Origin of the sequence: Celeribacter sp. (genome assembly GCF_048270365.1) — a bacterium.
Lineage (GTDB): Bacteria > Pseudomonadota > Alphaproteobacteria > Rhodobacterales > Rhodobacteraceae > Celeribacter.
On the sequence record NZ_JBLWTA010000019.1, the window covers coordinates 1 to 50,965 of the forward strand.

Consider the following 50,965-nt stretch of genomic DNA (forward strand, 5'->3'; position numbering starts at 1 on the left):
AACATATGGGCCGCGCGATTTACGGCGGGATTTACGAGCCAGACCACCCAACGGCCAATGCGCACGGGTTCCGCCAAGATGTGCTCGAACTGGTGCGCGGGCTCAACATTCCCGCCATCCGCTATCCCGGCGGAAACTTTGTCTCCGCCTACAAATGGGAGGACGGCATCGGCCCGCGTGAGGACCGGCCTGTGCGGCTCGATCTTGCCTGGAGGTCGAAAGAGACGAACCAGGTGGGCATCAATGACTTTGCCGTCTGGGCCGAGGATGCAGGCATCGAAATGATGCTGGCCGTAAATCTTGGCACGCGCGGTATCGAAGACGCACGCAACTTTGTCGAATATTGCAACCACCCGTCAGGCACCTACTGGAGCGATCTGCGCCGGTCCCACGGCGTTGCCGATCCCTATGGGGTCAAGATGTGGTGTCTTGGCAATGAAATGGACGGCCCCTGGCAAATCGGCCACATGGAGGCCAAAGAATATGGACGGCTTGCCGATGAGACCTCGAAAGCGGTCAAAGCCTTTGGTGGCGGCATCGAGACAGTGGTTTGCGGCTCCTCCAATGATGAGATGCCGAGCTACCCCGATTGGGAACGTCAGGTGCTCGAAGAGTGCTATGAGAATGTCGATTACATTTCGCTGCACAAATATTTCGGCAATTCGAGCCGCGATACGCTCAACTATTTTGCGAAGATCGAAGAGACGGGCCGGTATATCCAATCTATCGGCGGGGTTATCGACTACGTTAAGGCAAAGAAACGCGCCAAGAACGACATCTACATCTGTTTCGACGAATGGAACGTCTGGTATCACAACCGCGAGGAAGACTCGAAGAACTGGCACAGCTGGGACTGGCCAGAGGCGCCCGCGCTTTTGGAAGAGGATTACAACCTCGAAGACGCGATCTTTGTCGGCGGCCTGCTCAATGAGTTCATCCGCCGTTCGGATCGCGTGAAAATCGCCTGCATCGCGCAGCTGGTGAACGTGATCGCGCCGATCCGTACGAAAACCGGCGGCCCGGCCTGGGCCACGACGATCTACTATCCCTATCAGTTCGCGAGCCTTTATGGCCGTGGCACGGCGCTCAATGTTGCCGTCGACAGCCCGCAGTACAACGCCCATGTGGCGCAGGACGTCAACTACCTCGATGTGGCCGCCGTTCTGGCCCCTGATGGCAAAAGCATTACCGTCTTTGCGATCAACCGTCATCTCGAAGAGGAGATGGATGTGAACATGGCGCTCCATGGCTTTGGCGATCTGACGGTGATCGACCATCAGGTGATGGGCGGCGACGCATCGAAAGCACGCATCGCCAACACCGCCGATCAGCCCGATCTGGTCATCCCGCGCAAGGGGGACAAACTTTCGGTCGATGGCGGTGAGTTGACCGGACGTCTCCCGGCATTCTCCTACAGTGTGATCCGGCTTGCGGTCGGGTGACATGGACGAAAGACGGTCAGGAGGAGGCCCGGAGGTAGAATGACAGGCGAGACAGGGAGGACAGACATGCAGGGGACCGGTGTTCATCTGGATGCGGTGAAAAAGAGCTTCGGCATGGTCGATGTCATCAAAGGTGTCGATATGCAGGTGAAGCGTGGCGAATTCGCCGTCTTTGTCGGACCCTCGGGATGTGGCAAGTCGACGCTTCTGCGGATGATTGCGGGGCTTGAGGACACGTCTGGCGGGTCGATTTCCATCGGGGAGCGGGATGTGACCCATGCCGATCCCGCCGACCGGGGCGTCGCGATGGTGTTCCAATCCTACGCGCTGTACCCGCACCTGTCTGTCTTTGAAAATATGGCCTTCAGCCTGCGCCTTGCCAAACGGCCCAAGGCGGAGGTCAAGGACAAGGTGCAGGAGGCCGCGGCCATTCTGCAACTCACCGATCATCTCGACAAAAAGCCCTCCCAGCTTTCGGGGGGGCAGCGTCAGCGCGTCGCCATCGGTCGCGCCATCGTGCGGGCGCCGGAGGTGTTTCTCTTTGACGAACCGCTGTCCAACCTAGATGCGGAATTGCGGGTCCAGATGCGGCTCGAACTCGCGCGGCTGCACCAGAAACTTGGCGCGACGATGATTTACGTCACCCACGATCAGGTGGAGGCCATGACGCTCGCGGATACGATTTTCGTGTTGCAAGGCGGTCATGTCCAACAGTCGGGCGCGCCGCTCGATCTTTATGACGATCCGTCCAATCGTTTTGTCGCAGGCTTCATCGGCTCGCCGTCGATGAACTTTCTCGATGCAAAGGTTGTGGCGCATACGTCCGGCGGCATTACGGCCGAACTCACGAGCCAGCCCGATGCGCGGTTCGATATCGCCCTGACCGAGCGGCCCAACGTGGGGACGCCTGTCTCACTTGGGATGCGGCCAGAACATATTTCGATCACCGAGGGTGTGGGGCTGCGTGTGACGGTGGACGTGGCCGAAGAACTTGGCGGCGTCTCTTATCAACACGGCACGCTCGAAGGTGGCGAACCCGTGATCTTTCAACAAACAGGCGCGCGCCACGGGATGCACGGTACGGTCCAGACCGTGATGCCCGATGCCGCGCGCATGTTCGTTTTCGACGAGGCCGGAGACCGTCTCCGGTAAGGCTGTCCGCAGGCCCGAAAGTGCCTTGAGGAGGTGGCTGACGGGTCGGCAAGGGTAGGTCAAAGGACACAATGGAGGAGGAGACCAAAATGAAACTGATGACGAAACTTGCGACGGCCACGGCGCTTAGCCTTGGGCTTGCCACGCCTGCTCTCGCGCAGGTGAAACTGGAATGGTGGGACTTTCTCGCGGGCGGCGACGGTGTGCGGATGCAGGCGCTGATCGACGAATTCAACGCCGAACATCCCGACATTCAGGTGAGCGGTACGACGCTTGAGTGGGGGTTGCCGTTCTACACCAAGGTCCGCACCGCCACGGCTGTGGGGCAGGGACCGGACATCATGACATACCACCTGTCGCGCCTTCCGCTCGCGCTTGAGGAAAACGTGCTGTCCCCGATCTCGGCGCAGGATCTCGAGACTGCGGGTCTGACGAAAGAGGATTTCTTTCCTGCGGCCATTGAGGCTGCGTCGACCGATGACGGCCAATTGATGGCTGTTCCTTTTGATATTCATGCGGTCGTGGCATTTTACAACAAGACCGCGCTCGAGGGCACCGACTGGCTTGACGAAAACGGCAATCTGACCGGAATTTCCTCCATCGAGGACATGACCACGCTCTTGCAATGGGCCAAGGGCGAAGGTTTTTCCGACCCGCTCAGCTTTCAGAGCGAGGGTGGCGGAGGCACTTGGCGGATGTTCTACACTTTGCTGCGCCAACAGGACGGTGAGCTGATCACCGACGGCGAAGTGCTTGCGGGCGACAATATGGACAAGGCCGTGACCGCAATCCAGACGCTGGCGGATTGGCGATCTGAGGGGCTGATCCCGGAGCAAGCCGCCTACGAGGCCTCGGTGGCGCTGTTCTCCGGGCAAAAGGCGGTGATTCATATCAATGGCGTCTGGGAAGTGCCGACGTTTAAGGATTCCGCAGCGGATGGCTCGCTTGGGTTTGACTGGTCTGCGAACGAAGTACCGCAGATGATGGATCAGCCCGCGACCTGGGCCGACAGCCATGCCTTTGCCATCCCGCAGAACCCCAACATGACGGATGAAGAACGCAGCGCCGTGATGACCGTGATCGGCTGGATGCAGGAGCATTCGCTGGCCTGGGCCGACGCGGGTCACATCCCGGCCTATAAGCCGACCGTGGACAGTGCGGAATATGCTGCGCTTGAGCCGAATGCGACCTACGCGTCGCTGGCCGACAATGCGGCTTTTGATCCGCGCTCTTCGATCGCGGGTGTGGCGTCCCCGGTCTATGACGCCGTCGACAACCTGATTGCGCCTGCGGTGCACGGGTTTCTCAGCGCCGAAGACGCCGCCGCCGAGATGAAGGCTCAACTGCAATCTTTGATCGACTGATCCACCCACTTTTCGGGCCGGTGCGGCACCCCGTTTCCGGCCCGATGCTACTGAGAGACCGCAAGGGAGCCCCTGATGTCACAGGCAAACAGACGAAATCGCGAGTTGCGCGCAGCCGCCCTATTGGTGCTGCCCTTCGTGTTCATCTTTGCGGTCTTTTTTCTCTATCCGACCTATAAAGTCGTCGCGCTCAGCTTTACCGATGCGCCTTTGATTGGTGAGGGTAACTGGGTGGGATTGGCCAATTATACCAAGCTGTTCGGTGATCGGCTGTTCTACACCTCGCTCTGGAACAACTTTTACTTCGTGCTGTTAACCGTTATCCCGACAACCGTGATCGCGCTTTTGATCGCGCTCTCTGTGAGCAAGCTCAAGGGCCGCGTGCAGGCGCTTGTGCTGACGTTGTTTTTCCTGCCCTATGTGCTTCCCGTCTCCGTTGTCACCATGATCTGGGCATGGATGCTCGACTTTCAATTCGGCGTGCTGCAACCGCTCATTGCCGCGATCACCGGCAAACCCGTGCCCGTGTTCAAGAACCCGACCTGGGTGATGCCGATGATCGCCGTGGTAACAGTCTGGTGGACCAATGGGTTCAACGTGCTCCTGATGATCGCCGGACTTCGCAACATTCCTGCCGATCTTTACGAGGCCGCGTCTTTGGACGGCGCCACCCCGTGGCAGCGGTTTTGGCGCGTGACCTGGCCGCTTCTCTGGCCTGTGGTGTCTCTCGTGTTGACGCTTCAGCTGATCTTGCAGCTCAAGCTCTTCGATCAGGTCTATCTTTTGTCCAACGGTGGGCCGTTCAACCAGTCCTATGTCGTGCTGATGCAGATGTATCGGGAGGCGTTCCAACTGAACAACGGCGGCTATGCCTCCGCCATCGCCATGGTGCTTTTCCTCGTGATCGTGATCGTCTCGATCCTGCAATTTCAACTTCTGCGTATCCGAGGCCGCAAATGACCGCCAAACGTGCCCGCAACATCGCCTTTACCGCCATCGTTCTCATCGCGGCGCTGATCTGGATTTTTCCGCTCTACTGGGCGCTGACCACGTCTCTGCGCAGCGAGAACCGGATCGTGTCCGAGGGGGCGGGGCTTTTGATCGATGAACTGAATTTCTCCGCCTATATCTCGGTGCTCTCCAATTCGAAATTGCCGATCTGGTATCTCAATTCGGTGGGCACCTCGCTTATCACGACGGTGATCGTTTTGGTGACCGGCATGATGTGCGCCTATGCGCTTTCGCAGCTGGAATTCCCGGGGCGACGCGCGCTTTACCTTTTGGTGGTGGCTAGTTTCATGGTTCCTGTGCCTGCGCTTTACGTGGCGCAGTTTGTTCTGATGAATGATCTGGGGCTGGTGAATACATGGTGGGGGATCATCTTGCCGCAGCTGATCGTGCCCGTGGTGGTGATCGTCTATAAACAGTTCTTCGATGCGATCCCGAAAGAGATGCGGGAGGCGGTTTTGCTCGATGGTGGCGGCGAGTTTACGCTGTTGTTCAAACTCTACCTCCCGCTCAACTGGGGCATCACAGCGGCTTTGGCAATCATCACCTTTATCTCCGCATGGAATAACTTTTTCTGGCCGTTCCTCATTGCCACGAGCGAAGGTATGATGACGATCCCCGTCGGCATCACGCAGGTCAACGATAGCTTTGGTGTCGCCTATGCGCGTATGATGGCCCTTGCGCTTCTGGCCGCCGCGCCTGTGATCATCGGCTACATGATCTTCCAGAAACGCGTGACCGAAGCGGTGATGATCTCCGCGGGTGTCAAAGGGTGATTGCTGGCGCAGTTCGGGAAATTCCATCGGGCGATGCGACAGGAAACGCTGCATTATCAATTCAGTGTGGCAACGTTTTCGCTCAATCTGATTCAGATTAAACGAAAAACGCGTTAGCGGAGGCGCAGCATATCGGGTTTGAGATCAGACACCCGCGTCACGCCCATGAGGCGCATGTCGCGGGTGATCTCGGCGGTCAATTGGGTGAGCATCCGCTCAATTCCCGGCTGACCCGCTGCCGCGAGTGCATAGAGATAGGCGCGGCCAAGGCCCACGGCTTTTGCCCCGAGCGCGAGCGCCTTGAGCACATGGGTGCCGCGTTGAAACCCGCCATCGACCATCACGTCGATCTTGTCCCCGACGGCCTGCACGATCTCGTCGAGCTGATCAAAGCCGGAGCGCGAGCCGTCCAGCTGCCGCCCGCCGTGGTTTGACAAAACGATCCCCCGACACCCGATCTCGACGGCTTTCTTCGCGTCCTCGATGCTCATCACGCCTTTGAGACAGAACGGCCCGCCCCACTCGGCGACCATGCGCTCCACATCGTCCCAGTTCATCGACGGATCGAGCATCTCGGTGAAATAGCGCCCGATGGTGATCGTATCGCCCTTCATGTCGATATGGGCGTCGAGCTGCGGCAGGCTGAATTTCTCATGGGTGACATAGTTGATCCCCCACATCGGCTTGATCGCGAATTGGATCAAACCCGCGAGTGTCAGGCGGAAAGGGATCGAAAAGCCGGTGCGCAGATCGCGTTCGCGGTTGCCGCCGGTGATGCTGTCGACGGTGAGCATCATGACGTTGATGCCGCTCTCTTTCGCCTTTTGCATCATCGCGGAATTGAGACCGCGATCCTTATGGAAATAGAACTGATAGACCTGCGGCGTGTTGTGTTTCGCGGCGAGCTCCGCCATGGAAACGGTGCCCAGAGAAGAGACCCCGAACATCGTGCCGAACTTCGCGGCGGCGGCGGCAGTGGCGCGTTCGCCCTCATGATGGAACAGGCGCTGAAGCGCGGTGGGGGACAGGTAGACCGGCAGGGCGAGCTTTTGGCCCATGATCTCCGTCGACAGATCCACATCGGTCACGCCGCGCAGCACGTTGGGCACGAGATCGACCTGTTCGAAGGCTTCGGTGTTGCGGCGGAGCGTCACTTCGTCATCCGCGCCACCGTCGATATAGTTGAAGATCGGCCCCGGCAGGCGGCGCTCGGCCAAGCGGCGGAAATCGTGGAAGTTGTGACACTCGGTCAGGCGCATGTCTTTTCCTTCTCAATTTGGGCCTGCCACGCGGCGGCGTACTCTGTGAGTGCATCACTCTGCGATGGTGTGACCTTATGGGTGTGTGGCGGGGCGGCGTTCTCGGCGAACAACATGGCGGCGCCGACGGAAGTGCCGGTTGCGGAGGCCGCAATCTCAACCCCGCCTGTGTGCAGCGTGGCGAGCATGTCGAGATACGCGCGGTTGCGGGCAAAGGGGCCCTCGATGATCACCGGGCCATCCGCGCCAACGAGATCGAGGCAGGTTTTTGTCATCAGGGCGAGGTAGAACCCGAGCGCGGCCATGCGCGCGCCCTGTTCCGCTGGCTTAACGGTCCAACTTGCCTCACGCCCTCGGAACGGGCCAGAGCCCGGCTCGACGGCAGGGAGGAGCATGATGTGATCCGCGAGTACAGTTGCGCGGTCGGTGTCTGTGACCTCTGTCTCGCCGCCCGCGCGGATGAGTTCGTATTCCCGCCCGCCCATGAACCGCGCGGAGGGCACGGCCTGACCGAGCGCGTTGACGTTGACGAGCGTATCGCGGTCGGGATCGAGTGCGGTTGACTGCCCGCCCATCGACATGACGATGACCCAAGTGCCCGTTGAGACAACAGAAAACGCGCCCTTGCGCCCGAGCACATGGGGCAGGAGAGAGGCGTTTGAATCGTGGATGCCACAGACGACTGGCGTGCCCGGCGACAGGCCGGTGCGGGCGGCGATGTCGTCGGACACCATGCCCAAGACGTCTGCGGAGGGATGCGCGGGGGCGAGTTTATCGGTGAGGCCGAGACGGGCGACAAGCGACGAAAACCGTTCCTCCCACGGGTTCCACAGATCGGTGTGACAGCCGAGAGAGGTCACATCCGTCGCCATTTTGCCCGTGAGGCGATAGCCCCAATATTGCGGATAGGTGAGCACATGGGCGACGCGGTCGCGCAGACCCGGATCGGTTTCGAATTGCCAGTAAAGCTGCGCGCCGACGTTCAGGCCCATGCCGAGGCGCGGAGACCCGGTCTCGGAAAACGGCGGGCGGATGGCGTCATATTCAGAGGTGAGGCTATCCGGCCCGTCGTGTTCGTAGTCGAGCATTGGGGCGGCCAGTTCGCCCTTCGCATCAAGTAAAACTGCCGAGGCGCCATGTGTGGTGACGGAAATGGCGTCGATCCCGTGGCTTTCATGGAATGCCGCGAGGTGGTCGAGAAAGAACGCCCAATGCCCTTCAAGGTCGAAATGCGGCCAGGGCGGTCCCGTCAGAACGGTGTTCGGACGGGTGACGACGGCGATTTCCGTCAGGCTGTCGGCATCGACCAAGGCGAGCTTGGCGTTGGTTTTCCCAACATCGAGAACGGCGATATGACGCGGCGTGGTCATGGCAGGTGAAACACGGTTTCAAGCGGTTGCTCTTTCGGGCGATTGTCCGAATGGGTCTCCATGATGTCCGCCATATGTGCCCACCAGCGTTTCATCACCGGATGGTCGGGCAGGGCCGCCATGCCGTGATCGTCGCGCCGCCAGAGGACACCAAACAGGTGACGGGTCTCGGGGTCGTAGTGGATGGAGTAATCCTCGACACCCGCGTCTTTGAGCAGGGTGACCAGCTCCGGCCAGATTTCGTCATGGCGTTTGCGATACTCGTCAAGACACCCCTCATTGAGGACCATGCGGAAAGCGTATTTTTCCATTATGTCCTCCGCAAGCTATGGTAGATGCGCGGCAGGGCGATCACCCCGATCAGCAGCGCGCCGACCACAATGGACATCACGATCCCCGGCACGTTCAAAAGGCCAAGCCCGAAGGTCACGAGGCCCATCACAAAGGCCGCGATCACTACACCGGGGATCGAGCCGGACCCGCCGAGGATGCTGACACCGCCAAGCACCACCATGGTCACGACTTCCAATTCCATGCCAGAGGCGATGGAGGGGCGTGTTGAGCCGAGCCGCGAGGTGAGGCAGACGGAGGCCAGCCCCGACATCAGACCCGTGAGCAGGAAGAGGATGAACTTCACCCGCTCCACACGGATGCCGGAAAAGGTCGCGGCGGTGGCATTGTTTCCGATGGCGTAGACCGCGCGGCCGAAATTGGTTTTGTGCAGCACGATGCCGTAGATCACCGCGAGGATTGCAAAGATCGTCAGCTCAACCGTGATCACCCAGAACACGTACCCCTGGCCGAACCACGCGAACTCAGAGGGGTAACCACGAAACGCGCCGTCGCCGAGGACGATATAGCTGATGCCGCGAAACAGGCTCATGGTGCCGATGGTCACAACGATGGACGGGAGGCCAAGGCGGGTGACAAGCACACCGTTGAAGGCGCCGCAAAGCAAGCCGGTCACGAGGCCCGTGGCGACAATCGCAGGGGTGCCAAACCCCGCCTGCATCACGAGACCCATCGCTGTGGAGGCGAGCGCGATGATGGAGGCGACGGAGAGGTCGATCTCACCTGAAATGATCAGCAGTGCCATCGCAAAGGCGATCATCGCCTTTTCCGTAAAGTTGAACGTCGCATCCGACAGGTTCCACGCATTCAGAAAGTAAGGCGAGGCAAAGCTGTTGAGGATGAAAATCCCGATGGCCACCAACAACAGCAGGCTTTCCCAGCTTTTGAGCGTCCGCGCGAGCGGCGTCGTCAGCCGGTCGGGAATGTGACGGGCGGCGGTCTTTTGTGTCTCTGCAAGGCTCATTGGGCATGCTCCGCGGATTTGAGAATGACACGGCCTTTCGAGCGGCCAGCGCGGGAGTTGAAGGTCACGGCGATGATGATCGCAGCCCCGGAGATGGCGAGTTGCCAGAAGGGGGAGACGTCAATCACCGGCAGGGCGTTCTTGATGATGCCCAAGAACAGCGCGCCCAAGACGGCGCCCGCGACGGTGGCGATGCCCCCCGCGATGGAGATGCCGCCGATCACACAGGCCGCGACGACATCAAGCTCGAACCCGCCCGCAATGTCGACATAGGCCACGGCGTAACGTGCGACCCAGAGGTAGCCGGTGAGGCCGGCCAACATGCCGGAAATCACGAAGGCCAGAAACTGGGTCCGACCGACATTGATGCCGGTGTAGACGGCCGCATGGGGATTGCCGCCGACCGCGAAAAAGGCACGTCCCAATGTGGTCCGGCTCATGACAAGGCCAAGGATCAGCGTGACGAGAACCGCGATCCAGCCGAGGACCGGCAGGCCGAGGATGTTCTCGCGCGGGAAGGCTTTGAAGGCGGTACTCATCTGGTGGGAGTTCACCCAGCTGCCGTTGGTCAAAAGAAAGATGATGCCGCGGAAAATCGTCATCGTGCCAAGCGTCACCACGATGGGCGGGATCGTCAGTTTCCAGACCAGAAAGCCATTGATCGCGCCCATCAGCGCACCAAGCCCGAGCGCCAAGGCGACCAGAACCGGCACCGGAACGCCCGGAATCGCGACGTTGATCAGAGCACAAACCATCCCCGTCAACGCGAGGTTCGCGGCGACCGACAGGTCGATGGAGCGGGTCAGGATGACGACCATCTGCCCCAGCGCGAGGATGATCAGCGGCGCGGTGTCGGTGAATACGGCGATGAGGTTCGAAGGGGTCACAAACCCCGGGAAACGGCTCGCGACCAGAGCCAGAAGAAGCAGGATGGCGCCAACAAGGATCGCCTCGCGGGATTTCAGCAGGGTCATGCTGCTTCTCCTTTCGATGAGATACCCGCCGCGTGGCGGACGAGGGTTTCGGGGGTCAGCTCGTCGCCTTCCAACTCGGCCACCATCCGGCCTTCGCGCATGACGATCACGCGGTCGGACATGCCGAGGATTTCCGGGATTTCAGAGCTGACCATGATGACGGAGAGACCTTCGGAGGCGAGTTCCGACATAAAGTCGTGCACAGCGGCCTTGGACCCGATGTCGATGCCTTTGGTCGGTTCATCGAGAATGATGACGGTCGGCTGCGTGGCGAGCCATTTGGCGATGACCACCTTTTGCTGGTTGCCGCCGGACAGGCTCCCCACCGTGGTGTCGAGCGAGGCCGCACGCAGATCGAGCCGTTCCGTGTATTGGCGGGCAAGCGCGAATTCCTCAGCCATCTGGGTGAAGCCGTTTTTGGACAGGCGCGGCAGCGAGGGCAGGGTGACATTCTGGAAAATCGGCATGTCGAGGATCGCGCCCTGTTTGCCGCGATCTTCGGGGACATAGACGATCCCGGCGGCGATGGCGTCGGCGGGCGAGCGGATGACCCGCACTTTGTCGTTCAGCCGGATCGCGCCTTTCGAGGGCCGTGTCACACCGATCAGGCTTTGCATGAATTCCGAACGGCCTGCGCCCACAAGCCCGTAGAACCCGAGGATTTCACCACGGCGCAGGGTGAAGTGGATGTCTTCGAATTCGGTGGGGTGGCTGTAGCCAGCAACGATCAACACATCTTCGCCGATCTGAGCGGCGCGTTTCGGGAAAATCTGGTCGACCGAACGCCCGACCATCATTTTCACCAACTCGGCTTCGGTGATGTCCGCCATGTCGCCCGCGCCGATATACTGCCCGTCACGAAAGACGGTGTAGCGGTCGGCGATGCGGAAGATTTCGTCGAACTTGTGAGAGATAAACAGGATCGCTTTGCCCTGCGCCTTGAGTGCATCCACAAGCTCGTAAAGCTCTTCGATCTCTTTGCGGCTCAGCGCGGCGGTCGGTTCGTCCATGATCACAACGCGGGCCTCGACAGAGAGGGCGCGCGCAATGGCGACGAGGTGACGGGACGCGATGCCGAGATCTTTTAGGCGCACACCTGCGTCAATTTCCGCCCCGATCCCGTCGAGAATGCTCTGGGCTTTTCGGTGCATGGCGGCGCGGTCAATGAGGCCAAAACGCCCTTTGGGCGCATGGCCGAGAAAGATGTTTTCGGCGACAGACAATTCGTCGAACAGCACGGTTTCCTGATGGATCGCTGTCACACCCGCAGCAGAGGCGTCCTGCGCGGTCGGAAACCGCACCTCTTCTCCGTCCACGAGAATGCGCCCGCCGTCCGGCTGGTAAATCCCCGTGAGCGTTTTCACCACGGTCGATTTGCCCGCGCCGTTTTCTCCGATCAGCGCTGTCACCTGTCCGGCAAAAAGCTCGAGCGTGACGCCATCGAGCGCTTTGACGCCCGGGAATGTCTTGGTGATGCCGTCGAGCGCGAGCACCGGCGCGGCATGTGTTTGTGCGTGGCCCATGGCTACCCCATTGGCTATATGTCTGTCGAAAAAGTGGAGTTGGGCGGCGCCTTGGCCCAGTGTCTGGATGTGGAGAGCGCCGCCCGCAAAGACCGTCTTCGGGAGTTAGAAGATGTCTTTGAAGTCTGCGATATTGGACGCGTCGTAAACGAACGGATCGGCCATTGCGCCGGAGTTCGTCTCATCAAGCGTCACTTCGCCCATGCGGCCCATCGGGATGCTGGCGCCCGGCTCCGCCACGGCGTCGCCTTTGGACAGGTGATAGGCGATCATCGTCGCGGAATAGCCGAGATCGATCGGGTTCCAGATCGCAAAGGATTTGGACGCGCCGCTTTCGATTGCACCGGCCATTTCGGACGGAAGGCCGAGACCGGTCACATTGACCTGACCCACTTTGCCAGCGTCCACCACGGCCTGAGCGGCGGCCACGATGCCCACAGACGTCGGCGCGATGATGGCGTCGAGGTCCGGGTAGGACTGCATGAGGCCGGTGGCTTCACGATAGGATTTGTCGGCAAGGTCATCGCCGTAGACGGTCGCGACGACTTCGACGCCCGGGTAGTTGCCCATCACCTTGTTCATCTCGTCGATCCAGATGTTCTGGTTCGTGGAGGTGGTGGTGGCGGACAAGACGGCCACTTCGCCGCCCTCAGGCAATTCATCGGCGGCCAGTTTGATGATCATGTTGCCGATCAACGGGTTGGACGAGGGGTTAAGGTGCATCTGGCGACCGTCTTCGGCCACGCCGGAGTCCCAAGAGATCACCGTGATGCCGCGCTGCATCGCTTTTTTCAGGGTCGGCACGAGCGCGTCAGTGTCGTTGGCGGACACGGCGATGGCATCGACATTCTGCGCGATGAGCGAGTTGATCACTTCGATCTGGCCCTCGGCGGTGGTGTCGGTCGGGCCGGTGTAGATGATTTCCACGCCACCCAGTTCGGATGCGGCCTCTTCGGCGCCTTTTGCGGCTGCTTCGAAGAAACCGATCCCCAGAGCCTTCACGACCAGAGCGATGCGCATGTCCTCGGCAGACGCAGCTCCTGCGAACAGGCCCGTCGCGATGGCGGCGGTGGTCAGCAGTTTCGATAGTTTTTTCATGTGGAGTCCTCCCTAAGTCTCCTGGTTGAATTTTGCGCCCCGAGCAATGTCAGGATGCGACGTCCTCCTGCGCTGCGCTGGATGGCGCGACGATGAGTTTGATGTCGGCGGCCTCAATCATGGCCGCCTCCCGGTCGCCAATGCCCTCGTCCGTAATCAGCACGTCGATGCGATCAAGCGGACAGAGCACAAGGCTCGACCGGTTTTTGAATTTCGTGGAATCGACCAGAAGCACAAGCTCATCGGCCTGACCGATCAGTTTCTGTTCGGCCTGGATGAGCAGCGGGTCGGCTTCCATCACGCCCAAGGGCGCGACGCCTTGCGCCCCCATGAACATGCGGCGCGCGTAGAAGTTGCGCGTCACGTCATTGTCGAAAGGCGACAGCACGATGTTTTGCTCGCGGTAGATCACGCCGCCGGAAATCAGCACCGAGTTTTTCGAGGTCTTCAAAAGATGTTCGGCAATCGGAAACGAGTTGGTGAACACCTGACAGCGGCGCGTGGCCAGCGGGTGCACCATCTGGAATGTGGTCGTGCCGCCGTTGATGATGATCGGTTCCCCGTCTTCGACCATGTCGACGGCGGCGCGCGCGATTGCTTGCTTTTGCTTGATGTTGCGCGTTTCATTCACAGCAAAAGGACGACCCGCAAGCCCGGGGAAGGGATTGGGCGCGAGCGCTTCGGCCCCGCCCCGCACGCGGCGCAGTTTCTTTGCGACATGCAAGGCCGCAATATCTCTACGAATAGTAGCCTCAGACGCATCTGTCAGGCCGCACAGTTCAACGACGGTCACGACCGGGCGGTCCTGAACAGCAGACAGAATGATTCCGTGGCGTTCTCTCTCGTGCATTGATGAAGCTCCTCCCGTTGCTAAAACGTGGCTCTCAAAACGATCATTGTCAATCATAAAATGTCAAATCAATCATTCTGCACCTGCATAATGATTGATTTTGATTATTTATGATTGACAATCTGACGCAGTCCACGCAGATTTGGCTCAATACAAGACCATCCACTACCTGATGATCGGGAGGAGATCACCATGACATCCGCGTCCACGCGGCTCGCTTCGCTTTGGGATGATGCCAAAGCGAAAGATATGAGCGAGCCTGAAAAACTACTTTATCGTTCGAACCTTTTGGGCTCCGACAAGCGCGTGACCAACTACGGTGGCGGCAACACGTCGGCGAAAGTGATGGAGGATGATCCTCTGACGGGCGAAAAGGCCGAGGTTCTCTGGGTCAAAGGCTCCGGCGGGGACGTGGGTTCGATCAAAATGGACGGGTTCGCGACCCTTTACATGGACAAACTCCGTGCGCTGAAAGGCAAATATCGCGGCCTTGCGTTCGAGGATGAAATGGTCGGCTATCTGCCGCATTGCACCTTCAATCTAAACCCGCGCGCGGCCTCCATCGACACGCCGCTTCACGCCTACGTGCCGCGCAAGCACGTTGATCACATGCATCCGGATGCGATCATCGCGATTGCGGCCTCGAAAGACTCCAAGGCGCTGACCCAAGAGATCTTTGGCGACGACATCGGTTGGCTTCCGTGGAAAAAGCCGGGCTATGAGCTGGGCCTGTGGCTTGAAAAATTCTGTCTTGAGAACCCCGACGCAAAGGGCGTCGTTCTCGAATCCCACGGGCTTTTCACTTGGGATGACGATGCGAAGACCTGCTATGAGCTGACGCTTGAGATCATCAACAAAGCCATCGCTTATTTCGAAGAAAAGACTGCGGACGTTCCGGCCTTTGGCGGTGCTGTGCATGAGAGCCTTGCGTCTGCGGCCCGTCGCGACGTGGCCGCGAAACTGATGCCTGCGATCCGTGGCTTTGTCTCCGGCGCGCAGCACATGGTTGGCAATTTCGACGACTCCGACACCGTGCTCGAATTCGTCAACGCGAAAGATATGCGCGATCTGGCGGCACTCGGGACGTCCTGCCCGGATCACTTCCTGCGCACCAAGATTCGCCCGCTCGTGCTGGATTTCGACCCTGCGAAAAACAACATCGACGAGGTGCTCGCCGGTCTGGATGCGCAGATCGCGGCCTATCGTGAAGATTACGCCGCCTATTACGAGCGCTGCAAACATGACAATTCGCCCGCGCTGCGCGACCCGAATGCGGTTGTGTATCTCGTTCCTGGCGTTGGCATGATCACCTTTGCCAAGGACCGCGCCACCGCACGGATTTCCGGCGAGTTCTACGTCAACGCCATCAATGTGATGCGTGGCTCTGCTGCGGTGTCCGAATATTGCGGCCTGCCGGAACAGGAAGCCTTCGACATTGAATATTGGCTCCTCGAAGAGGCCAAACTGCAACGGATGCCGAAACCGAAATCTCTGGCCGGTCGTGTGGCGCTTGTCACCGGCGGTGCTGGCGGGATCGGGGCTGCAACGGCGGCGCGGTATCTGCAAGAAGGCGCCTGCGTCATGCTCGCAGACATCAACGAGACCGCGCTTGATGAGGTGCGCACCGGATTCGCCAAGCAATACGGCGCGGATGTTGTCCGCTCTGTGGTGATGAACGTGACCGACGAAGACGCTGTCGCAAGCGCCTATGCATATACCTCTGTCGAATTCGGCGGGGTCGACATCCTCGTCTCCAACGCAGGCATCGCCTCTTCCGCGCCGGTCGAAGAGACCACGCTCGCGCTCTGGAACAAGAACATGGACATCCTGTCCACGGGGTACTTCCTCGTGTCCCGCGAAGCGTTCAAAGTGATGCGCACGCAGGGCCTCGGTGGCTCTATCGTGTTCGTGGCGTCGAAAAACGGCCTCGCGGCCAGCCCGAACGCGTCGGCCTATTGCACCGCGAAAGCTTCCGAAATCCACCTCGCGCGCTGTCTGGCGCTCGAAGGGGCTGAGGCGGGCATTCGTGTGAACGTCGTGAACCCCGATGCGGTTCTGCGCGGATCGAAGATTTGGGAAGGCGAATGGCTGGAACAGCGCGCGGGCACCTATGGCACCGACAAAGAGGGGCTGGAGGAAATGTATCGCCAGCGCTCCATGCTGAAACGTTCCGTCCTGCCTGAGGACATCGCCGAAGCGGCCTATTTCTTTGCGTCGGAACAATCCGCAAAATCGACCGGCAACATCGTCAACGTAGATGCCGGCAACGTGCAGGCCTTTACCCGCTAAGACCAAGACGTCACCGCACAGACCAAGCTGCGCGCCCCGCTCGAAACGGGGCAGGGCGCGCAGTTTTCACGGGAGGAAATCATGATCGACACCAATATCATCGAGGCTCAGAACGCCGCACGCGACGCTGACCTGCAAAAAGATTACGACGCCCTGGGCGAAAAACTGTCGCGCAATGGTGTCGATATCGACGCCATCAAAGAGCGCGCCAAAGGGTTTTCCGTGGCGGTGCCGTCTTGGGGCACGGGCACTGGCGGGACACGTTTTGCGCGTTTCCCCGGCGAGGGTGAGCCGCGCGACATTTTCGACAAGCTCGACGATTGTGGCGTGATCCATAAATTGACCGGCGCCGCAGAGTCCGTGTCGCTGCATATTCCATGGGACAAGGCCGCGCCTTCTGATCTCTTGGCGAAGGCCGAGGAACATGGGCTGCGCTTTGACGCGATGAACTCCAACACGTTCCAAGATCAACCGGATCAGGCGCAGTCCTATAAATTCGGCTCGCTCTCGCACGTTGACGCCGCGACCCGCGCGCAGGCCGTCGAGCACAACCTCGAATGCATCGAGATCGGAGAGAGCATCGGGTCGAAGGCGCTCACCGTCTGGATTGGCGACGGGGCGAATTTTCCGGGCCAGACCCACATGGGCCGCCAGTTCGAACGCTACCTGTCGTCGATGAAGGACATCTACAAAGGTCTGCCGGAGGATTGGTCGATTTTCTCCGAACACAAGATCTATGAACCCGCCTTCTATTCCACCGTGGTTCAGGATTGGGGCACCTCGCTTTTGACCGCGCAGGAATTGGGCGAGAAGGCGAAATGTCTCGTGGATCTCGGTCACCATGCGCCGAATGTGAACATCGAGATGATCATCTCGCGGCTCATTCACGCGGGCAAACTCGGTGGCTTCCACTTCAACGACTCGAAATACGGCGACGACGATCTCGACAGCGGCACGATTGAGCCCTATCGCCTGTTCCTCGTCTGGAATGAGTTGGTGGATGCCGAGGGCACGCCGGACCTCGACCTGTCGCATATGATCGACCAGAGCCACAATGTGACCGATCCGATTGAAAGCCTGATGATCTCCGCCGTTGAAATCCAGCGCGCCTATGTTCAGGCGAGCCTCGTCGATCGTGCGGCACTTGCCGGGTATCAGGACGCAAACGACGCGCTTATGGCCTCCGCTACACTGCGTGCCGGGTTCCGCACGGATGTCGATCCGATCCTGCAAATGGCGCGATTGGAAAAAGGGGCGGCCATTGATCCGGTTGTGACCTACCGCGCCTCAGGATACCGCACAAAGGTGGCGTCGGAGCGTCCGAAAGTGTCGGGCGCTGGCGGCGGGATCGTCTGACCGGCTTTAAGCTTGGATCGTTCGCGATGAGGGGCCTCTCCATTTTCGAATGCGAGAGGCCTCTTACTTTGACGTTAGAGACGTGCCCATTCGTGTTGAGAGCGTGTTGAGCCAACGTCATCTCTTAGCGTGATCGCCTAAACGCCACCGCCGCCGACGGTCCGTGGCCACTGCGGACCGCGGTGCCGCTCATTACAAATGGTCTGTTGGAATGGCAGTGGTGAATTTCAGTTCTTCCATGGAGATCATGGAATTCACCTGGCTGAACTCAAGCCGTTGAATCATGCGTTTATAGACCGCATCATAGGCGGCCATATCTGCCACCACGACCTTGAGGATGTAATCCACAGTCCCCGTGAGGCGGTAGGCTTCGACCACTTCCGGGATCTCATCGATCAGCTCGCGAAAGGTGTTGAGCCAATCGATCTCGTGGCGTGAGGTGCTGACGCCGATGAACACGGTCAGGGGCACATTGGCGCGGATCTGATCCACGAGGACAACGCGTTTCTTGATCACGCCGGCCTCTTCCATCCGCTTGATCCGCCGCCAACATGGGTTTGTCGACAGGCCCACCGCTTCGGAAATGGCCTGAATCGGCGTGTCGCTGTCCTGTTGAAGGATTTCCAGAATGCGTTGATCGGTTTCGTCGAACGTCATGCTTTCGATCGGTTTCGATCCGGTTTTGCGGGGGCGAGGCTCTGTCATGCGGCAACAAACTCCAAAATTACACCGGCTGAAAATTCGGGTCCCACGGCCAGGCCGGAGGCGGTGTCACAAATCTTTACATTCGCATCTTTAAGGCAGTCGCGCAGTGTTTCAAGGCTGCGCACTTTGATGCGGAGCGCCGTGAACGCGCCCTTGGTCGTGCCAGAGATGTCGATCCCGGGATAAAGAGCGGACATGCGCGCCGCCGTCGCGAGGATGAGCGGCGCAGAATTGGGGCCTGTCGTGATGGTCGTGAGCCCGTCCTCGGTCTGAACGGTGCCCTCGGCCCAAAGCCGGGCAAACCGCGGGGCGTCCTCTTCGGGCGTCTCGGAGATCGCAAGCACGGCGTCCAATCCGCAGGCGGTGTTGGCGTGTTCCAAAAGCTCCGGAATCCACACCGTCTCACGGGTTTTGTGTTGGCACATGAACACCGTGCCGAATGGGGTCTCATCCGTGGTAAAGCTGACGGTGGAAAAAGCGGCGAGGCCTTCGGAGCCGTCGGGCAGGGGGACCGGACGCGAAAAACTGCCAAGCCCCTGCGTGGCGATGCCGAGATTTCCCAAAGCCTCGGCGGCGGCTTCGGCGTCGTCGATGCGACAGGCAATAGCATGAAGCCCCTGACCCATCGTGGCCAACATCTCGCGCCGGGAGGCGTTCAACTCGGTCGGGGTGACGACGCCCAAAAGCTCGAAATAATCGTCGGGGAACATGATGGTGTAATTTGCCGTGCCCTTGGCGGCGGAATGCGTGCCGCGCGGCGAGAGGGTAAATCCAAGCGCTTTATATTGTGCGGCGGCGTGGTCGAGATCGTCGACGAGGGCAAAACAATGGTCGATGCCTTTAACGGGATGGGAGCCGGGATGGGTCATGTGCGTGTCTCTTTATCTATGCGTTACGTGCGAACGGGGCTTAGGACAATTTCGGGCAGGCAAATGCCGGGCTGCATCTCCGCCACAAAGAGCGCGGTCTTCGCCATATCTTCGGGCTGGATCATCGCGGCCATTTTCTCTGCGTCAAAACCGGGGCGTTTCGCCAAAAGCGGGGTCGCCACCTCGGCGGGGCAAAGCGCGGTGGAACGAATGCCGTTCTTGCCCTCTTCGTCGTTGAGGCTCAGCGACAGATCGGAGAGCGCATGTTTCGACGCGCCGTAGACCACGCCGCTGACCGGTGAATGAAACCGCCCGGCCCAGCTTGAGGTGTGGATCATCACACCGTCCTTTTGCGTGCGCATGATCGGCAGGCAGGCGGCAATCACATTGAGCGCGCCGGTGATGTTGACGTCGATCACCCTGTCCCAACTGTCCCAATCGAGATCGGCCCAGCTGCGTTTTGGAATGTTGAGACCGGCGTTGTTGCACAGAACATTTAGCCCGCCGGACCACGCCACGATGGTCTCGGCGGCCTCCGCCATGCCCGCGCGATCGGTGACATCACCGGGCAGGATCAAAGCGGCCTCTGGGTCGGGCAGGGTGGCGGCCACGGCCTCGAGGCTGTCGCGCCCGCGCGCGGTCAGTGCTACGCGATAACCGGCCTCTGCAAAGCCTTTTGCCATGGCCGCGCCGATGCCGGAGCCCGCGCCGGTGATCCATGCAGTTTTTGTCATATGTTCTGTCCCAGTGTTGTCGCTTTAATGAGGATGCTAGCACCAATATTTAATCATTGTGTAGAATTTTTTTCCAATCTTGTATTAAAAGTTGGTTTTTGATGTTGACGAATGCGTCATGCTACACTCAGGTGAGGGGGCAAAACGTCCGCACAGGCCCGATAGAGGGCAAAAACTTGACCGGGAGAACCAGAAAAGATGAGTTTGACGATGAAACAGGCGGGGCTGACGCTCGCCATGACCGGGGCTCTGAGTTCCGTGGCCTTCTCGGCCCTAGCGCAGGAAGAGGTCCAAAAAGGCGGCACCGCCGTCATCCACATGATTTCTGAACAGCGCATCCTCAATCCGGGCCTGCGCGCGTCCACCGGGGTGTACAACATCACCGGCAAGATCATGGAGCCGCTGATCGACAAAAGCTATGAGGGCTACGAGCCGGTGCTGGCGACCGAATGGTCCAGCTCCGACGACGGTCTGGCGATCACGGTACAGCTGCGCGAAGGCGTGAACTGGCACGATGGCGAACCCTTCACCTGTGACGACGTGGCGTTTTCGGCGATGGAGCTTTGGAAAGAGCTGCTGAACTATTCCTCCGCGCTTCAGGCCAACCTTGAAAGCGTCGATTGCCCGAGCCCGCACACGGCGGTGTTCAACTATTCCAAACCGATGCCGCTCGAACTCTTTGTCGCCGCCATGCCCGATCTGGGTCATCCGGTGCCGAAACACCTGTTCGAAGGCACCGACATCCTGAAGAACGAATACAACACCGCCCCTGTCGGCACCGGCCCGTTCAAATTCGTCGAATATCAGCGCGGGCAATATGTTTTGGCCGAGAAAAACGAAGACTACTGGCGTGAGGGCTACCCCTATCTCGACCGCATCGTCTGGCGTTTCATCACGGACAAATCTGCGGCCGCCGCCGCTTTGGAAGCGGGCGAAGTGCATGAGTCCGGCTTTATCGGCGTTTCCATGGCCGATGTGGCGCGCTTCGGTGAGGATGATCGCTTTGACGTGGGCACCATGGGCTATGAAAACAACGTTGCCCACTCGACCGTCGAATTCAATCACCGCAATCCGATCCTCGCGGACCTGAAAGTGCGTCAGGCGATGTATCATGGTTTGGACATCGACTACGCGATCCAGACGATCATGCATGGCTTTGCCAAACCGGGGCGCGGTCCGGTGCCGAGCGCAGGTGGCATCAACTACACCGACGACGTGCCGACCTATGACTACGATCCGGAACTCGCCAAGCAGATGCTCGACGAAGCGGGCTATCCGGTGCAGGACGATGGTTTCCGCTTTCACCTGAAACACCGTCCGGCGCCTTGGGGGGAATACACGCAGCTTTGGGCGGAATATTACGCGCAGGCGATGAAAGAGATCGGCATTGATGTCGAGATTCTCACCAACGACGCGCCGGGGTTCCTCAATGGCGTCTACCGCGACCATGATTTCGACACTGCAAACGGCTGGCACCAGTTCCGCTCTGACCCAGCTGTGTCCACCATGGTGTGGCTGCGCTCCGGTCAGCCGAATGGCACGCCCTGGACCAACCAGTTCGGTTGGAAGAGTGAAGAGATCGACCAGATGATCGACGATGCGGCCTCCGAGCTGGACGTCGAGAAACGCGCCGCAATGTATCACGAGATTCAGGCCCGTGCGATGGAAGAGCTGCCGGTGATCTTCGCGATCGAGCACCCGTTCATCTCCGTCACCTCGACCAAGCTCCGCAACCACCACAACACGCCGCGGTGGAACTCGTCGAGCTGGTACGATCTCTGGCTCGAACAGTGATCTGACACTGGCGGGCGCGTCGTTCCTGCGCGCCCGCTCTTTTGACATTTGCCCATGATCCCGAAGGATCCAAAGACAATGACACTGCACATGCCCCCGATCCTGACTTACGCGCTGAGGCGGTTGGTTCAGGCCATTCCCGTGGTCATCCTGATCATGATCGGCACGTTTCTTTTGCTCAAACTGGCGCCCGGCGACACGGTCGATGCGCTTGTGGGCGACATGGGGGGCGCAGATGCCGCCTTCATCGCGCGGCTTCGGGCCGAATACGGTCTTGACCAACCCGTTTGGGTGCAGCTCTGGCGTTATATGGTCAAATTGGCGTCTTTCGATTTCGGCTGGTCCTTTGTCTATGAGCAACCCGTCGCGACCGTTTTGATGGACCGCCTCGGCACGACGCTGATGCTGATGGCCGCCTCTTTGAGCATCGCCTTTTGCGCCGGGATCGTTTTGGGCGCCATTGCTGCGCGCCGTGCCTATTCCGCGACCGACAACCTGATTTCGGTGCTGGGCCTCGTGTTCTACGCCACGCCCTCGTTCTTCCTGTCTCTGATGCTCATGCTGGTCTTCTCCGTGAAGCTCGGCTGGCTGCCGGTGGGCGGGATCACAACCATCGCCGCCTTCTACACCGGCTGGGATCACGTCTGGGATGTGGTGCGCCACCTGATCATGCCGACAACCGCTTTGTCTCTGATCTATCTGGCGTTTTATCTGCGCCTGATGCGGGCCTCCGTGATGGAAGTGGCCGATCTCGATTATGTCCGCACCGCCCGCGCCAAGGGCGCCCGCGAGGGCCGCCTCATGACCCACCACATCATGCGCAACGCGCTCTTGCCGGTGGTCACGCTTTTGGGGCTTCAGTTCTCCACCGTACTGGGCGGCTCCATCGTGGTTGAAACCATCTTCACCCTGCCGGGACTGGGCCAGCTCGCCTATCAGTCCGTCGTGCAGCGCGACATGAACACGCTGATGGGCATCATCTTTCTGTGTGCCATCATCGTTGTCGTCGTCAATTTCCTCACCGACCTGCTTTACGCACGTCTCGACAGCCGGATCGAACTCGCATGACCCTCGCCGACACTGAAATCGCACCCCCTGAACCGCCGCGCTACGTCATGTTCTGGCGCCGCTACAAACGCAACCGTGCCGCTTTGCTTGGCCTTGTGCTCTTTGTCCTCGTCGTGCTCATGGCGCTGACGGCGGGCATCATTGATCCCGGCGATCCGCTGCGTCGCGCGGGCGATCCCCTGACCCCGCCCTTTGTCAATTGGGCCACGCCTTTGGGCACCGACCAGTTGGGCCGCGATGTGCTCTCCGGGGTGTTCTACGGCGCGCGTATTTCGCTTTTGATCGGCGTGGTCGCCACGCTTGTGGCCATCGTGATCGGCGTCGTGATCGGCGCGCTCGCCGGCTACTTCGGCGGCTGGGTCGATGATGTTCTGATGCGCATCACCGAAGCCTTTCAGACCATCCCGAACTTTGTCCTCCTTTTGACGCTCGTCGCCATCATGGGGTCCAAGATCGAATGGATCACGCTGGCCATTGGCATCGTCAGCTGGACCGCGCCCGCCCGTATGGTCCGCGCCGAGTTCATGTCGCTCCGAAACCGGGAATTCGTCGATGCCGCGCGCAATCTCGGCGTGTCGAACACCTCGATCATTTTCCGCGAAATCCTCCCCAATGCTTTGCCGCCCATCGTGGTGTACGCGTCTGTGATTATGGCGCTGTCGATCCTGATGGAAAGCGCGCTGGCATTCCTCGCACTGGGCGACCCGAACTACGCAAGCTGGGGCAATATGATCGGCCAAGGCCGCGCCGTGCTGCGCTCCGCGCCCTATTGCGCCGTGATCCCCGGTATCGCGATCATCCTGACTGTGCTGTCCTTTTCGCTTCTGGGCGAAGGGCTCAACGATGCGCTCAATCCGAGGCAGAAGAAATGACCAAGACACCTCCTCCCGTTCTCGATCTGTGCAAGTTGGAGATTTCCCTGCCCAAAGGCGCGGACCGTCCCTATGCTCTTGAAGGCCTCGACCTAACGATTAATGCGGGCGAGATTGTCTGCCTTGTCGGCGAAAGTGGCTCCGGCAAATCGCTTTGTGCGGGCGCCATCATGGGCCTTCTGCCGGAGCCGCATGTGCGCGTCACCGGCGGTGCGATCCGCTTTATGGGCGAAGAGCTTCGCGGCAAATCGGATGCCGAGATGCGCAAGCTGCGCGGCGCCGATATTTCGATGATCTTCCAGGAACCGATGACTGCGCTCAACCCGCAGAAAACCGTGGGCTGGCAGATCGACGAGGTGCTGCGGCTCCACACCAAAATGACCAAGGCGGAGCGCAAGGCCCGCGCACTTGAGATGCTGGAGCGCGTCCACATCCCCGAGCCCGCGTCGGCCTATAACGCCTACCCGCATCAAATCTCCGGCGGTCAACGTCAGCGGGTGATGATCGCTATGTCTTTGGTGCTCTCGCCGAAACTGATCATCGCGGACGAGCCGACCACGGCGCTCGACGTGACGACCCAGTTGCAAATCCTCAAACTCATTCGTGAGTTGCAGGAGGAAGAGGGCGCGGGGGTTCTCTTCATCACGCACGACTTTGGCGTGGTGGCGGAGATTGCCGACAAGGTGGCCGTGCTCTGCCGTGGTGAGCTGGTCGAAAGCGGCACGACGGATGCGGTGCTCAACCGCCCGCAACACCCCTACACCCGCGCGCTGATCGGCGCCGTTCCTGCGCTGACGCCGCCGCCGGTCAAAGCCGCCTCTGACGCGCCTGTCGTGCTGAAGGGGACGGGTCTGAAAAAGACCTTTGCCGCACGCGGTGGATTGCTTTCGGGCAAACGCAAAGCGGTGACGGCGGTCAAGGACCTGACCTTTGAACTGCGTCAGGGCGAGACCCTTGGCGTGGTGGGCGAAAGCGGTTCTGGCAAGACCACCGTGTCGCGCATTGTCACGCGTCTTCTGGAATGCGACCAAGGCTCCGTCGAGTTGGACGGCACCGATCTTTTGGCCGCGACGCCGAAAGAATTGCGCGCCCTGCGTCAGCATATTCAGATGGTGTTTCAGGACCCGATGGCCTCGCTCAACCCCCGCAAACGCGTGGTCGATCTCATCGCGCAGGGACCTATCGTGCATGGGGCCGATCCGAAAAAGGCCCGCGAGGATGCGAAGCGGCTTTTGGAGCTGGTCGAGCTGTCCCCTGCGGCTGCCAACCGTTTTCCGCATGAGTTCTCCGGCGGTCAGCGTCAGCGCATCGGCATCGCTCGCGCGCTTGCGATGGAGCCGAAGGTGATTGTCGCCGATGAACCCGTCTCCGCGCTGGACGTCTCGGTACAGGCGCAAGTGCTCAAGCTCTTGGCCGACCTGCGCGACCGGCTTAACCTGTCGCTTTTGTTCGTCACCCACGACCTGCGCGTCGCAGCCCAGCTTTGTGACCGGATCATCGTCATGCAAAAGGGCGAGATCGTCGAACACGGACCCACCGCCGAGGTCTTTGCCAACCCGCAGCACCCCTACACGCAAAACCTGCTCTCTTCCATTCCGGGCCGCGACTGGACACCCCCGTCGCTGCACACGGATGCCGCCTGAGGATTTATGATGTCACTGGAATTTAAAGATATCCGCAGCGCTCTGATCGGCGAGGGGGCGGCGATGTCCGGCCCCTTCGGCCCCCGCGCGCTGATCTATGCGGATTATGTTGCCTCCGGCCGCGCGCTTGGGTTCATCGAGGACGCGATCCGCACCCATGTACTGCCTTACTATGGCAACACCCATACGGAGACCTCCTTTGTCGGGCGCCGCACCACGCAACTGCGCGAAATGGCGCGCGAGGCGGTGCGCACGGCGGTCGATGCGGACGAAAACCATGCCGTGATTTTCACAGGCTCTGGCGCGACCGGCGCGGTCGACAAGCTGGTGCGGGCCTTCGCGATGAAAGGTCTCTCTGAGGGCGTCGTCTTTGTCGGCCCCTATGAGCATCACTCCAACGATCTGCCCTGGCGTGAAAGCGGCGCAGAACTGGTGCGCATTCCTCTGAACGCGGCGGGCACAATCTGTCTTGAAGCGCTGGAGCAGGCCCTCAAAACCCATGCCGACGCGCCGCTTAAGATCGGCGCGTTTTCCGCCGCCTCAAACGTCACCGGCGTGCGCACCGACTTGCGGGCCATCGCCAAGCTGCTCCACGCGCATGACGCCTTTTGTGTGGCCGATTTCGCCGCAGCCGCGCCCTATATGCCGGTGGAGCTTTCGGCAACCTCTGAGGGCGCAGGCGACCGCATCGACGCCGCCGTGATCTCGCCGCATAAATTCCCCGGCGGTCCCGGGGCCTCCGGCGTGCTGATTGCAGACCGCAGCCTCTTTGACACCGCGCGCCCGACACTGACGGGCGGCGGCACGGTGAGCTACGTGACGTCTGAGGGCCACAGCTACATCACCGATCCCGAGCATCGCGAAGAAGGCGGCACGCCCGCCATCGTCGACAACATCCGCGCCGGCATGGTGATGCAGCTCAAGCGTGACATGGACGAGGCCCGTGTCGAGGCCCGCGAAACCGTGCTGACCCGCCGGATGGAAGAGGCGCTGCGCGCCATTCCGGGGATGGAGCTTTTGGGGCCGTCCAACGTGCCGCGTCTGGGGATTTTCTCGTTTAATCTGCGCGTCAAAGGCAAGCTCTTGCACCACAACTTTGTCGTGGCGCTGCTCAATGACCTCTTCGGCATTCAGGCGCGCGGGGGCTGTTCTTGTGCGGGGCCTTACGGTCACTCTCTGCTCGACATCGACCTGACGACCAGCGCCCGCCATGAGGCCGCTGTCCAGCATGGCCATTCGATCTTCCGCCCAGGCTGGGCGCGGTTCGGGGTGAACTGGTTCTTTGAGGACGAGGATGTGGACAAAATCGCCGCCGCGATCCGCTTTGTCGCAGAACACGGTCTCGACATGCTGACCTATTACCGATTGGACGCCGTCGAGGGCATTTGGCGCGCGACGCCCGCGTTTGAGGACACTTGCCCCTCCGTGCTCTCCGCGCTGTGGGAGGGGCAGGCCGCCAGCACCGATACAGTGCCTGATTTCACCACCTGTCTCGCGCAGGCTGAGGCTCTGGCCGAAACTGCCAAAACCCTGACCTGTTGCAAAGGGCCGGATCTCTCCGCCGAAGAAGAGGCGCTGCGCTGGTTCTGGCTGCCGCAGGAAGTCACCGGTTTGATCCCGGAAGGAGCCGCATGATGTCTGTCGAGTTTCCCAAATCCCTCTGGGCCGCCACCGCGCCAGACCGTCCGCTGTCCGCGCCACTCGCAGGCGTCGAGGAAACCGATGTCGCCGTGATCGGCGCGGGGTTCACCGGCCTGTCTGCCGCCATCGAGGCCCGCAAACGCGGCCATGCGGTCACTGTTGTCGAAGGCACAGCCGCGGGTTGGGGCGCGTCGGGCCGCAACAACGGTCAGGTCATTCCGATCCTCACCTCCGCCGAACCCGATGTCTGGGTCTCGCGTTATGGCGAGGCGGGCAAACGCATGGTGCGGCTGATCGGCAACTCGGGCGATGTGCTCTTTGATCTGGTGCGCGAATTCGACATGCAGGCAGAAGCGGAACAGAACGGCTGGTTCCAACCTGCGCATAGCCCCGGACGTGTGAAACTGTCACAAAAACGGGTCGATGCGTGGCAGCGCTATGGCTTTCCGGCGGAGTTGAAAGACGCGCAACAATGTGCAGACATTCTGGGCACGGACTTCTGGTACGGCGGCATGTTCAACCCGACGGGCGGCCATATCAACCCGCTGGCCTTGGCACGCGAAATGGCGCGGGTGGCGGAACATCTGGGCGCGGTGATCCATGAGGACAGCCCCGTGGTGTCTTATGAGCGCGTCGGCTCAGAATGGGTGATCAAGACCGCGCAGGGCACACTCAAGGCCCGTGCGCTGATCCTCGCGACCAACGCTTACACGGGCGAATTGGCCCCGCGTCTGGCGCCCCGCATCGCGCATTCCGTGGTGCCGGTTCTGAGCTGGCAAATGGCAACAGCCCCTGTGGGCGACAACCTGCGTCAGAAAATCCTGCCGGGGCGTCAGGCGGTGTCCGACACGCGTGGGGATTTGCGGTTTTTCCGCTATGATGCGCGCAATCGGTTGATCACCGGCGGTGCCGTGATGGGGTCCTTTGACGTCGCCAACCGCGTGCGTAAGAAAGCGGCGAAAAGTCTCGCCGAGGCCTTCCCCGAGTTGGGCGTTCCTGAGATGACCCATGTCTGGTCGGGCTATATCGGCATGAACTGGGACCGGTTCCCGCGTGTTCACAAACTCGGTCCTGATGGCTGGGCCTGGGTCGGGTGTAACGGGCGCGGCGTCGCGCTTGGCACCTCTTTGGGCCGTGAGTTGGCCCGCGCCGCCACAGGCCAACCCGAAGACGAACTGGCTCTGCCGGTGACAGAACCGCATCCTTTCCCGGTGCATGGATTTGTGCGCCGCTTTGCCCCCACCTATCTGGCCTGGCTCAAACGTCAGGACCATAAGGAAGTGAACCTATGACCGAAGAGAAAAAGATGGACCTGAACGACGTTCCGATCCTGCTGCGCCGCCGGATTGAGGCGATGATCCTCAAACATGTGCTCGACGTGATCACCGAGCGCACGGGTCGCGAAGAGGCCGAGGCCGTGATCGGGGCTGCCTGTTCCAAATCGGCGATCGAACAAGGCCAGATGCTGGCCGAAGAGCTGGGCCACGCGCCCGACCTGACGGATTTCGCCGCGATCCAGCCGAACTGGACCCGCGAGGATGCGCTCAGAATCGAGACGATTGAGATGTCCGAAGAAAAGATGGATTTCAACGTGGTGAAATGCCGATACGCGGAGATGTATCAGGAGATGGGGCTGGGCGACATCGGTCATCTTTTGTCCTGCAACCGCGATGGTGATTTCTGCATCGGCTACAACCCGGAGATCGAAATGACCCGGACCCAGACGATCATGAAAGGTGCAAGCCACTGCGATTTCCGTTACAGAATGAAGAAGGAGGCCTGAGATGGCTGTCGAAAATTGGGTCGCGAAACAGGTTGCCGATCTGACGGAGTTCCGCCGCGATCTGCATATGAACCCCGAGCTTTTGTATGACGTGGAACGCACGGCGCAGAAGGTGGCCGAAGCACTTCGCGCCGCGGGCGTTGACGAGGTCCATGAGGGCATCGGCAAGACCGGCGTCGTCGGTGTGATCCGGGGTCAAAGCAATGTATCCGGGCGCTCGATTGGTCTGCGCGCCGATATGGATGCGCTTCCCATCGTGGAGGAAACCGGCAAGCCTTACGCCTCGCAGGTGCCGGGCAAAATGCATGCCTGCGGGCATGACGGTCACACCACGATGCTTTTGGGTGCTGCGCGACATTTGGCGGAAAGCCGGGCGTTCGATGGAACGGTAATTGTGATCTTTCAACCCGCCGAAGAGGGCGGCGCGGGGGCGCGTGCGATGATCGAGGACGGGCTCTTCACCCGCTGGCCTTGTGATGAGGTCTACGGCATGCACAACCGTCCAAACCTGCCGGTCGGGCAGTTCACCATCAACTCGGGGCCGATCATGGGCTCGGTCGATGAGGTGAAAATCACCATCACCGGGCGCGGTGGCCATGCGGCACGTCCCGAACAGACCATCGACCCGCTGCCCATCGCGGGGGCGCTGTTGCAGGCGGTTCAGACGCTGACCTCGCGCAATATGGACCCCATCGACAGTGCGGTGATTTCGCTTTGCACCATTCAGGCCGGGAATGCGTTCAACGTCATTCCGCAAGATGTGAGCCTGACCGGCACAGTGCGGACGCTGCGCGAAGAGGTGCGCGACATGATCGAGGAGCGCTTGACGGCCATGGTCGGCAATATCGCCGCCGCCTATGGTGCGGTGGGTACGACCGAATACCTGCGCCACTATCCGGTGACGGTGAACCACGAGCGTGAAACCGAATTGGCCGCCAAGGCCGCGCAAGAGGTGGCGGGCGTCGAGAACGTGTTCCTCGATATGCCGCAGACGCTGGGCGGAGAGGATTTTTCCTTTATGCTCAACGAGGTGCCCGGTGCGATGATCAATGTCGGCAATGGGCCATCCGCAGCGCTGCACCACCCGAAATACGATTTCAACGACGATGTGATCGCGTGGGGCAGTTCCTATTGGACAACCTTGGTGCGTCAGAGATTGCCGCTCGGGTAAACCTTGCCGAGCTGCTTCGGCAGCCCGCCTAAGCCAATATTTACGGCCCATGATCGCCCCGTTTGATGGGCGCGATCATGGGCCGTTCTGCTCAAAGATCTTTGGCCATGCGCAGGCACAGGGGAAACCGCCGCGCGCTTCATGGACAGCATGAGAATATTCTCATCGCGCGGCTCTAGCGTTCTTTGAAACGGGATCCCATTATCTCAAAGCAACCCATGACGGCGTCTCTGCGGGGCGCGCTGATGAGCAGGTGGATTACCTTCCACAGCTCCCAATGCCTCATGCTCCCCTTGAGCCTCGACGGCAGAGGGAGGCATATTGACACCGAAGAGATCAAAAATGAAACCAACCCAGGTAATTTGCATCAGAGCCAGAAGGAGGCGGTGTCTTGGACGAAGAGCACCCAGATGACATGCAGATCGACGAGAGGATCATGAATGCCTACGCGAAACTGACCCCGCGTGAAAAGCAATTGGCCGAGGTTGTCTTGAGGGCACAAAGTTCTCTGTCGAGCTATACGGCTGCGGAACTCGCTGATACGGCAGGTGTGTCCGCGGCAACCGCTGCACGTTTTTTTCGCCGGTTGGGATATAGCACTTACAACGAAGCACGTCTCCATTCACGACGCAACGCGGGTTGGGGGTCGCCGTTCGAGCATCTTCAGGACACCCTGCAGCAAGCGGGGGATTTCCATCTTCATGTGGCGCAGGACAGTGAAAACCTGTCGCGCACCTTGGAGACTATGGACATCTCGCGGATCGAGGAGGCCGTCGGCTATATGGCCCAAGCGCGTCGCATTTGGATCGTGGGCTACCGTAACTCACGTGCTTTGGCGCAATACGCGCACATGCTGCTTCTGAACTTTTCGTCTGACGTCCATCTGTTGCCGCGCGATGCGGGTGCGTCTCTTGGGGAAGATCTGGCCAGCATTCGGCCCGATGATACCGTCTTGGTGATCGCGATGCGGCGGCGGCCGAGAGTGCTTGGTGAGGTCGTGACAATCGCGCGGGAGGCGGGGGCCTCTGTCATTATGATTAGCGATCCGACTTTGGGCGAAACCGGTGCGAATGCATCAGTGTCGTTGCGATGCCAGAACAAGGGGGCGGGAATTTTCGACAGCATGGTCGTCCCGATCAGCCTCATCAACCATCTCTGTGCGAGGCTCGTTGCGATGAAAGGGGCGGCTTTGAAAGAGCGGCTTGCAGAAATTGAACGTCTGCATGAACGAGTCGATGATCTTAGCTCTGCAATCTCTGTGCAGGACTTGCCTAATTTCCCATCAGAGTCTGGTGATTGAGCGCAGAAATTTGGCAAACCTGTTTATGAAATTACAATTTCAAAAAACTTCTATAGGTGAAATTGTGATTTCAGTACTAGAGCATAAAGGAGTTCACATTCCTCTTCTTTTCATGCTCGAAAGGATTCCAAATGCTTCGCAGAGACTTCATCAAAACCGCCCTAGCAGGAACTGCTCTCGGTGCGCTCGGACCGGCCGCCCGCGCCAGCGCGAGCACAGACATTCTTTGGATGACTTGGGAAAACCTCGCCAAGGATGACTACCTCGCAGCGTTCCTGGATCGTCACGACATCTCGATCACGAAGACCTTTATCGGCACTGACGACGAACAATTCGCCAAGCTGCGTGCTGGCGGGGCCTCTTCTGTCGATTTGATCACGCCAGGCCTCGATAAAGTCGAGTACTATACGGCCTCCGACCTGCTCCAACCGATTGACTTCGACAAAGTGCCGAATGCCGCGCTGCTCTATGATACGTTCAACGCGACGTCGCTCGGGAAAGTTGATGGCGAGACTTACGGCATTCCGTTCTATTGGGGCATCAACCCGATCGTCTATCGCGCCGATTTGATGGATGAAGAGCCGGATTGGTCCGTGTTCTTCGAGGGCGACGCCTATAACGGCAAGCTGGCCATGCGCGACTATGCCCTTGAAGGCATTATGATCGCAGCCATGTATCTTGGGATCCCCGAGACCGAAATGTTCCACATGGATGACAAGCAACTTGCGGAAATCAAAGAGGTTTTGATGATCCAGAAAAGCAAGCTGCGGACCTATTGGAATTCCATCGGGGATCTTACCAACCTGTTTGCAACGGGCGAAGTGGTTTGCGCCTTTTCTTGGGTGCCGCCCTATTACGACCTGAAAGCCAAAGGCATCGAAATGGGCATGGCCAAGCCGAAACAGGGTGTGATCGGTTGGTGCGATACAATCGCTGTGCCCAAAGACGTCTCTGGCGCGCGCCTCGATGCGACGTTTGAATTGATCAACTATTTGCTTGGCCCGGATTACGGCAAAATGCTCGCGGTCGGTGGTCCTTACGCGCAATCGACCTCTGCTGCGCGCGCTCTTCTGAGCGAGGAAGAACAAGACAAAATCTTCATCAAGGATCTCTCCGTGATGGACAATTTCGTCTGGAAACAAAACCCGGCGCGCTACAACGATTGGGTTGCCTTGTGGAATGAAGTGAAAGCCAGCTGATGACATCGCCTTCCCCGCGACAGCTGGACGGAAGCGGGCGCTTTACGCGTCCGCTTCTCGAAGCTTTCAAACTGACCAAAACCTATGGCACGGTTCAAGCCGTACGCGGCGTTGATTTTGCGCTGGCGGAAAACAGCTACGTGACGCTTCTTGGCCCATCTGGCTGTGGCAAAACATCGATCCTACGCATGATCGGGGGGTTCGAGAGTGTCAGCTCCGGTGCAGTGTCACTGGATGGCAAACGTCTTGACGAAACTGCCGCCAACCTTCGGCCGATTAACACGGTCTTTCAAAACTATGCGTTATTCCCACATCTCTCCGTGCTGGAAAATGTCGCCTTCGGGCTCAGCTATCGCAATGTCGCGAAGACCCAGATCAAGTTGCTCGCAATGAACGCTCTCAAGACCGTTCAAATGGAGGCCATGGCCGACCGGCGTCCCCGCCAACTCTCCGGTGGGCAACAGCAGCGTGTTGCTCTGGCACGGGCCATCGTGAACGAACCGCGTCTTCTGCTTCTCGATGAACCGCTTTCCGCGCTGGATCGCCGGATGCGCAAGGATATGCAGATCGAACTGAAAGACTTGCAGCGTCGTCTGGGTATGACCTTTTTGCATGTGACCCACGATCAAGAGGAAGCTTTTGCTCTGTCTGATCAGATCATCGTCATGCGTGATGGACTCATTGAACAGCAGGGGACCCCTGAAGCGATTTATGCTCAACCCGAAACCGCCTATGTCGCGGATTTCATTGGGGGAGCGGCGTGCATTCCCGCCGAGGTGAAAGCGCGTGAAGACGCCAATGTTGTGCTGGAGACCGCCTTCGGGTCCTTCGCTGTGCCGGGTGTCTCGACATTGAACGCAGGGGGCAAAGCCGTACTGTGTGTGCGCCCAGAACAGGTTTGCGTCGCGCACGCAGAGACTGAAGGCAAGGCACAGCTTAAAGCCCGCGTGGTTCATCAGGTCTATCGCGGCTCCGACTGGTTGTTGGATTGTACCTGTGGCGGCCAAGTCGTGCAGGTCCTCCACCGAGAGGTGCCGCCCTCGGTCGGCGAGGACATCACCTTGGCGTTTGACACTGCCAAAGTCTGGGCCGCTGCCGTGGAGGCGCGCGCCGTCACGCCCCCAGAGACGGGAGCGGTTTGATGCGGCGCTCCATCCTATCTGTCGGGGATTGGTTGGCGTTGCCGGTTGTCGCGGCGCTGATCGCGTTATGCTGTGCGCCGCTGTTGATCCTCTTGGCCTATTCGTTTTTTCAGGTCGATTTCGTGACCATTTCTTACGATCTGACCTTGGCCAACTATGCCAAAATCGCAGGTTCGGAAACCTATCGCGGCCTGATCGCACGGGCCTTTGGCTCTGCGTTCTTGGTGGTCACTCTGACGGCAGTCATCGGCTATCCCGTGGCATGGTTTGTCGCCAAACGCGTTCACGCGGCGAAATCGACCCTGCTCACCTTGCTGCTGGTTCCGCTCTATTCGGGCGATCTTATCCGTATTTTCGCCTGGCGTGTTCTTCTTGGTGCAGAAGGCGCGATTAACCGCAGTCTCATGTGGCTCGGCGTGATTGATGAACCGCTTTCCGGTCTGTTGTTCAGCCCTTTGGCGACCCATATTGCGCTGACTTATAACTATCTTCCGTTCATGGTGATCGGGCTGTGGCTCGCTTTTGAAAGTCTTGACGACAGATGGCTGGAGGCGGCAGCTGATCTTGGAGCGCCAGCACCCGCACGGTTTTTGCGCGTGATCCTTCCGCTGACCGTACCGGGATTGGTTGCAGGCGGACTTATGGTGTTTGTTATGGTCGCAGGCGACTATCTTACGCCTCAGCTCTTAGGCGGCGCATCAGGCATCACGATCATTTCAGCAATCAATGATCTGTTCGGGACGGCATTTGACTGGCCGCTGGGCTCGGCCATTGCCTGGACGATGCTCTCGATCTTAATGGTCTGTTTCGGCCTGGGTGCTTTGGCCATTCGCCGTTCCAGTCTCGTTGCGGAGGATGTGTGATGACGCGTGCAGCAACAGTCTGGGTCTATCTGGTGTTCGGTTTTATGTATCTGCCGATCGCGATGATCCTCCTCTTCTCGATCAATGATGCGGACGTCATGGCCTTCCCGATCCAGGGTCTGACATCGGCTTGGTACGCGGATATTCTCTCGGATGCCCGTTTGGGTGCCGGGTTCTTGACCACGCTTTTCGTCGCCTTCCCGGTGGCGATCCTGTCCACTTTGCTCGGGGCCTCCGCCGCGCTCGCGCTGGTGTTTTATCCGGTGCGCTGGAAGGGGATCTTCGCGGCCGCGCTTCTGCTGCCGTTCCTTGTCCCGCGTCTGATCCTCGCCGTGGCGCAGCTTATTCTGTTCAAAGAAGTGAATATCGACCGTTCACTTTGGACGGTGATCGCCGGGCAGTCGATCATCATCCTGCCATTTTCCACCCTGATCATCGCCTCCGTGCTGATCCGGCTGGACCGCAGACTGATCGAAGCCGCCGCTGATCTCGGGGCGTCCGGATGGTCGAGCTTTCGCCGGGTGGTTTTGCCGCTCATGGGCAATGGGCTTCTGGCCTCTTGGGTCATCGCCTTTGTGTTGTCCTCATCGGAGTATGTGCTGACTGCATTTCTCAGTGGCCGCGAACAACCGCTCTCGGTCCTCGTCGCATCGGATTTCCGATTCAACCTTTCTCCAAGTCTGAACGCGCTCGCTGTGTTGATCGTATTCGGAAACATCGCGCTTGTCGTTTTGGCCGAAGCCATCCGCCGGCGTTCGGGCTCAAAAGCCTGACCCACATTCATTTTGGAAGATCACATGACTGATACGATCAAATTCACCAACACGCTCGGCAATGGCGCGGCGTCTGAACTTGTGTTCAATCGCGATTACGCTCTGGATGCAGAGTACGCGCCGGAGCAGGAAGCCGTTTTGAACGATGCAAACTTCGCGGTGGCCCGAGAGACAATCACGGCTTGGCCCGGCTATGCGCCCACGCCGCTTTACGCTCTGCCAGATATGGCCCGGAGCGCCGGTTTGGCGAGCCTTCATTACAAAGATGAGGGCGGGCGCTTTGGGCTTGGTAGTTTCAAGGCTCTTGGGGGCGCTTACGCGGTGCTTCGGCTCATTATGTCGGAAATTTCCAACCGTACCGGCGCGCCCGAGCCGAGTGTAGACGAGATTTTGAAGGGCACTTACGGCGATATTCTGTCTGAGATCACTGTGTGCTGTGCGACAGATGGGAACCACGGGCGCTCCGTCGCTTGGGGCGCACAGACCTTTGGCTGTCAGTGCGTGATTTTCATACACGCAACCGTCTCGGAGGGCCGCAAGACCGCTATTGAGAGCTTCGGTGCACAAGTGCGACGGACGGCAGGCAACTATGATGAAAGCGTACGCGAAGCCGATGAGACGGCCCGCAACGAGGGCTGGTTTGTGGTCTCTGATACCTCCTATGAGGGCTATACGGAAATCCCGAAAAACGTGATGCAAGGCTACGAGATCATGGCCGCTGAGGCTTCGGATCAGCTTGAGGATGATGGCCTTGAGCCTCCAACCCATGTGTTTTTGCAAACCGGCGTTGGGGGCGCTGCTGCTGCGGTCGCGGCTCAGTTGCGTCGGCGCTATGGCGCTGCAAAAGCTCCCAAAATTATTCTCGCTGATCCTGACAAATCTGCCTGTTGGCTTGAGACTTTGCGCCATGGCACACCGACGGCTGTTGAGGGCGATCTTGATACAGTGATGGCGGGCTTGGCCTGTGGTGAGATTTCCCTGCTGGCGTGGGATGTGCTGAAGCCTTTGGCCTTTGCGGCCGTGTCCGTAACGGATGCAGATGCGGTCACTGTGATGCGGAGGCTTGCGAGCCCAATGGGAGGCGATCCTGCGATTGTCGCGGGCGAGTCTGCTGTTGCGGGGTTGGCCGTTTGCCTTGCGGTTGCCGCTCAGCCAGATGCTGCGCAGGCCATTGGCCTCAGTTCGAACAGCCGTGTGCTGGTCTTCGGGTCCGAGGGCGACAGCGATCCCGAACTTTATCAGCAGCTGGTCGGGCGCACGGCCGCCGAGGTGCGCGGTGAGGTCACGGCATGAGCATTCGGATCGACACGGATCGCCTCATGGCGCGGATTTTCGAGCTTGGGAAAATTGGCGGACTGCCGAATGGTGGCTGTAAACGTCTTGCGCTGAGTGAAGAGGACAAAGCCGGGCGTGCGCTTGTCACGGGGTGGTTTCAGGCGCTGGGGCTGGAGGTCCACTCCGATGTCATCGGAAATACCTGGGCCATTCGTCCGAACAGGTTCGGACACACGGAGCGGCCTGTCGTCATGGGGTCTCATATCGACACTGTCGGCACCGGGGGGTTGTATGATGGCAATCTCGGTGTGCTGGCAGGCCTCGAAGTCATCGAAAGCCTGATCGACGCCGGTGTTGAGACGGAGCGACCGGTGGCGGTTGCGTTTTTCACCAATGAAGAGGGCGCGCGCTTTCAACCGGATATGATGGGCTCTGGCGTGGCGCAGGGGGAGCTTGATCTTGCTGAGATGCTGGCCTCCGTCGGGATCGATGGCATGAGCGTCTCCGAGGCCCTGGACGCGATCGATGCACGAGGCGATGAACCCGTTGGGGCGCTCACCCCCTCAGCCTATGTCGAACTGCATATCGAGCAGGGGCCGGTTCTTGAGGCCGAAGACCTGGATATTGGTGTGGTGACCGGGGTGCAGGGCATTTCGTGGTCCGAATTCACCATTTCTGGCCAAGCCTGTCATGCGGGGACAACGCCGATGGCGATGCGTCATGACGCAGGGATCGTGGCTGTCGGGATCGCGTTGGAAGCACGGGCCATTGCACAGGAGTTTGGCACGCCGCAGGTCGCAACTGTGGGACGTATGCATTTTGCGCCGGATCTTGTGAATGTCGTGCCCGAGGAGGCGCGATTGACGGTGGATTTGCGGAACACATCCGAAGAGGTTCTTAAAAAGGCCGAAGCGCGTTTGTTTGCCAAAGCGGAAGCGCTCGCGGAGGCGGAAGGCTGTACGATCCGACGTCAAAGCCTTGCGCGCTTCGCACCGGTCGCCTTCGATCCTGATCTGGTGGAAAGCGTTGCACAGGGGGCAGCTGAGCTTGGCTTCAAGTCCCGTAGGATGCCGTCGGGGGCAGGCCACGATGCACAGATGTTTGCGCCCCATTGCCCCTCCGCGATGATCTTTGTGCCGTCGAAAGAGGGCATCAGTCACAATATCCACGAATACACCGCACCGGATCAAATCGCCAAAGGAGTTGCGCTTTTGGCCAAGGTGGTCGTGGCGCAGGCCGGGCCAGAGCAGCCCAAAGACCAACGAGAGCGAGCCACAGCACAAGGAGCCACCTCATGAGCCGCAAACTGATTGTCGCCACCGCTCAGCTCGGTCCGATCGCCCGCGATGAATCCCGCGCTTCGGCCGTTGCCCGCATGGTTGCATTGATGGAACAGGCGTATGCGCGTGGCGTAAAGCTTATCGTCTTTCCGGAGCTGGCGCTGACGACGTTTTTCCCACGCTGGATGATCGAGGACCCGGACGAACTTGCTGCGTTCTTTGAAACGGAAATGCCGAGCGCGGAGACACAGCCGTTGTTCGATACGGCCAAACGGTTCGGAATGGGGTTTTACCTTGGCTACGCCGAAGAGGTTGTCGAAGAGGGTGTGCGCCATCGCTACAACTGTTCGATCATCGTTGATGACGGGGGCGAAATTGTTGGGAAATACCGCAAGATCCACCTGCCGGGTCACTTCCAGCCGGAAGATTGGCGCCCCTTCCAGCATCTGGAAAAACGCTACTTCGAGCATGGGAATCTCGGTTTTCAGGTCCATGATGCGATGGGGGGCAAGCTGGGTATGTGCCTGTGCAATGACCGTCGCTGGCCTGAGACCTTCAGGGTGCTGGGGCTGCGAGGGGCAGAGCTAGTCATGTTGGGCTACAACACACCTGTGCACTACCCGCAGGCCCCTGAGCACGATCATCTACAAGATTTTCACAACCACCTTTCGATGCAAGCAGGGGCCTATGCCAACGGTTGCTGGGTGGTGGGGACCGCAAAGGCCGGCCGCGAGGAAGGCTGCGATCTGATTGGCGGGAGCTGCATCATTGCCCCGACTGGCGAGATCATCGCGATGACCCAAGGGCTCGGAGATGAGATCGCCACGGCAGAGATCGATTTAGAACGCTGTAAAGAATTGCGCGAGAATGTGTTTAACTTCGCGCTGCACCGCGAACCTGGCGATTACGGCCCTATTTGTGAAGGCGCGGACACGCGTGAACACCTGCGCGCGGAGGTGACCGAGAATAGCGTATTCGAAGCGAGATAAGCTGATGTGGTTGCGCCTGTGACGGATCAGGGCTGGTTGCGATATATTTCGGGCGCTCCGTTCAGGCGCCCGAAAAATCGCCTTCATATCGCGATCTAAGAGCGGTATTGCATGTCGGCGTTCGGCAACCCGCCGGCCCTCAACCGGGTGCGCTCAAACAGCCGTAAATCCAGGCTCAGACTTCCAACACATAGCCAAAGCCACGCACATTGCGGATCATCTTTTCATCGAACGGACCGTCGGCTTTACGTCTCAGATAGGCGATATAGACCTCGACGATGTTCGTGTTCGGATCGAAATTCTTGCCCCAGACGCCGGACAAGATGTCCATCCGGCTCACGACGCTCCCGGCATTGTCGGCCAGATATTTCAAAAGGGCGAATTCGGTTGGCGTCAGGCCAAGTTCCCGACCTTCGCGTTGCACGGATTTATGTGTCAGATCGAACTCGAAGACACCACAGGACAGGGTTCCGTTCTTTTCCGAAATGCCGCCTTCGCGTCGCCGCAGCAATGCCTCGAGACGCAACAACAACTCTTCAAACGAAAACGGCTTGGTGATGTAATCATCTGCGCCTGACCGCAAACCCGCCAGCTTGTCTTCGAGAGAATCCTTTGCCGTAAGCATCAGGATAAAGAGATCGGGATGAGTGTCCCGCAGGGTCTCGCACAGGATCGCACCCTCTGCATCCGGCAACATGCGATCAAGAATGACAAGCGACACCTGCCGTTCCACAAGCACTTCCCACATCGCCGCCGCAGAATTTGCGTGTCGGACGTTATAGCCTTCGTTGGTCAGCCCGAGCAGGATGAAATCCGCGATTTCGTCGTCATCTTCCACCAGAAGAATATCATGCATGGCGGTCCGTCCCCTCCGTTTCCGTGAGCAGCGGCAGGATCACATCCACACGCGCGCCGTTGGTGCCGTTTTCCGCCTGCCCGATGGAGATCCGACCGTGATGGCGGCTGACGATCCAATAGGCGATGGCCAGACCGAGACCGCTGCCCTTGCCACCAGCGCCGCGACTGTTGCGGCCCCGATAAAACCGGTCGAACACATGCGGAATATCCGCTTCGTGAAAGCCCTCGCCCATATCCGAAATCGACAGGTATGCCATATCATCGGACCGTTTCAGGTCGATCGACACCACACTGTCGCGCGGCGCATGACGGATCGCATTGTCGAGAATGATCATCACCGCCTGATGCAAACGCGCCGGATCGGCATCGACCATCACCGGGTCTTCCGGTTGATGCAGGGCAATGCGTATCCCATCGGCGGCGCGCAGGGACCGGGCATCCATCGTCACCTCCGCCAGAGTTTCCTGAAGCATGGTCGGGGAGGGGATCACCTGAATCGCCCCGGCTTCGGAGCGTGCGAGGAACAGCAGGTCATCGACGAGTTGGCCGAGCTGACCCGTCTTGCGCACCATGGCCTGCATCGCAGCCTGAAGCAATTCACTCGACGGGTTCGGATTTCTCAGGGCGACCTCCGCCTGACCGCGCATCACCGTCAGTGGCGTGCGCAGCTCGTGGCTGATGTCTGCCAAAAACTGGGTTCGGCTCGAATCCAGCTCGCGCAGGCGCGCATTCGCGGCCTCAAGCTGTTCGGTGCGCTGGCTCAGACTTTCGGTGCGTTCTGAGACCTGTTCGGCCAATGAATCGCGAGCGGCCCGCAGACTGGCCTGTTGCTCTGAAATCCGTTGCACCATCTCCTGAAACCGTTCGGCCAGATCGCCAAGCTCGTCACTGCGCCGGGTGTCGAGTGCGATCTCGCCGTGACCGCTTGCCAGATTGTCCGCCGCCGCCGACAGATCGGCAAGCGGGCGCGACACCTGTTTGTCCAGAAGCAAAGCCGTGCCCACCGCAACAAACGCCGCCGTGACGAAGATGCTGATGGCCAAAAGCCGCTGGCGTTCGGTCAGCTCGTTCCATGCGTCGATCTCGGCATTGAGGCTGCGGGCATTGCGCCGGATCGCCTCGTCGATCAGCGTGCCGATACTGGTATCGAGATCGTCCTCCACCCGACGGGCATAAAGCGATTGCGCCACCTCGCGCTGGCCTTTCGACAACAGATCGAAAATCTCCATCCCGGCGGCGCCGAGACTTTCCACCTCGGTATGAAGTTCGGTGATCCAGTCGAGCATGGCCTGCGCGCTTTCCCGGTCTTCGGGCGCTGCCTCGGCCAGATCGGTCTCCAGTGCGGTTTGCAGCACATCGAGCTGAACGATCAGATGGTCATAGGCTTCGGTCACTTCGTCACGACCTTCGAGACCCACGGTGAACAGCTCCGCGATCTGTTCGGAAAGCCGGTTCGCGTCCGAGTTCAGTTCATTGATCTCGCGCAGGCTTTCATAGCTGCGTTCAAAGGAATGCCGGGAGTCGTCCGTGGCCTGTAATCCAATCAGGATCAGGACACAGATACAGCCGACTACAAGTGCCACGAAACCGTGGCTGACCAGAAGCTTTGCCCGGATTTTCATCCCTTATCCTCCTCTTGGCGCATACCACGCCCTGTGCGGCTGCAGGTCTGTCATGCCCCTGCACGCGGACCCGATTTAATTCACCTGACAGAAGAACACAGCACCCGAGACGGCATTCTTATAAACTTCTAATCTTCACAGGCGCGGCCTCGTAAAGTTCTAATTTGAATTCCAATCTTGGCTGCCCACCTTATCCGATACGCAAAACAGCCCCGCAATACGCCTGCGGGAACCGCAAAAGGATCGGTGGACCAGACGATGAAACATTTCTCTGCAAACGCTGCAAAAATCACCCGGCACGGCGGTGCGCCGCGCATCGTTCTGTATTCCCACGACACCGTCGGTTTTGGGCATCTGCGCCGCAATCTTCTGTTGGCTCAGGCCCTGCGCAGCATCGAGCCCCGGCCCGACATCCTGATGATTGCAGGGATGCACGAGGCTGGCGGGTTTCATATCCCTGAAGGCGTCGACATGCTGACCCTGCCGGCCTATGGCAAGACCGCCGAGGGCACCTATGAGGCCCGGCATCTTGGTCTTGATCTGCGCACGATCGCGGCGCTGCGCGCCGAGACGATCAAGGCGGCGCTGGCGGCCTTCGACCCCGATCTGATGATTGTCGACAATGTGCCGCGCGGCTGTCAGGGCGAACTAGATCCGGCTTTACGAATGCTGCGCAAGCGCGGGCGTGCGCGGTTCATTCTCGGGCTGCGCGATATTATCGACAGCCCGGAAACCGTGCGGGCGCAATGGCTCCGGCAACGGAACCAGCGTGCGTTGCGTGACTGGTTTGACGAGATCTGGATCTATGGCGACCGCGCCTTTTTCGATCTGCCGAAAGAATATGGGTTCAGCGCAGATTTCCGCGCCCGCAGCCGCTTCATGGGGTATCTCGATCAACGACATCGGCTGTCGTTGCCCCGCGCCACCGAGGCCGCCACGCGATCCGTGCCAGACAAGGACGACCGTCCCTTCGTCCTCTGTGCCGTGGGCGGGGGCAAGGACGGGGCCGATCTTTGTCACAGTTTTGCCCGCACGACGCTGCCTCCGAACCGGCGCGGCATCATTTTGACCGGCACACAGATGCCCGGCAAGGATCAGGCCGCCCTGACGCGCCAGATTGGCGAACGTGACGACATGCAGGTTCTGCGCTTTCTGCCGGAACCGATCTCACTGTTCGCCGCAGCCGATCGCGTGATCACCATGGGCGGCTACAACACCGTGTGCGAGGCGCTGTCCTTTGGCAAACGGTCGCTCATCGTCCCGCGCACCCGCCCGCGCCGCGAACAGGTGATCCGGGCCGAACGGCTGTCGCGCGCCGGCGCCGTGGATATGCTTTTGCCCGAACATCTGTCCCCCGACAGTCTGAGCCAGTGGCTGTCGCGTCCGCAAGCAGCGCCGCGGCCCGACCGCCCTCTCGACATGAGCGGGTTTGAACGCGTCCGCAACCGTACCGCCGAAATTCTCGCCCGGGACCCGTCGATCACCTCCTCCTCCCCAGCACTGAAAGAAGCTCTCTGATGACCGTTTCCTCCCCGTCTCCCATTGGTTTTCCGGCACAGACGACTGGCAAGATCGGCTATGTCGTCAAACGCTATCCGCGGTTTTCGGAGACCTTCGTCGTCAACGAAATCCTTGCCCATGAGGCAGAGGGGCGCGAGATCGAAATCTTTGCGCTGCGACCGGTCGAGGAAACGCATTTCCAGAATATCATTTCGAAAGTGCGTGCGCCCGTGACGCGCCTGCGTCAGCCTTTGCGCAAACAGGACTCGCTTTGGGAGGCACAAAAGACGCTTTACGCCCTGCGCCCCACGGCGATGACGGCCATGATGCAGTTTCCGGAGAGCAGTGAGAGCGACCTGTATCAGGCCATCCTTCTGGCGCTGGACTGTCTGAGCCGGAATATCACCCATCTGCATGCGCATTTCGGCACGCTGGCGGCCACTGTTGCCCGCATCGCCGCGGCTCTGGCCGGGATCACCTGGTCGGTGACGCTCCATGCTAAGGATATTTATTGCGATTACGATGAGGATCATCACCTGCCGCTCAAGCTGGCCGATGCAGATGCAGTGGTCACGGTCTCCGATTACAATGTGCGGTATCTGAACGAGAGTTTGGGATGTGATCCCCAAAAGCTGGTTCGGATTTTCAATGGTATCGATCTGAACGCCTTCTCTTGGTCCGCCCCGCAAGATCAGCCGCATGAGATTCTGGCTGTCGGGCGTCTGGTCGAAAAAAAGGGGTTTCATATTCTTGTCGAGGCTCTGCACATCCTGCGCGACAAGGGGCTGCGCCTGCCGTGCCGGATCGTCGGCGGCGGCGACATGCAACAGGAACTGCAGGACCAAATCGACGCCTCCGGCCTGTCCGAAACCGTGCACCTGATCGGTCCGATGCCGCAAGACGACATCATCCGCGCGATGCAGAAGGCGACGCTCTTGGCCTGTCCCTGTATTGTGGGGGCAGACGGCAATCGCGATGGCATGCCGACCGTCCTGCTTGAGGCCATGGCGCTCGGTTGTCCGGTCGTCGCCACCCCTGTGACCGGCATTCCTGAACTGGTGACACAGGCAGAAACCGGGCTTTTGGCGCAGGAGGGCAATCCCCGCGATCTCGCTGATCAGCTGGCCCGGCTTTGGCGCGACGCCGAGCTGCGTGCCGCGCTCTCGCGGAACGCCCGCGCGCGGATCGAAGCCGAGTTCAACCTGCACAAGAACGCCGCCGAACTGGGTCGGATTTTCGATAGGCTGCGCTGTGATGATCGGGCTGTGGCCGCTCAGGGAGGCCTCTGATGCGCATCGCTTACATCTGCCTCGATCCCGGCATTCCGGTTTTTGGTGCAAAAGGGGCCTCTGTGCATGTGCAATCCATGGTCCGCGCGTTTCAGAGCATGGGGGCCGAGGTCACCCTGTTCTCGCCACGCTGTGAAGGCACACGCCCGAAGGGGCTTGAGACGACGCCCGTTGTGCCTTTTTCTCTACCGTCGAAATCCAACGCTGAGGCGCGGATGCAGGCGCTTATGGCGCTCGACCTTGCCCTGCCGGACATTTTGCGCGACGCCGGGCCGTTCGACCTTGTCTACGAACGCCACGCACTTTTGTCGCACAGCGCGATGACATGGGCGCGGGAGGCCGGCGTCCCCTCCGTGCTCGAAGTCAACGCGCCTCTGATGGAAGAACAGCAACGGCATCGCGAGATGATCTTGCCGCAGGACTGTTTGACGGCCACGCACGCGGCCATGCAGTCCGCCGCCCTTGTCGCCGCCGTCAGCCCTCAGGTCGTCCGCTATGCGCAGGATCACGGGGCACAAAATGTGCTTCATCTGCCCAACGCCATTGACCCCGCGATGTATGACCGCCCTCGTCAGGGCAACCGACCCTTTACCGTCGGCTTCGTCGGCAGTCTCAAGCCCTGGCACGATCTCGATGTGCTGGTCAGCGCCATGGAGATTTTGCATGCCTCCCGGCCCGATATTCGTCTGTTGATCGTCGGCGACGGACCGGAGCGTGCGCGGTTTTCTGAGCGGATCGCAGCGCTTGGCGGCGAGATTTCCGGGCTGATCCCGCATGACGCGGTGCCGGACTGGCTGGTCAGAACGGATGTCGGAATCGCGCCCTATTCGGCGGCTCAGGATTTCTATTTTTCGCCCTTGAAACTTTATGAATATATGGGCGCGCGCCTGCCGGTGATTGCCAGCGATGTCGGCGATCTGGCCCGGATCGTGACGCATGGCGACACTGGCCTGATCTGCCCGCCCGATGACCCCGCAGCCTTGGCCCGAGCCATTGCCACCCTCGCGCAAGACCCGGAGCGGGCCCGGCGTATGGGAGAGGCCGGGCACCGCCATGTCATCGCCCATCACACCTGGCAGGCCAATGCCAGAACTGTGCTTGACCGGAGCTACCTGCCTGTGCTCTCCGAGGGGCTGTGATCATGGGCGGTTCGACGACGCTGCGCGGCAAACGCAAAGACCGTCTGCGCGATGCTTTGCCTGCGTTCATACGCATGTTGCGCCGGTTCAGCCCCTATCTGGCCGGGTCTCGCGGCACGTTGATTTCCGGCGTTTTGGCGCTTTTGATGGCCACGGCCATGCGCCTTTTGGAACCCTGGCCGCTCAAATTCATCATCGACCGGGTGGTGCGCACCCCGACCGAAGGCCCTTTCACGGTCACGCTGATCGGTGGGCTGACCCTCTCTGGTCTCAACGGTTTTATCGCGCTCTGCGCCGTGGGGCTGGCGCTTGTCATCGGCTTGCGCGCCTTGTTTCAATTTGTTTCGACAAGTCTGTTTGCCGTGGCGGGCAGTCGGGCGCTGACCGGCTTGCGGCGCGATCTCTTTGCCCATCTGCAAAAGCTTCCGCCTGCCTTTCACGACACCACCCGTCCGGGCGATCTGACCCTGCGCCTGATCGGCGATGTCGGCATGCTCAAGGACACCGCCACCACCGCCGTCATGCCGCTTTTGACCAATGTTTTCATTCTCACCGGCATGGTTGCGGTGATGATGTGGCTCGACTGGACGCTGGCGCTTCTGACGCTTTTGCCGGTGCCGGTGCTGCTTTTGATGACCACGCGGATCGGCAACCGCATCAAAACCGCCAGTCGGGTGCAGCGCAAACGTGAGGCCAGCTTGGCCGACAGCGCCTCTGAAATGCTTGGCGCGATCCGATCCGTACAGGCGCTGCGCCTCGAAGAGGCCACCGGGCGGCTGTTTCAATCCGCCAACGGTGCCAGCCAAAGCGACAGCATCAAGACCGGGCGTCTTGGCGCCCTGATGGAACGCAGCGTCGATGTCATGATCGGTCTGACCACCGCCGCCGTCTTGTGGTTCGGCACCCATGCGGTGCTTGCCGGGCGGCTCACACCGGGCGATCTGCTTGTTTTCCTGACCTATCTCAAGAACACGTTCCGGCCGTTGAGAGACTATGCGAAATACTCCGGGCGTCTTGCCAAGGCCTCTGCCGCCGCAGAACGCGTGTTCGATCTGCTCGACACGGAACCGGAGATCCGCGACCGTGCCGAGGCCCGCCCGGCGCCGGTGTTTCAGGGGCATATCTCCTTTGACAGGGTGGGCTTCGATTACCCCGACGGGCGACAGGTTCTCAAAGAGTTTTCTCTCGATATACCGGCGGGGCAATCCGTTGCCTTGATCGGGCCATCTGGCATCGGAAAGTCTACGATTTTCTGGCTCTTGCTGCGCCTGAGAGAGGCGCAGGGCGGCACGATCCTTATCGACGGCACCCCGGTCGATGCCGTGACACTCGACAGCCTGCGTGCGCAAATCACCTTTCTGCCGCAGGACCCGGTGCTTTTTGCCGGAACCGTCGCGGAAAACATCGCCCTTGGGGCAGGGCGGGAGGTCAGTGACGACGACATTCGCGCCGCCGCGCGGCTTGCCGGTGCGGAGGATTTCATCACCGCAATGCCCGATGGCTATGACACCGAAGTGGCCGAGCGCGGCGCGAATTTCTCTGGCGGTCAACGGCAGAGGATCGCTTTGGCGCGGGCCGCTCTGCGTCAAACCCCGATCTTGATGCTGGACGAACCAACTGTCGGTTTGGATGCCGAAAGCGAAGCCCATCTGCGCCGTGCGATCCTGCGGCTGGCGCGTGATCGAACCACACTGATCATCACCCACGACCTGACGCTGGCGCGCTGTTTCGATCGGGTGATCTTGATGGGGGACGGTCGGGTGCAAGAAGACGGGACGCCGGACCGTCTGGCCGCAACAAAGACCGGTTTCGCCCGATTGTTTGCCCATCAGAGCGGAGGCAAACATGCTTTGCAAGGCTGACCGCGACCTTGTCGCCCGTGATCCCGGCTTGCCCGGTTTGGCCGCGCTTTTAGACCCCGAACATGTGGCCCGGCTTCTGGGGCACCCCGCAGAACTGACCTATCTGCGCTACAAGCCCGGAGTGAACGCCACAGCCACGGCTCGGTGCGCCGACGGGCAATTCTTTGTCCTGCGGACCGCGCCCGAAGCACGTTTTACGGATTATCTGTCGCGTCCGAACTGGCGCAAACACGGGATTTGGGATGTGGCCGCCTGTCTCGTTGCCCTGCCGGTCTGGCGTGACAGGAAAATTCCGGCGGCCCGGAAACTGCGCAAAGCCGATCCCGACAGTCTTGTGACCTTCAAACCCAACCGCCGCTTTGTGCAGCGCATTGACGGCGGGTTGCGACGGGCCTTTGCGCCCGGTCTCTTTGATCAGGCCCGCGCCGGGGCCTATTTGGGCGAAGGTTTCGGTGGCGCGCGGCTGCTTGCCAGTGATGCGAAAAAAGCGACGCTTGACATCGAATGGGTGGCCGGCCGGGCGGCGGATCACAGTCAAAGCCCTGAGCTCTATCGCCGGATCGGTGCACGGCTGGCAGACTTGCACCGGCACCCGATGAGCGGGCTGTGCCCTTTGCCCGCTACCGACCCGTCTCTGTCGCTGCACGATCTGGCAGATCTTTTACCCGATCTTGCCCCGCGTGCCTTGCATTGTGCCGCGATGCTCTCCGGGCATCTTGTCGCGTGTCGTCCCGAGGTTGCGGCTTGCCATGGTGATTTCAGCGCCGATCAGGTGATCGTAACCCCCGATGACGCAGTGTGTTTTATCGACTGGGACCGTGCCGGAACGGGCGATCCTCTGTGCGATGTCGCAAGCTTTCTGGCCCGGCTCGATTATGACCCCAGCACAAGACAAGATCTGAGCCAGGCGTTTCTCGACGGCTACGGGATGACAGCGGAGGACATCCGCGCGCATCGCGCCGCCGCCCTCGCGGGATTGCTGATCGAACCCTTTCGTGATCGTCACCCGAACTGGCCAGAGCGCTGCGCGGCGCTGTTGCAACGGGTCGAAGCACTTTTGGCCCCTCTGGGCACTGCCGCATTCCATATCGCTCAAACCCCGGCCACTGTCGCTGACGCGCTTGGCTGGACACCGAGCGAGGTGCACTGTCTCCGTCTGAAACCCGGTCGCAGAGCCATTTTCCGCTATGCCGACACCGTAGGGCGTGCGGCCTATGGCAAATTGCGCTTTGGCCGCGCCGATCGCCGCACGCCTGCGCTTCAGTCTGCTGTGCGCGCGGCCGGGCTGGATGGCAGGTATGGGGTTCAGGTTCCTGTTGTTCTCGCAGAAATGAAAGAGGCATGTCTTTGGTTTCAGGAGGAAATAAAAGGTCCTGATCTGACGTGTCTGCTCTTGAACGGCACGTCAGAAGAGGTTTTGCGCAACGCCTTGCGGCAGACCGGAGAGGCGCTGGCCCGGTTGCACACCAGTGGGGTCGAGGTCGCACGCGACTGGACACTTGCACAGGAATGCGCCGTCCTGACACAGGCTCTTGCAGCCGAGAAAGCGCGTGCGCCAGAGAATATCTCGGCGTTTCAGGCGGTCGAACGGGCGCTTGCCCCTGATATTGCGCGTCTTGAAACACCGGCGGAACCGGTCCTTTTGCATCGGGATTTCTATCCGGATCAGGTGATCTGTTCGGCGGGGGGCGTGGCGCTTCTGGATTTGGATCTGGTGGCCATGGGGGACCCGGCGGTTGATCTCGGCAACTTTCTTGCCCATCTCGATGAGCTGGCGCTTCGGCATCATAAGGGGCTTGGCACGACCGCGGCCCGAGACATGGCCTTTCTGGACGGTTATGCCGCGCATGCGTCTCTCCCCGATATGTCCCGCATCACCGCAGCCCGGCGGATTTCTCTTGCCCGGCACATCCACATCTCTCAGCGGTTCCCAGACCGGCGGCATGAAGCAGAAGAAATCATTGCGCATTTGAAACTGAACCGCGCCGGGTTTTCCTGAGGCTGTTTAGTTTAAGTTATGCGGCCATGGTCTCAGTTTCCAGAGCTGCGTAGAAGTTTGCTTCTGCTTCCACCGGGGGGATGTTTCCGATCGGTTCGAGGGTTGATGCATTACATCGACGCGTTTGGTGAACCCGTCGACCCCTTCCAGAGTGGCGTATTCCACGGCGTCCAGACTGCACCAGGGGCCACGGCGGTGGATGACCTCGGCCTTGAAGAGACCATTGATCGTCTTGGACAAGCGTTCGGTGTATTTTATCGCTAGGTATTGCGACCCGCGATCTGAGTGATGGATCAGTCCCACACCAGGCTGCCGCTGATGAACAGCCTGTTCCAAAGCGTGCCCGTGTGAGCTGTGCGGCTGACGTGTTCCATTGACCGGCAGGCGATTTGGCACAGCCAAATCTGCCGAGAGGGGGCCAACGATCCGGCGCGCAAATGTGTCGATGACGAAAGCCACGTAGACAAATCCCTGCCAAGTCGCGACATAGGTGAAGTCACTGACCCAGAGCATGTTCGGTGCCGACGTCTTGAATTGCCTGTTCACCTTGTCCAGCCGGCACGGCTGTTTTTTTGTCAGGGATCGTCGTTTTCTGCGGCTTGCCCCGAATGGCGCCCTGAAGGCCCAGATCCTTCATCAACCGGGCTATGGTGCATCGGGCCACATCAAAGCCTTCTCGTCGCATCTGGCGCCAGACCTTGCGTACCCCGGCACCGTCGCCACGATCAACCTCCGCCTTTTTAACCCAGTCATTCAGCGTGTTCGTCGAACAACCGATCTTCGCCGAGATCAATACGATCGCGTGCCAGCGGCTCTCATGCTGACCGGCGTTGTCCAAAACCCTGCGAACCGCTCGCTCGCGCACTTCAGGGAAATATTTGTTCGTTGTCTTGCTCATGATGCTCCATCCTACTCAAAAGCTGGAGCCTCCGGCAAACATGGCGCGGTTCATGCCGTATCAGTAAATGCTGCTGGAGTTGTCTATGAAAGCCACTCGAAATACTTTTGAACAATTGATCGTTGAAGATCCTCCTTGGCAAACCGGTTTGGGTATTGGAACTTTGTTTCTTTTTTTCACCGGGGCGGGCCTCTTATCGGTGCTTGACGGCGAACTGGGAGGACTTGTCTTTTTTGTTGGCAGCGCCATCGGCGCTTTGGCCTTCTGGGCCTTTGTGAGGCGGCTGATGGTGATTTTTAACCGTGACAATGACACCATTGAAATCCGGCGCCCGGGGACCTGCGGCTCCTCACATAGCAAGCGGGTTCCCGGGCGCATTTCCCCGTGAGGGGCAATTCCTGGTCAGTTGTTCTGGATTGCTTTTCGGCTCTGTGCGAGGCGGTAGCTTTCACCGTTCATCTCGAGGCTGGAGACATGATGGGTGAGCCGATCGAGAAGTGCGGCGGTGAGACGTTCTGATCCGAGCGTTTCGGTCCATTTCTCGAAGGGGAGGTTGCTGGTGATCAATGTCGAGGCGCGTTCGTATCTCCGCGAGATTAAAGCGTTTTTCGTTTAATCTGCATCAGATTGAGCGAAAAACGTTACCACATTGCATTGATCTCACTGCGTTTCTCAAAAATTGAGTGCCTCAAGTTTTTTGAGAAACGCTTTAGTTCGAAGAGGAGTTCTGCACCGGTTTTGCTCAATGGCACGAAGCCCAATTCATCAATGATCAGCAGTTTGGGTGAGACTGTGCGGAATTTTGTGCCTGACGTGTTTTGTTAGGCCATTGGGAAGCGGTCTGCGAACATGATGGCGAGCTGAGATTTGACAGCGTGCCATTCGCGCACAGAGCGCTTCCACTCGGTCGATGTAGCATTG

General features: G+C 59.8%; 42 protein-coding genes and 2 pseudogenes. 29 read left to right on the forward strand and 15 right to left on the reverse strand.

Features of this window, described 5'->3' with window-relative positions:
• The 5 genes from ACN0X0_RS18620 to ACN0X0_RS18640 all read left to right on the forward strand — a co-directional run.
• The coding region (locus ACN0X0_RS18620; protein ID WP_417280398.1) for an alpha-N-arabinofuranosidase at window positions 1-1,442 on the forward strand (1,442 nt) is incomplete at its 5' end.
• 66 nt (window positions 1,443-1,508) lie between these two features.
• Complete coding sequence (locus tag ACN0X0_RS18625) at window positions 1,509-2,594, forward strand: ABC transporter ATP-binding protein (protein WP_417280399.1); 1,086 nt, start codon at window positions 1,509-1,511, stop codon at window positions 2,592-2,594.
• Between the two features lie 89 nt (window positions 2,595-2,683).
• Window positions 2,684-3,958 carry an extracellular solute-binding protein gene (locus ACN0X0_RS18630; RefSeq protein WP_417280400.1) on the forward strand — a complete coding sequence of 425 codons (1,275 nt, stop codon included), beginning with the start codon at window positions 2,684-2,686 and terminating at the stop codon, window positions 3,956-3,958.
• A gap of 75 nt (window positions 3,959-4,033) precedes the next feature.
• Complete coding sequence (locus ACN0X0_RS18635; RefSeq protein WP_226553716.1) at window positions 4,034-4,918, forward strand: carbohydrate ABC transporter permease; 885 nt, start codon at window positions 4,034-4,036, stop codon at window positions 4,916-4,918.
• Window positions 4,915-5,742 (forward strand): carbohydrate ABC transporter permease, encoded by an 828-nt coding sequence (locus tag ACN0X0_RS18640; protein ID WP_417280401.1) that lies wholly within the window; start codon window positions 4,915-4,917, stop codon window positions 5,740-5,742. Before ACN0X0_RS18635 ends, ACN0X0_RS18640 begins: the two co-directional genes overlap by 4 nt.
• Window positions 5,743-5,855: 113 nt before the next feature.
• On the opposite strand, the gene ACN0X0_RS18645 is transcribed toward ACN0X0_RS18640, so the two are convergent.
• From ACN0X0_RS18645 to ACN0X0_RS18680, 8 genes are all read right to left on the reverse strand, one after another.
• Complete coding sequence (locus ACN0X0_RS18645) at window positions 5,856-7,001, reverse strand: alpha-hydroxy acid oxidase (protein WP_417280402.1); 1,146 nt, start codon at window positions 6,999-7,001, stop codon at window positions 5,856-5,858.
• The gene (locus ACN0X0_RS18650; RefSeq protein ID WP_417280403.1) at window positions 6,992-8,371 is read right to left on the reverse strand and encodes an FGGY-family carbohydrate kinase; all 1,380 of its coding nucleotides are present in this window, start codon (window positions 8,369-8,371) and stop codon (window positions 6,992-6,994) included. Before ACN0X0_RS18650 ends, ACN0X0_RS18645 begins: the two co-directional genes overlap by 10 nt.
• A complete protein-coding gene (locus ACN0X0_RS18655; protein WP_417280404.1) occupies window positions 8,368-8,682 on the reverse strand; it encodes an L-rhamnose mutarotase in 315 nt (104 codons plus the stop codon). Before ACN0X0_RS18655 ends, ACN0X0_RS18650 begins: the two co-directional genes overlap by 4 nt.
• Window positions 8,682-9,686, reverse strand: a complete 1,005-nt coding sequence (locus tag ACN0X0_RS18660; RefSeq protein ID WP_417280405.1) for an ABC transporter permease — start codon at window positions 9,684-9,686, stop codon at window positions 8,682-8,684. Before ACN0X0_RS18660 ends, ACN0X0_RS18655 begins: the two co-directional genes overlap by 1 nt.
• Entirely contained in the window at window positions 9,683-10,660 is a 978-nt protein-coding gene (locus ACN0X0_RS18665) for an ABC transporter permease (RefSeq protein ID WP_417280406.1), read from the reverse strand. The genes ACN0X0_RS18660 and ACN0X0_RS18665 overlap by 4 nt, the downstream gene beginning before the upstream one ends.
• Window positions 10,657-12,183: a sugar ABC transporter ATP-binding protein gene (locus tag ACN0X0_RS18670; protein WP_417280407.1), complete on the reverse strand. Its 1,527-nt coding sequence runs from the start codon at window positions 12,181-12,183 to the stop codon at window positions 10,657-10,659. Before ACN0X0_RS18670 ends, ACN0X0_RS18665 begins: the two co-directional genes overlap by 4 nt.
• A 105-nt stretch (window positions 12,184-12,288) precedes the next feature.
• Window positions 12,289-13,281 carry a rhamnose ABC transporter substrate-binding protein gene (gene rhaS, locus ACN0X0_RS18675; protein WP_226553749.1) on the reverse strand — a complete coding sequence of 331 codons (993 nt, stop codon included), beginning with the start codon at window positions 13,279-13,281 and terminating at the stop codon, window positions 12,289-12,291.
• A 49-nt stretch (window positions 13,282-13,330) separates the two neighbouring features.
• A complete protein-coding gene (locus ACN0X0_RS18680) occupies window positions 13,331-14,131 on the reverse strand; it encodes a DeoR/GlpR family DNA-binding transcription regulator (RefSeq protein WP_417280408.1) in 801 nt (266 codons plus the stop codon).
• Window positions 14,132-14,323: 192 nt separating this feature from the next.
• Between ACN0X0_RS18680 and ACN0X0_RS18685 the strand changes: the two genes are divergently transcribed.
• Together ACN0X0_RS18685 and rhaI are read left to right on the forward strand one after the other, a co-directional pair.
• Window positions 14,324-16,420: a bifunctional rhamnulose-1-phosphate aldolase/short-chain dehydrogenase gene (locus tag ACN0X0_RS18685; protein ID WP_417280409.1), complete on the forward strand. Its 2,097-nt coding sequence runs from the start codon at window positions 14,324-14,326 to the stop codon at window positions 16,418-16,420.
• Window positions 16,421-16,501: 81 nt separating this feature from the next.
• Window positions 16,502-17,776, forward strand: coding sequence for an L-rhamnose catabolism isomerase (gene rhaI / locus ACN0X0_RS18690; RefSeq protein ID WP_417280410.1), 1,275 nt, complete (start codon window positions 16,502-16,504; stop codon window positions 17,774-17,776).
• A gap of 192 nt (window positions 17,777-17,968) precedes the next feature.
• Here rhaI and ACN0X0_RS18695 read toward each other — a convergent pair whose 3' ends face one another.
• The 3 genes from ACN0X0_RS18695 to ACN0X0_RS18705 are packed head-to-tail and all read right to left on the reverse strand — an operon-like array spanning window position 17,969 to window position 20,084.
• Entirely contained in the window at window positions 17,969-18,481 is a 513-nt protein-coding gene (locus ACN0X0_RS18695; protein WP_417263519.1) for an Lrp/AsnC family transcriptional regulator, read from the reverse strand.
• The gene (locus ACN0X0_RS18700; protein WP_417280411.1) at window positions 18,478-19,350 is read right to left on the reverse strand and encodes a VOC family protein; all 873 of its coding nucleotides are present in this window, start codon (window positions 19,348-19,350) and stop codon (window positions 18,478-18,480) included. Before ACN0X0_RS18700 ends, ACN0X0_RS18695 begins: the two co-directional genes overlap by 4 nt.
• A gap of 23 nt (window positions 19,351-19,373) precedes the next feature.
• Window positions 19,374-20,084: an SDR family oxidoreductase gene (locus tag ACN0X0_RS18705; RefSeq protein WP_417280412.1), complete on the reverse strand. Its 711-nt coding sequence runs from the start codon at window positions 20,082-20,084 to the stop codon at window positions 19,374-19,376.
• A gap of 198 nt (window positions 20,085-20,282) precedes the next feature.
• Between ACN0X0_RS18705 and ACN0X0_RS18710 the strand changes: the two genes are divergently transcribed.
• The 16 genes from ACN0X0_RS18710 to ACN0X0_RS18785 all read left to right on the forward strand — a co-directional run bounded on the left by ACN0X0_RS18710 (window position 20,283) and on the right by ACN0X0_RS18785 (window position 38,877).
• Entirely contained in the window at window positions 20,283-21,878 is a 1,596-nt protein-coding gene (locus ACN0X0_RS18710) for an ABC transporter substrate-binding protein (protein WP_417280413.1), read from the forward strand.
• Between the two features lie 78 nt (window positions 21,879-21,956).
• Window positions 21,957-22,946, forward strand: coding sequence for an ABC transporter permease (locus ACN0X0_RS18715; protein ID WP_417280414.1), 990 nt, complete (start codon window positions 21,957-21,959; stop codon window positions 22,944-22,946).
• Window positions 22,943-23,818, forward strand: coding sequence for an ABC transporter permease (locus tag ACN0X0_RS18720; protein ID WP_417280415.1), 876 nt, complete (start codon window positions 22,943-22,945; stop codon window positions 23,816-23,818). The genes ACN0X0_RS18715 and ACN0X0_RS18720 overlap by 4 nt, the downstream gene beginning before the upstream one ends.
• Window positions 23,815-25,461: an ABC transporter ATP-binding protein gene (locus ACN0X0_RS18725; RefSeq protein WP_417280416.1), complete on the forward strand. Its 1,647-nt coding sequence runs from the start codon at window positions 23,815-23,817 to the stop codon at window positions 25,459-25,461. Before ACN0X0_RS18720 ends, ACN0X0_RS18725 begins: the two co-directional genes overlap by 4 nt.
• A 9-nt stretch (window positions 25,462-25,470) precedes the next feature.
• Window positions 25,471-27,096: an aminotransferase class V-fold PLP-dependent enzyme gene (locus ACN0X0_RS18730; protein WP_417280417.1), complete on the forward strand. Its 1,626-nt coding sequence runs from the start codon at window positions 25,471-25,473 to the stop codon at window positions 27,094-27,096.
• On the forward strand, window positions 27,096-28,394 hold the full coding sequence (locus tag ACN0X0_RS18735) for an NAD(P)/FAD-dependent oxidoreductase (protein ID WP_417280418.1): 1,299 nt from the start codon (window positions 27,096-27,098) through the stop codon (window positions 28,392-28,394). The genes ACN0X0_RS18730 and ACN0X0_RS18735 overlap by 1 nt, the downstream gene beginning before the upstream one ends.
• The gene (locus tag ACN0X0_RS18740; protein ID WP_321366349.1) at window positions 28,391-28,885 is read left to right on the forward strand and encodes an L-2-amino-thiazoline-4-carboxylic acid hydrolase; all 495 of its coding nucleotides are present in this window, start codon (window positions 28,391-28,393) and stop codon (window positions 28,883-28,885) included. Before ACN0X0_RS18735 ends, ACN0X0_RS18740 begins: the two co-directional genes overlap by 4 nt.
• 1 nt (window position 28,886) lies before the next feature.
• Window positions 28,887-30,056, forward strand: a complete 1,170-nt coding sequence (locus tag ACN0X0_RS18745; RefSeq protein ID WP_417280419.1) for a M20 aminoacylase family protein — start codon at window positions 28,887-28,889, stop codon at window positions 30,054-30,056.
• A 391-nt stretch (window positions 30,057-30,447) separates the two neighbouring features.
• Window positions 30,448-31,356, forward strand: a complete 909-nt coding sequence (locus ACN0X0_RS18750) for a MurR/RpiR family transcriptional regulator (RefSeq protein ID WP_417280420.1) — start codon at window positions 30,448-30,450, stop codon at window positions 31,354-31,356.
• A 131-nt stretch (window positions 31,357-31,487) separates the two neighbouring features.
• Window positions 31,488-32,555, forward strand: a complete 1,068-nt coding sequence (locus ACN0X0_RS18755; RefSeq protein WP_417280421.1) for a substrate-binding domain-containing protein — start codon at window positions 31,488-31,490, stop codon at window positions 32,553-32,555.
• Complete coding sequence (locus ACN0X0_RS18760) at window positions 32,555-33,697, forward strand: ABC transporter ATP-binding protein (RefSeq protein ID WP_417280422.1); 1,143 nt, start codon at window positions 32,555-32,557, stop codon at window positions 33,695-33,697. The genes ACN0X0_RS18755 and ACN0X0_RS18760 overlap by 1 nt, the downstream gene beginning before the upstream one ends.
• Window positions 33,697-34,560, forward strand: coding sequence for an ABC transporter permease (locus ACN0X0_RS18765; protein WP_417280423.1), 864 nt, complete (start codon window positions 33,697-33,699; stop codon window positions 34,558-34,560). The genes ACN0X0_RS18760 and ACN0X0_RS18765 overlap by 1 nt, the downstream gene beginning before the upstream one ends.
• Window positions 34,560-35,333 (forward strand): ABC transporter permease, encoded by a 774-nt coding sequence (locus ACN0X0_RS18770; protein ID WP_417280424.1) that lies wholly within the window; start codon window positions 34,560-34,562, stop codon window positions 35,331-35,333. Before ACN0X0_RS18765 ends, ACN0X0_RS18770 begins: the two co-directional genes overlap by 1 nt.
• A gap of 24 nt (window positions 35,334-35,357) precedes the next feature.
• Complete coding sequence (locus ACN0X0_RS18775) at window positions 35,358-36,626, forward strand: diaminopropionate ammonia-lyase (RefSeq protein WP_417280425.1); 1,269 nt, start codon at window positions 35,358-35,360, stop codon at window positions 36,624-36,626.
• On the forward strand, window positions 36,623-37,906 hold the full coding sequence (locus ACN0X0_RS18780) for a Zn-dependent hydrolase (protein ID WP_417280426.1): 1,284 nt from the start codon (window positions 36,623-36,625) through the stop codon (window positions 37,904-37,906). The genes ACN0X0_RS18775 and ACN0X0_RS18780 overlap by 4 nt, the downstream gene beginning before the upstream one ends.
• Window positions 37,903-38,877, forward strand: a complete 975-nt coding sequence (locus ACN0X0_RS18785) for an N-carbamoyl-D-amino-acid hydrolase (RefSeq protein ID WP_417280427.1) — start codon at window positions 37,903-37,905, stop codon at window positions 38,875-38,877. The genes ACN0X0_RS18780 and ACN0X0_RS18785 overlap by 4 nt, the downstream gene beginning before the upstream one ends.
• A 175-nt stretch (window positions 38,878-39,052) precedes the next feature.
• Here ACN0X0_RS18785 and ACN0X0_RS18790 read toward each other — a convergent pair whose 3' ends face one another.
• Together ACN0X0_RS18790 and ACN0X0_RS18795 are read right to left on the reverse strand one after the other, a co-directional pair.
• Complete coding sequence (locus ACN0X0_RS18790) at window positions 39,053-39,733, reverse strand: response regulator transcription factor (protein ID WP_417280428.1); 681 nt, start codon at window positions 39,731-39,733, stop codon at window positions 39,053-39,055.
• Window positions 39,726-41,357 (reverse strand): sensor histidine kinase, encoded by a 1,632-nt coding sequence (locus ACN0X0_RS18795; protein ID WP_417280429.1) that lies wholly within the window; start codon window positions 41,355-41,357, stop codon window positions 39,726-39,728. Before ACN0X0_RS18795 ends, ACN0X0_RS18790 begins: the two co-directional genes overlap by 8 nt.
• Before the next feature lie 258 nt (window positions 41,358-41,615).
• On the opposite strand from ACN0X0_RS18795, the gene ACN0X0_RS18800 reads away from it, so the two are divergent.
• From ACN0X0_RS18800 to ACN0X0_RS18820, 5 genes are read left to right on the forward strand one after another with little or no spacing between them, the layout of a single operon-like run.
• A complete protein-coding gene (locus ACN0X0_RS18800) occupies window positions 41,616-42,875 on the forward strand; it encodes a glycosyltransferase family protein (RefSeq protein ID WP_417280430.1) in 1,260 nt (419 codons plus the stop codon).
• Complete coding sequence (locus ACN0X0_RS18805; protein WP_417280431.1) at window positions 42,875-44,146, forward strand: glycosyltransferase family 4 protein; 1,272 nt, start codon at window positions 42,875-42,877, stop codon at window positions 44,144-44,146. Before ACN0X0_RS18800 ends, ACN0X0_RS18805 begins: the two co-directional genes overlap by 1 nt.
• A complete protein-coding gene (locus ACN0X0_RS18810) occupies window positions 44,146-45,285 on the forward strand; it encodes a glycosyltransferase family 4 protein (RefSeq protein ID WP_417280432.1) in 1,140 nt (379 codons plus the stop codon). Before ACN0X0_RS18805 ends, ACN0X0_RS18810 begins: the two co-directional genes overlap by 1 nt.
• Window positions 45,286-45,287: 2 nt before the next feature.
• Window positions 45,288-47,147, forward strand: a complete 1,860-nt coding sequence (locus tag ACN0X0_RS18815; protein WP_417280433.1) for an ABC transporter ATP-binding protein — start codon at window positions 45,288-45,290, stop codon at window positions 47,145-47,147.
• The gene (locus ACN0X0_RS18820; protein WP_417280434.1) at window positions 47,131-49,146 is read left to right on the forward strand and encodes a phosphotransferase; all 2,016 of its coding nucleotides are present in this window, start codon (window positions 47,131-47,133) and stop codon (window positions 49,144-49,146) included. Before ACN0X0_RS18815 ends, ACN0X0_RS18820 begins: the two co-directional genes overlap by 17 nt.
• A 16-nt stretch (window positions 49,147-49,162) precedes the next feature.
• Here ACN0X0_RS18820 and ACN0X0_RS18825 read toward each other — a convergent pair.
• A pseudogene (locus ACN0X0_RS18825) lies at window positions 49,163-50,044 on the reverse strand (DDE-type integrase/transposase/recombinase).
• Between the two features lie 85 nt (window positions 50,045-50,129).
• On the opposite strand from ACN0X0_RS18825, the gene ACN0X0_RS18830 reads away from it, so the two are divergent.
• A complete protein-coding gene (locus ACN0X0_RS18830) occupies window positions 50,130-50,432 on the forward strand; it encodes a hypothetical protein (protein ID WP_417280435.1) in 303 nt (100 codons plus the stop codon).
• Between the two features lie 14 nt (window positions 50,433-50,446).
• Here ACN0X0_RS18830 and ACN0X0_RS18835 read toward each other — a convergent pair.
• Window positions 50,447-50,644 (reverse strand): annotated as a pseudogene (locus tag ACN0X0_RS18835) (ATP-binding protein); the annotation flags it as partial.
• Between the last annotated feature and the right edge of the window lie 321 nt (window positions 50,645-50,965).

Coding starts and splice junctions, on each gene's coding strand:
- ACN0X0_RS18625 (WP_417280399.1), top strand. CDS start 1,509: ATGCAGGGGACCGGTGTTCATCTGGATGCGGTGAAAAAGAGCTTCGGC.
- ACN0X0_RS18630 (WP_417280400.1), top strand. CDS start 2,684: ATGAAACTGATGACGAAACTTGCGACGGCCACGGCGCTTAGCCTTGGG.
- ACN0X0_RS18635 (WP_226553716.1), top strand. CDS start 4,034: ATGTCACAGGCAAACAGACGAAATCGCGAGTTGCGCGCAGCCGCCCTA.
- ACN0X0_RS18640 (WP_417280401.1), top strand. CDS start 4,915: ATGACCGCCAAACGTGCCCGCAACATCGCCTTTACCGCCATCGTTCTC.
- ACN0X0_RS18645 (WP_417280402.1), bottom strand. CDS start 7,001: ATGCGCCTGACCGAGTGTCACAACTTCCACGATTTCCGCCGCTTGGCC.
- ACN0X0_RS18650 (WP_417280403.1), bottom strand. CDS start 8,371: ATGACCACGCCGCGTCATATCGCCGTTCTCGATGTTGGGAAAACCAAC.
- ACN0X0_RS18655 (WP_417280404.1), bottom strand. CDS start 8,682: ATGGAAAAATACGCTTTCCGCATGGTCCTCAATGAGGGGTGTCTTGAC.
- ACN0X0_RS18660 (WP_417280405.1), bottom strand. CDS start 9,686: ATGAGCCTTGCAGAGACACAAAAGACCGCCGCCCGTCACATTCCCGAC.
- ACN0X0_RS18665 (WP_417280406.1), bottom strand. CDS start 10,660: ATGACCCTGCTGAAATCCCGCGAGGCGATCCTTGTTGGCGCCATCCTG.
- ACN0X0_RS18670 (WP_417280407.1), bottom strand. CDS start 12,183: ATGGGCCACGCACAAACACATGCCGCGCCGGTGCTCGCGCTCGACGGC.
- rhaS (WP_226553749.1), bottom strand. CDS start 13,281: ATGAAAAAACTATCGAAACTGCTGACCACCGCCGCCATCGCGACGGGC.
- ACN0X0_RS18680 (WP_417280408.1), bottom strand. CDS start 14,131: ATGCACGAGAGAGAACGCCACGGAATCATTCTGTCTGCTGTTCAGGAC.
- ACN0X0_RS18685 (WP_417280409.1), top strand. CDS start 14,324: ATGACATCCGCGTCCACGCGGCTCGCTTCGCTTTGGGATGATGCCAAA.
- rhaI (WP_417280410.1), top strand. CDS start 16,502: ATGATCGACACCAATATCATCGAGGCTCAGAACGCCGCACGCGACGCT.
- ACN0X0_RS18695 (WP_417263519.1), bottom strand. CDS start 18,481: ATGACAGAGCCTCGCCCCCGCAAAACCGGATCGAAACCGATCGAAAGC.
- ACN0X0_RS18700 (WP_417280411.1), bottom strand. CDS start 19,350: ATGACCCATCCCGGCTCCCATCCCGTTAAAGGCATCGACCATTGTTTT.
- ACN0X0_RS18705 (WP_417280412.1), bottom strand. CDS start 20,084: ATGACAAAAACTGCATGGATCACCGGCGCGGGCTCCGGCATCGGCGCG.
- ACN0X0_RS18710 (WP_417280413.1), top strand. CDS start 20,283: ATGAGTTTGACGATGAAACAGGCGGGGCTGACGCTCGCCATGACCGGG.
- ACN0X0_RS18715 (WP_417280414.1), top strand. CDS start 21,957: ATGACACTGCACATGCCCCCGATCCTGACTTACGCGCTGAGGCGGTTG.
- ACN0X0_RS18720 (WP_417280415.1), top strand. CDS start 22,943: ATGACCCTCGCCGACACTGAAATCGCACCCCCTGAACCGCCGCGCTAC.
- ACN0X0_RS18725 (WP_417280416.1), top strand. CDS start 23,815: ATGACCAAGACACCTCCTCCCGTTCTCGATCTGTGCAAGTTGGAGATT.
- ACN0X0_RS18730 (WP_417280417.1), top strand. CDS start 25,471: ATGTCACTGGAATTTAAAGATATCCGCAGCGCTCTGATCGGCGAGGGG.
- ACN0X0_RS18735 (WP_417280418.1), top strand. CDS start 27,096: ATGTCTGTCGAGTTTCCCAAATCCCTCTGGGCCGCCACCGCGCCAGAC.
- ACN0X0_RS18740 (WP_321366349.1), top strand. CDS start 28,391: ATGACCGAAGAGAAAAAGATGGACCTGAACGACGTTCCGATCCTGCTG.
- ACN0X0_RS18745 (WP_417280419.1), top strand. CDS start 28,887: ATGGCTGTCGAAAATTGGGTCGCGAAACAGGTTGCCGATCTGACGGAG.
- ACN0X0_RS18755 (WP_417280421.1), top strand. CDS start 31,488: ATGCTTCGCAGAGACTTCATCAAAACCGCCCTAGCAGGAACTGCTCTC.
- ACN0X0_RS18760 (WP_417280422.1), top strand. CDS start 32,555: ATGACATCGCCTTCCCCGCGACAGCTGGACGGAAGCGGGCGCTTTACG.
- ACN0X0_RS18765 (WP_417280423.1), top strand. CDS start 33,697: ATGCGGCGCTCCATCCTATCTGTCGGGGATTGGTTGGCGTTGCCGGTT.
- ACN0X0_RS18770 (WP_417280424.1), top strand. CDS start 34,560: ATGACGCGTGCAGCAACAGTCTGGGTCTATCTGGTGTTCGGTTTTATG.
- ACN0X0_RS18775 (WP_417280425.1), top strand. CDS start 35,358: ATGACTGATACGATCAAATTCACCAACACGCTCGGCAATGGCGCGGCG.
- ACN0X0_RS18780 (WP_417280426.1), top strand. CDS start 36,623: ATGAGCATTCGGATCGACACGGATCGCCTCATGGCGCGGATTTTCGAG.
- ACN0X0_RS18785 (WP_417280427.1), top strand. CDS start 37,903: ATGAGCCGCAAACTGATTGTCGCCACCGCTCAGCTCGGTCCGATCGCC.
- ACN0X0_RS18790 (WP_417280428.1), bottom strand. CDS start 39,733: ATGCATGATATTCTTCTGGTGGAAGATGACGACGAAATCGCGGATTTC.
- ACN0X0_RS18795 (WP_417280429.1), bottom strand. CDS start 41,357: ATGAAAATCCGGGCAAAGCTTCTGGTCAGCCACGGTTTCGTGGCACTT.
- ACN0X0_RS18800 (WP_417280430.1), top strand. CDS start 41,616: ATGAAACATTTCTCTGCAAACGCTGCAAAAATCACCCGGCACGGCGGT.
- ACN0X0_RS18805 (WP_417280431.1), top strand. CDS start 42,875: ATGACCGTTTCCTCCCCGTCTCCCATTGGTTTTCCGGCACAGACGACT.
- ACN0X0_RS18810 (WP_417280432.1), top strand. CDS start 44,146: ATGCGCATCGCTTACATCTGCCTCGATCCCGGCATTCCGGTTTTTGGT.
- ACN0X0_RS18815 (WP_417280433.1), top strand. CDS start 45,288: ATGGGCGGTTCGACGACGCTGCGCGGCAAACGCAAAGACCGTCTGCGC.
- ACN0X0_RS18820 (WP_417280434.1), top strand. CDS start 47,131: ATGCTTTGCAAGGCTGACCGCGACCTTGTCGCCCGTGATCCCGGCTTG.
- ACN0X0_RS18830 (WP_417280435.1), top strand. CDS start 50,130: ATGAAAGCCACTCGAAATACTTTTGAACAATTGATCGTTGAAGATCCT.